45 protein-coding genes, 1 pseudogene and 1 other annotated feature (1 of these 47 running past the window's edge) are annotated in these 57,671 nt (G+C 41.8%); of the genes and pseudogenes, 7 read left to right on the forward strand and 39 right to left on the reverse strand.

All coding sequences use genetic code 11. The features are described from left to right. The 14 genes and pseudogenes from CVD28_RS14465 to CVD28_RS14530 form a co-directional block, all read right to left on the reverse strand. A pseudogene (locus tag CVD28_RS14465) lies at nucleotides 1–287 on the reverse strand (helix-turn-helix domain-containing protein); the annotation flags it as partial. Nucleotides 288–547: 260 nt separating this feature from the next. Continuing rightward, on the reverse strand, nucleotides 548–1,543 hold the full coding sequence (locus CVD28_RS14470; protein ID WP_101593090.1) for a hypothetical protein: 996 nt from the start codon (nucleotides 1,541–1,543) through the stop codon (nucleotides 548–550). Nucleotides 1,544–1,648: 105 nt separating this feature from the next. After that, nucleotides 1,649–2,134: a type II secretion system protein gene (locus CVD28_RS14475; protein WP_101593091.1), complete on the reverse strand. Its 486-nt coding sequence runs from the start codon at nucleotides 2,132–2,134 to the stop codon at nucleotides 1,649–1,651. A 12-nt stretch (nucleotides 2,135–2,146) separates the two neighbouring features. Beyond that, the gene (locus CVD28_RS14480; RefSeq protein WP_101593092.1) at nucleotides 2,147–2,986 is read right to left on the reverse strand and encodes a pilus assembly protein PilO; all 840 of its coding nucleotides are present in this window, start codon (nucleotides 2,984–2,986) and stop codon (nucleotides 2,147–2,149) included. Then, complete coding sequence (locus CVD28_RS14485; RefSeq protein WP_101593093.1) at nucleotides 2,983–3,678, reverse strand: hypothetical protein; 696 nt, start codon at nucleotides 3,676–3,678, stop codon at nucleotides 2,983–2,985. The genes CVD28_RS14480 and CVD28_RS14485 overlap by 4 nt, the downstream gene beginning before the upstream one ends. After that, nucleotides 3,678–4,673 carry a type IV pilus biogenesis protein PilM gene (gene pilM, locus CVD28_RS14490; RefSeq protein WP_101593094.1) on the reverse strand — a complete coding sequence of 332 codons (996 nt, stop codon included), beginning with the start codon at nucleotides 4,671–4,673 and terminating at the stop codon, nucleotides 3,678–3,680. The genes CVD28_RS14485 and pilM overlap by 1 nt, the downstream gene beginning before the upstream one ends. A gap of 20 nt (nucleotides 4,674–4,693) precedes the next feature. Next, complete coding sequence (locus CVD28_RS14495; RefSeq protein WP_101593095.1) at nucleotides 4,694–5,455, reverse strand: prepilin peptidase; 762 nt, start codon at nucleotides 5,453–5,455, stop codon at nucleotides 4,694–4,696. 19 nt (nucleotides 5,456–5,474) lie between these two features. Then, nucleotides 5,475–5,981 (reverse strand): type II secretion system protein, encoded by a 507-nt coding sequence (locus CVD28_RS14500; protein WP_101593096.1) that lies wholly within the window; start codon nucleotides 5,979–5,981, stop codon nucleotides 5,475–5,477. Nucleotides 5,982–6,119: 138 nt separating this feature from the next. Beyond that, nucleotides 6,120–7,331 carry a type II secretion system F family protein gene (locus CVD28_RS14505; protein WP_101593097.1) on the reverse strand — a complete coding sequence of 404 codons (1,212 nt, stop codon included), beginning with the start codon at nucleotides 7,329–7,331 and terminating at the stop codon, nucleotides 6,120–6,122. Next, nucleotides 7,332–8,372, reverse strand: a complete 1,041-nt coding sequence (locus CVD28_RS14510) for a type IV pilus twitching motility protein PilT (protein WP_101593098.1) — start codon at nucleotides 8,370–8,372, stop codon at nucleotides 7,332–7,334. Between the two features lie 11 nt (nucleotides 8,373–8,383). Next, nucleotides 8,384–10,048, reverse strand: a complete 1,665-nt coding sequence (locus tag CVD28_RS14515; protein WP_101593099.1) for a GspE/PulE family protein — start codon at nucleotides 10,046–10,048, stop codon at nucleotides 8,384–8,386. Nucleotides 10,049–10,066: 18 nt separating this feature from the next. Then, nucleotides 10,067–11,500: a VanW family protein gene (locus CVD28_RS14520; protein WP_101593100.1), complete on the reverse strand. Its 1,434-nt coding sequence runs from the start codon at nucleotides 11,498–11,500 to the stop codon at nucleotides 10,067–10,069. 18 nt (nucleotides 11,501–11,518) lie between these two features. After that, nucleotides 11,519–12,277: a PRC-barrel domain-containing protein gene (locus CVD28_RS14525; RefSeq protein ID WP_101593101.1), complete on the reverse strand. Its 759-nt coding sequence runs from the start codon at nucleotides 12,275–12,277 to the stop codon at nucleotides 11,519–11,521. 54 nt (nucleotides 12,278–12,331) lie between these two features. After that, complete coding sequence (locus tag CVD28_RS14530) at nucleotides 12,332–13,933, reverse strand: DUF4229 domain-containing protein (protein WP_101593102.1); 1,602 nt, start codon at nucleotides 13,931–13,933, stop codon at nucleotides 12,332–12,334. A gap of 114 nt (nucleotides 13,934–14,047) precedes the next feature. Here CVD28_RS14530 and CVD28_RS14535 point away from each other — a divergent pair, with 114 nt between their 5' ends. The 3 genes from CVD28_RS14535 to CVD28_RS14545 are packed head-to-tail and all read left to right on the forward strand — an operon-like array spanning nucleotide 14,048 to nucleotide 16,810. Further along, nucleotides 14,048–14,533 carry a type II secretion system protein gene (locus tag CVD28_RS14535; protein ID WP_101593103.1) on the forward strand — a complete coding sequence of 162 codons (486 nt, stop codon included), beginning with the start codon at nucleotides 14,048–14,050 and terminating at the stop codon, nucleotides 14,531–14,533. Next, entirely contained in the window at nucleotides 14,530–15,168 is a 639-nt protein-coding gene (locus CVD28_RS14540; protein ID WP_101593104.1) for a PulJ/GspJ family protein, read from the forward strand. The genes CVD28_RS14535 and CVD28_RS14540 overlap by 4 nt, the downstream gene beginning before the upstream one ends. Nucleotides 15,169–15,184: 16 nt before the next feature. Continuing rightward, nucleotides 15,185–16,810 (forward strand): hypothetical protein, encoded by a 1,626-nt coding sequence (locus CVD28_RS14545; RefSeq protein WP_101593105.1) that lies wholly within the window; start codon nucleotides 15,185–15,187, stop codon nucleotides 16,808–16,810. A 136-nt stretch (nucleotides 16,811–16,946) separates the two neighbouring features. Here the strand turns inward: CVD28_RS14545 and CVD28_RS14550 are convergent, their stop codons facing one another. From CVD28_RS14550 to CVD28_RS14565, 4 genes are all read right to left on the reverse strand, one after another. Beyond that, the gene (locus CVD28_RS14550; RefSeq protein WP_101593106.1) at nucleotides 16,947–17,876 is read right to left on the reverse strand and encodes an ankyrin repeat domain-containing protein; all 930 of its coding nucleotides are present in this window, start codon (nucleotides 17,874–17,876) and stop codon (nucleotides 16,947–16,949) included. 109 nt (nucleotides 17,877–17,985) lie between these two features. Further along, on the reverse strand, nucleotides 17,986–21,411 hold the full coding sequence (locus tag CVD28_RS14555) for a DUF5057 domain-containing protein (protein ID WP_101593107.1): 3,426 nt from the start codon (nucleotides 21,409–21,411) through the stop codon (nucleotides 17,986–17,988). Between the two features lie 312 nt (nucleotides 21,412–21,723). Then, nucleotides 21,724–23,445, reverse strand: coding sequence for a sensor domain-containing diguanylate cyclase (locus CVD28_RS14560; RefSeq protein WP_308315089.1), 1,722 nt, complete (start codon nucleotides 23,443–23,445; stop codon nucleotides 21,724–21,726). Between the two features lie 212 nt (nucleotides 23,446–23,657). Then, on the reverse strand, nucleotides 23,658–24,947 hold the full coding sequence (locus CVD28_RS14565) for a bifunctional folylpolyglutamate synthase/dihydrofolate synthase (RefSeq protein ID WP_101593108.1): 1,290 nt from the start codon (nucleotides 24,945–24,947) through the stop codon (nucleotides 23,658–23,660). 99 nt (nucleotides 24,948–25,046) lie between these two features. On the opposite strand from CVD28_RS14565, the gene CVD28_RS14570 reads away from it, so the two are divergent. Both CVD28_RS14570 and CVD28_RS14575 read left to right on the forward strand, forming a co-directional pair. Beyond that, nucleotides 25,047–25,955, forward strand: a complete 909-nt coding sequence (locus CVD28_RS14570; RefSeq protein WP_101593109.1) for an ATP-grasp domain-containing protein — start codon at nucleotides 25,047–25,049, stop codon at nucleotides 25,953–25,955. Next, entirely contained in the window at nucleotides 25,955–26,800 is an 846-nt protein-coding gene (locus CVD28_RS14575; RefSeq protein WP_101593110.1) for an ATP-grasp domain-containing protein, read from the forward strand. The genes CVD28_RS14570 and CVD28_RS14575 overlap by 1 nt, the downstream gene beginning before the upstream one ends. 235 nt (nucleotides 26,801–27,035) lie before the next feature. Here CVD28_RS14575 and CVD28_RS14580 read toward each other — a convergent pair whose 3' ends face one another. Continuing rightward, entirely contained in the window at nucleotides 27,036–29,696 is a 2,661-nt protein-coding gene (locus tag CVD28_RS14580; RefSeq protein ID WP_101593111.1) for a valine--tRNA ligase, read from the reverse strand. Between the two features lie 53 nt (nucleotides 29,697–29,749). Continuing rightward, nucleotides 29,750–29,989 (reverse strand) — a binding site (T-box leader). Nucleotides 29,990–30,229: 240 nt separating this feature from the next. Between CVD28_RS14580 and CVD28_RS28825 the strand changes: the two genes are divergently transcribed. After that, on the forward strand, nucleotides 30,230–30,421 hold the full coding sequence (locus CVD28_RS28825; protein ID WP_101593214.1) for a hypothetical protein: 192 nt from the start codon (nucleotides 30,230–30,232) through the stop codon (nucleotides 30,419–30,421). Nucleotides 30,422–30,652: 231 nt separating this feature from the next. Here the strand turns inward: CVD28_RS28825 and ysxE are convergent, their stop codons facing one another. From ysxE to hemA, 8 genes are all read right to left on the reverse strand, one after another. Next, on the reverse strand, nucleotides 30,653–31,690 hold the full coding sequence (ysxE, locus tag CVD28_RS14590; RefSeq protein ID WP_101593112.1) for a spore coat protein YsxE: 1,038 nt from the start codon (nucleotides 31,688–31,690) through the stop codon (nucleotides 30,653–30,655). Nucleotides 31,691–31,733: 43 nt separating this feature from the next. Beyond that, nucleotides 31,734–33,326 carry a LysM peptidoglycan-binding domain-containing protein gene (locus tag CVD28_RS14595; protein WP_180954175.1) on the reverse strand — a complete coding sequence of 531 codons (1,593 nt, stop codon included), beginning with the start codon at nucleotides 33,324–33,326 and terminating at the stop codon, nucleotides 31,734–31,736. A gap of 157 nt (nucleotides 33,327–33,483) precedes the next feature. Beyond that, on the reverse strand, nucleotides 33,484–34,773 hold the full coding sequence (gene hemL, locus CVD28_RS14600; RefSeq protein WP_101593114.1) for a glutamate-1-semialdehyde 2,1-aminomutase: 1,290 nt from the start codon (nucleotides 34,771–34,773) through the stop codon (nucleotides 33,484–33,486). Between the two features lie 144 nt (nucleotides 34,774–34,917). Then, complete coding sequence (hemB, locus tag CVD28_RS14605; protein ID WP_101593115.1) at nucleotides 34,918–35,901, reverse strand: porphobilinogen synthase; 984 nt, start codon at nucleotides 35,899–35,901, stop codon at nucleotides 34,918–34,920. Between the two features lie 102 nt (nucleotides 35,902–36,003). Then, entirely contained in the window at nucleotides 36,004–36,786 is a 783-nt protein-coding gene (locus CVD28_RS14610) for a uroporphyrinogen-III synthase (RefSeq protein ID WP_101593116.1), read from the reverse strand. Then, nucleotides 36,786–37,718, reverse strand: a complete 933-nt coding sequence (hemC, locus tag CVD28_RS14615) for a hydroxymethylbilane synthase (protein WP_101593117.1) — start codon at nucleotides 37,716–37,718, stop codon at nucleotides 36,786–36,788. Before hemC ends, CVD28_RS14610 begins: the two co-directional genes overlap by 1 nt. A 9-nt stretch (nucleotides 37,719–37,727) precedes the next feature. After that, nucleotides 37,728–38,561 (reverse strand): cytochrome C assembly family protein, encoded by an 834-nt coding sequence (locus CVD28_RS14620; protein ID WP_101593118.1) that lies wholly within the window; start codon nucleotides 38,559–38,561, stop codon nucleotides 37,728–37,730. A gap of 12 nt (nucleotides 38,562–38,573) precedes the next feature. Next, on the reverse strand, nucleotides 38,574–39,911 hold the full coding sequence (gene hemA / locus CVD28_RS14625; RefSeq protein ID WP_101593119.1) for a glutamyl-tRNA reductase: 1,338 nt from the start codon (nucleotides 39,909–39,911) through the stop codon (nucleotides 38,574–38,576). A gap of 725 nt (nucleotides 39,912–40,636) precedes the next feature. Here hemA and CVD28_RS14635 point away from each other — a divergent pair. Next, nucleotides 40,637–41,122, forward strand: a complete 486-nt coding sequence (locus tag CVD28_RS14635; RefSeq protein WP_101593121.1) for a hypothetical protein — start codon at nucleotides 40,637–40,639, stop codon at nucleotides 41,120–41,122. Nucleotides 41,123–41,181: 59 nt separating this feature from the next. On the opposite strand, the gene CVD28_RS14640 is transcribed toward CVD28_RS14635, so the two are convergent. From CVD28_RS14640 to ilvC, 12 genes are all read right to left on the reverse strand, one after another. Next, the gene (locus CVD28_RS14640; RefSeq protein WP_101593122.1) at nucleotides 41,182–41,940 is read right to left on the reverse strand and encodes an NAD-dependent protein deacylase; all 759 of its coding nucleotides are present in this window, start codon (nucleotides 41,938–41,940) and stop codon (nucleotides 41,182–41,184) included. Nucleotides 41,941–42,256: 316 nt separating this feature from the next. After that, a complete protein-coding gene (gene yihA / locus CVD28_RS14645; RefSeq protein ID WP_101593123.1) occupies nucleotides 42,257–42,850 on the reverse strand; it encodes a ribosome biogenesis GTP-binding protein YihA/YsxC in 594 nt (197 codons plus the stop codon). Then, nucleotides 42,847–45,174, reverse strand: a complete 2,328-nt coding sequence (gene lon / locus CVD28_RS14650; protein WP_101593124.1) for an endopeptidase La — start codon at nucleotides 45,172–45,174, stop codon at nucleotides 42,847–42,849. The genes yihA and lon overlap by 4 nt, the downstream gene beginning before the upstream one ends. Nucleotides 45,175–45,419: 245 nt before the next feature. Continuing rightward, nucleotides 45,420–47,084 carry an ATP-dependent protease LonB gene (gene lonB, locus CVD28_RS14655; protein ID WP_101593125.1) on the reverse strand — a complete coding sequence of 555 codons (1,665 nt, stop codon included), beginning with the start codon at nucleotides 47,082–47,084 and terminating at the stop codon, nucleotides 45,420–45,422. Between the two features lie 353 nt (nucleotides 47,085–47,437). Further along, the gene (gene clpX, locus CVD28_RS14660; protein ID WP_101593126.1) at nucleotides 47,438–48,706 is read right to left on the reverse strand and encodes an ATP-dependent protease ATP-binding subunit ClpX; all 1,269 of its coding nucleotides are present in this window, start codon (nucleotides 48,704–48,706) and stop codon (nucleotides 47,438–47,440) included. 759 nt (nucleotides 48,707–49,465) lie between these two features. Then, a complete protein-coding gene (gene tig, locus CVD28_RS14665; RefSeq protein WP_101593127.1) occupies nucleotides 49,466–50,749 on the reverse strand; it encodes a trigger factor in 1,284 nt (427 codons plus the stop codon). Nucleotides 50,750–50,926: 177 nt separating this feature from the next. Then, complete coding sequence (locus CVD28_RS14670; protein ID WP_101593128.1) at nucleotides 50,927–51,955, reverse strand: tetratricopeptide repeat protein; 1,029 nt, start codon at nucleotides 51,953–51,955, stop codon at nucleotides 50,927–50,929. A gap of 326 nt (nucleotides 51,956–52,281) precedes the next feature. Further along, complete coding sequence (leuD, locus tag CVD28_RS14675) at nucleotides 52,282–52,881, reverse strand: 3-isopropylmalate dehydratase small subunit (protein WP_101593129.1); 600 nt, start codon at nucleotides 52,879–52,881, stop codon at nucleotides 52,282–52,284. Between the two features lie 49 nt (nucleotides 52,882–52,930). Continuing rightward, a complete protein-coding gene (gene leuC / locus CVD28_RS14680) occupies nucleotides 52,931–54,355 on the reverse strand; it encodes a 3-isopropylmalate dehydratase large subunit (RefSeq protein ID WP_101593130.1) in 1,425 nt (474 codons plus the stop codon). A 91-nt stretch (nucleotides 54,356–54,446) separates the two neighbouring features. Further along, nucleotides 54,447–55,559: a 3-isopropylmalate dehydrogenase gene (gene leuB / locus CVD28_RS14685; protein ID WP_101593131.1), complete on the reverse strand. Its 1,113-nt coding sequence runs from the start codon at nucleotides 55,557–55,559 to the stop codon at nucleotides 54,447–54,449. Nucleotides 55,560–55,581: 22 nt separating this feature from the next. Beyond that, the gene (locus CVD28_RS14690) at nucleotides 55,582–57,117 is read right to left on the reverse strand and encodes a 2-isopropylmalate synthase (protein ID WP_257985876.1); all 1,536 of its coding nucleotides are present in this window, start codon (nucleotides 57,115–57,117) and stop codon (nucleotides 55,582–55,584) included. Beyond that, nucleotides 57,104–57,671: the 3' portion of a ketol-acid reductoisomerase gene (ilvC, locus tag CVD28_RS14695; protein WP_101593133.1), read on the reverse strand. Its footprint extends 458 nt past the window's final position; only the last 568 of its 1,026 coding nucleotides appear in the window; its start codon lies off the right edge, out of view; the stop codon is at nucleotides 57,104–57,106. Before ilvC ends, CVD28_RS14690 begins: the two co-directional genes overlap by 14 nt.

Raw genomic sequence — 57,671 nt, forward strand, 5'->3', positions numbered from 1 at the left:
TTTTTTAAATATGCATTCTCCATTCGCAGCCGTTCTATTTCCGCTAATAGTGCTTCTTGCGAGCCCTCTGCAGGTTGTTGTTTGTTTTGGTCCTTTTTCATCAATGGACGCCCCCGTTTCTTGGAATGAAGGGCGCCTATACCTTGTTCTTCTACAACCTTCCGCCACTGCAAAATAGTCGATGGAGCTGAAATTTTAAAGATGGCAGCTGTTTCTAAAAGAGACGTCCCTGTTTCGTTCATATAATTAAGTACGTCTATTTTAAATTGTGCAGTGTAATTTGTATACTTGAATTTCAATCCATCCGGGCCATGAGCATTATAAAAGTATTTCTATCTCTACGCGGTCTCTTGTTTCAGCTGTCAGGAGAGAAAATTGCCCTCTTAATCGGAAAACGGGGATCATTTTACAGGAAGAGACGGTTTTTTGTGTTTTTTTGAATAGAAAAAAAGGGTTGCCGAGAGTCGATTACACCAACTTTCGGGACAGCCCCTTTCCCAGCAATTCATTTTGCATCCCCAAATGACTAAGTCCTATATCGCATTAATCAATAGTCTGATAAAGACTGGTTTGAATGAAGAAATGATAGAAGCCGGGCCTGTGCTTTAAGCAAGACAACAGGCTGTGGCGATGTCTCATATTGTTTTATGAATCCATCAGCCAGTACCAATTGTTTTTGCATGTCTTCCAGCTGTTTATTATTTATTTCTGCCTTATTTAATAATGCTAATTTATTCTGGTATTTACTAGGCGTGATTTTGGATTCTTCCTGGAGCATACTTGAAGCTACGATTGTTGTCATATCCTTAAAAACAGAATGTAGTGAAATCAGGATATTCTTGTCCTGGCTTGTCATCTTTTTTGAATACTGCAGTGTAACCGGTTTCCAATAAACATCAAGCTGAAATCCTTTATAATAAGCGGATAATTTTTTGCTCGCTTCAAGGCTTGGCGCTGCACCAAGAAATAGAAAATATTTATCTTCCAGTGGAAATAACCGGACAGGTATTTGCTTTTGTTCTATATCAGCTAATCCTTTCTTAGCAGCTTCTTCAGTACTGAACACTCCACCTTGAACTACAAAGGTTTCCAATGCAGGTACTGCTGCAGACGATTTTTCTCCTTCTGTAGGTGCTGCTGATGCTGCTACACTTACGTTATTGGCAGCTGGCTCTTTAACTTCTTCCTTTGCTGTAATCATATTCAAAACGATAAATCCAAGGCTTGTCCCAACCACAACAGCACAAAATAAAGCTGCAAGCGGCCTTTTAAAAAAGCTGGCGTTTTTTGTTTGCTTTACACCGCCAAATATAAATCCTGTTTTCTTCTTTGTTATTTCCGGGGAAAAGATAGATTCAGCAGCTTCATCGTCCCCTTCACCTTCTTTGGGAAGTATCCAATCAAAGCTTTCCTCTATGTTTTCTGCCGCAGCCGCTGTCTCTTCCATTGCAGTTACCGAAGGTTTGTTGCCTTCCGTATAAGATTTCGTTTCACCATTTATTTTAATAGTGATAGTCCGGTTCTTATCATTTTGCTTGTCCAATTTACTTTGCCTCCCTTCGACTTCATTTTTTTCATCCTATCATGGAGACAAAAAAAAATAACAAGACTTTTGTCGTCTTGTTATCAATAGCTTTCGTCAATTTTTTTAATTAAGCTCCATTACATGTTCGTTCGAAAGATCGTTAAATAAGATCGGTTCATCTGATTCTCCGCAAAGCTGACGTTCCAACCCAAACAAACAAACAGCTTCAATTTCTTGGTCCCGAACGGTAACAAATGAACCATTGTTCTCAGTACCCCATCTTTCGCCTGTATCTGGATCCTGTATTACTTCCAGGTACCCCTCTGTTACAAGCTCTGCATAACTAATCTCATTCTGGAATACTTCTTCTTGAAGAATATGATCCTGCAAATACCAGACGGCTGCCTCCCTTATTGCTAGAGCATTCGCAATAAATGCCTCTGTCCTGTTCTTTTGTATAAGACCTCCAATAGAAAGGACAGCTATAGCTGCAATAATGCCTAAAATAACGATGACTGCGAGGAGCTCGATCATCGTTAATCCTTTTTGATTGAGCAGTAACTTTTTTATAAGAGCCAGCTCCCTAAGAAAATTAATAATTTCTGTCATTTGCACGGCTGCTTAGTTTCCCGTATTGTTTTCTGGTTTCTTCTGTTCAGGCAAGTTTGCTGCATTAGTAAACGGATCTCTTTTGTTGGCAGGGTTAGGAGTTTCCAAAGGCGGAAGCTGCTCCTGCAGATCTGCTAAAGACGGCGAATAAAAAGCCGATACACTGACGGTATAGTCCAGGGCCTCACGCATCTGCAAAATAGATGTAAGTTCCAAAGGCCCCTTGAAGGATAGATTATCTACCTTAATAATCCGCCGGGTTGATTCAAGAGTAGAAATAAATTCTTCCAGTTCAAAAAAAGATGGAGATTTTACCCTTAAACTAGCTGTGATTTTTTTTACGCCTACGGGCAGGGTTTCTTCCGAAGAATTTTCCTCCGGGCTTTCTTTGTTTTGACTGTCCGAATCGGCATTTGTTTCAGCATCTCCTTCGACGGAGGCATCTTCAGCAGCTCCGCCATCCTTGGACGCACTGGATTGACTTTCCTGAAATTCCGCTAGAGTAGTTGAATCTGAGGCTTCTTCCTCCGCAAAGGACATTTCCATAATAAAGCTCTTTGAAATCGTCTCAGCTTTTTCAAAATCAAGAAGCAGCTGTTCGACTAAAGGTTTTACAGGCAATCTTTTTTGCAGCTCGACTGTCGTCTCAAAGGTGTCTTCTTTCGATTGAGTGGTTTGTGACTGAAGGGCTGTCAACAGCTTTTGCTCATTTTGAAGCTCGTTTTGTTTAGCTGCCAAGTTGGACTTTAGCGGGTATAGCAGCCAAAAATATAAACCTGTCATAATAAGAGCGATTCCAAGGATGGAACCGATAAGGATATAAACGTGCTTTTTTTCCATTTTCAAGCTCATTGTTTATTCTCCTCCTCATCATTAGGAGAAGCCTTTTCCTGATTGTTCTCTTCTTTGGATGCCGTTTCTTTTATAAATTCATTATCCAGATGAATTTCATACTGCCCAACATATCTAGGCAAATAAGGATCATTAGGTAATTTTGCTTCGTTCGTGCTTTTTCCTGGAATAATAACGGTTTCGTTAACATTTTGCTCAGATGATTCATTTTGAGCCGCAGCAGTAGTTAGCGACACCATTGAAGCATTAAGCACCCACTCGGAATCAGTTAATTTTTTCAGGTAATATGCAGCCTCCACCGACGTATCAAATTGAACTGATAGCCCTACCACACTGTCTTCCTTATAATCGAATGTCAGGAAGAATCCCCTTTCAGGAAGCAAGGAAATCAGGTGGCGCAAAACGCGAACAGTTTCAATCGGGTAAGTTTCCGCCCACTTCACCATCCGATTCAATTCAGCAACCGAATCTGTGTCTTCTTGCTCTATCAGTTTCTGTTCTTCGGAAGCGATTATTTGCTTTGTTGTTTGGATCTGGTTCTCTAAAGTTTCTATCTCATTGTTCTGATTGCTATACTGCCAGTACACAAGACCTATGGCACCAAGCATCAGCAGTGACAATAGCAGGATTAACAGGAAATATCCTGCTTTTTTTCTCTCTTTTTTAGGGAGTAAGTTAATTTCAACTAACATTATCTCACCCCTTTAAGAGCTAATCCTAAGGCTGCATTAAACCGATAAGGAACTGATTCATCACTTGCATGCGACAATTCATCCTGGTTTATAATTTCAAACCCGACATCAAACTGACTGGACATCACTTTCAGCAATTCCGGCAGATAGGGATGGTCACCGCATAGGAGAATTTTGGAGATCTTTGATTGTCCCTGATTTAATGAATATTGATAAAAGCTCATGACTCTTTCTATTTCTTTATATGTATCCTCAAGCATTGTGAGATACTGCTCTTTATCTCCTGTATAAGAAAGCTCATTATGCCTTGAACGGGTGCCTTCAGCTTCCCACTCGTCAGATTCACCTTGTATAGGAATATGTCTCATAAAAATCGGCTTGTGATCAACAAAGATACTCGCACTTACACTAAACAGGTCAAACTCAAGGAGCAGCAAATGGTCATCACGGACTGCCTGATCATTACGGTAATACAGCCTGTATAGAGCAAGTGAGGAAATGTCAGCGGCAACAGGGGTAAGCCTGCAATCTTCAAGCAGCATATTATAATCCATAATAATTTCCTCAGGAGCTGCAAAGAGCAGCAATTCTTTTTTCCCATCGCTTTCACCCAAAACGACAGCATCAAAAACCGGTTCTTCAAATGGCAGGTGAATACTGGTACCCAATTCTAAATATAGATAACCCTTTATTTCGTCATCCTTCACATCTAAAGGTATCTGCACCTTCCGAATAACGATAAAAGGATCCGGAACCAAAAAGCGGACAGACCGTTTTTGAATTTTCCATTCATCAATCTGTTGTTCCAGAATGGTTGATAGCGTTTCAAAGTCTACAATCCGTCCATCCTTAATAATTCCGGAAGGCAAGTAGTATTCACCGCATTTGGAAATAATCGGAGGATTTGTTTGCTTCATTTCGACATAGCGAATGGCATGATCCTTGATGCTAAGATTGACTATGCGGTTTTTACCGGAAAATAGAGATAATGCCATGTGAAGCGCCCCTTAAGTAATCAAAATCCAGCTATAAATATATGTGTATACCAATATACTATTCTTTCTCCAAAAAAGTAAGCAGCCAAGGTACCCATTGCAATGAACGGCCCAAACGGTATTGGCTTCTTTCGTTCTACCGCACCAATTAATAATCCTACTATACCAAAAACTGCCCCAAAAAAGGTAGAAAACATAAATGAAAGCAGCACGGATTTCATTCCCAGTAATAAGCCAAGAACAGCAAACAGCTTAATATCGCCTCCGCCCATACCTCCCTTGCTGACAACAGCGATCAGCAAGAGGAGCAAAAAACCCGCTGCAGCTCCGAGAATACTGTCAAACCAAGGTGTCAGCGGCTGCCAAATTCGCAGACATAAAAAAACAGCTGTAAAAAACAGCAGAATCTTATCCGGAATAAGCATATAGGCAATATCTGATACCGTAATAATCATAAAAAGTGAAATCAATGCCCAGGCAATAAACAATTCTGACGTCCAGCCCAATACTAGCGGGGCGGCTGCAAACAGCAAGCCTGTCGTTAATTCAATCAAAGGATACAGAGGCGAAATGCGCGACTTGCAGCCGCGGCATTTTCCCCTCTGGATTACATACGATAAGACCGGTATTAATTCGAATGGCGATAGCGTCTTTTTGCACGTTGGACAGGCTGACCGCCGGTTGGTGAATGATTGTTTGATTGGCACGCTTAGACCGACTACGTTGTAGAAGGATCCTAGTGTGAGGCCGATTATTACACAAAAAGAATAATAGGTGTTCATACCAGCCCTCTCTATCTAGTTACGAATCTTTATTTTCATCATCATCATCATCATCTTCAGATGCTGGAGCACCAATAGCACTAGTTGGTACAGGTTTTTTAACATTAGACCTGTTAAGCTGTCCTTCTACCGCATGTATTCCTCTAGAACCATTGGTTAATTTAACAGTGTAACTGTATTTATTTCCAACTTTTGAAATGATTACATGCGAATTAGCCTCATCATAGCCATTTGTTTCTTTATCCGGGTCTTTAATTTCATCAATTAACTCTTCTGTATACATTTCGGATAATAATAACGTTTTAGGGAAACTTGCTGAGTTAGCGTGGCCTGTAACCCAAATCTTCGCAGAATTAACCATCTGCTGTGCATTCGCAACATGAGCATCCTTTTTGGAATTATCGATTAGCCCTCCAATACTCGGAATCGCAATTGCAGCAATTATCCCTAAAATTACAACAACAGCCAAAAGCTCGATCAGCGTTAGACCGCGTTCATTCTTCAAGTTCTTTTTGAAAAATTCCATTCTTTCCCTTCCTTTCCTTTTACGGACTATTTTACTATTTCTTTAATATAATACTATATTTTTCTAATAAATAAATAGATAAATTATGAAACATTTTGGTAATTTTCCCCTTATGTTAAGGAGTTGTTTATAGCATATTTACTGGTTGCCGACCTGATTGAATATCTCAAACATTGGCACCATGATAGAAGTTACGATTGTACCTACCAAACCTGCCAGTACGACAATCATGAGCGGCTCTATCAGCGATTTAAGCCGATCGGTGCTATTTTCAACTTCTTTTTCATAAAAATCGGCTACTTTGCCAAGCATTGAATCGAGCGCACCTGTCTGTTCGCCGATCGCTATCATTTGCGTGATAAGCGGCGGGAACGCCCAATGCTTTTTCATTGGTACTGTAATCGATTGTCCGCGCTCCAGCGATTCCCGGGACTTTATAATTACTTTACCGATGACTTCATTCTCTACTACCTGTTCAACGATATCCATAGCCTGCAGAATAGGAACAGAGCTGTTAAATAATGAACTGAGTGTCCGGGTCATCCTCGCGAGGACAGCTTTTTGGAGCATATTCCCGAAAATGGGCAATCGGAGCAGAAAATAGTCAAGGTAATATTTCGTCTTCTTATTTTTCCGGATAGCTATTATTGCTGCTGTAAAAAGAATAAAGAACAGTATTACAAGGTACCAGGCCTTCTGCATTAGTTCACTGGCACTCAATACAAACTTAGTGATAGCCGGGAGCTCGCCGCCAAAGTCGGCAAACATGTCCACAAATGTCGGCACAACGGAGACAAGGAGAAAAATAACAACAGCAATTGCAATAAATGCAATAACCATAGGATATGCCATCGCTGATGTTATCTTTTGCCGTGTTGCATACTGCTTTTCGAAATGGTCTGCAAGACGTTCAAGGGTTTCGTCCATATTACCGCCGGCTTCACCGGCACGGATCATATTAATAAACATTGGTGAGAAGATCTTGTTATATTTGGCAGCAGAATCTGATAATGGATTTCCTTCCCTAAGGTCCTGTTCTATATTTTGCAGTGCCTTCCGTAACGGTTTACTCTCGGTTTGCTGTGAGAGAATACTTGTGGCCTCAACAACGGAGACACCAGCTTGCAGCAGGGTAGAAAACTGTCGCAGATAAATGACGAGGTGCTGCAGCTTAACCGGATTTCCGATGGTGATTTCCTTTGAAAGAACCGATTCTGCAACCTCGGTTAACTCCATGACCCGGACTCCCTCTTCCCGTAATTTCTGAACGGCTTCACGCTTTGACCCTGCTGTAATCACTCCGTCTTTCTTGCCCTTTATAGTTCTGCCGGAATACTTGAATTTAGCCATCTATTCTACCCGTTCCTGCAGGAAAGGAGCTGCTGTTTCCCTGGAAATCAACCCGGAATTTACTAAGTCCTTTATACTGCTATCCAATGTATGCATTCCCTGCGCACGGGATGTTTGCATAATATTTACAATCTGATGAATCTTTTCATTACGAATCAAATTGGCAATAGCCGGGTTATTGACAAGGATCTCAGTTGCAGCCTTTCTTCCCTTTTTATCCACGGTAGGAAACAGACGCTGGGAAATTATCGAAACAAGTACAGAAGCAAGCTGTATACGCACCTGTGGCTGCTGTGAAGGTGGAAACACATCGATAATCCGGTCTATCGTAGAAGGTGCACTTGAGGTATGCAGGGTACCAAAAACCAGGTGGCCTGTTTCGGCAGCAGTGATAGCTGTGTGAATTGTTTCCAGATCCCGCATTTCTCCGACAAGAATTACATCAGGGTCCTGACGAAGCGCTGCTCTTAGACCATTTGCAAAATTATTTGTGTCGAATCCGACTTCTCGCTGATCTACAATACACATGTTGTGCTTATGCAGGTATTCAATCGGGTCTTCAAGGGTGATAATATGCTTTCTTTGTGTCGTATTCATAAATTGAATCAACGAAGCAAGCGTTGTTGATTTCCCGCTCCCGGTAGGACCTGTTACAAGCACCAACCCCTGTGGCTTCTCCGCTATCTTAGCAAGAACTGCTGGCAAATCAAGTTCTTCAAGCGTCGGTATTCTTGTAGGAACAATACGGACGGCCATCGCCACACAAGAGCGCTGTAAATAAGTATTAACCCGGAATCTGGAAATCCCATGAATTCCATACGAGAAGTCAAGCTCTCCTTTTTCCTTGAAAATTTCCCACATCGCTTCCGGTATGATTGCCTTTGCCATTGCTTCTGTGTCGTCAGGCTTTAAGATATCCTTGCCATATTTCTTCAGTTCTCCGTTGATTCTCATCACTGGAGGAACTCCAACAGTCATATGAATATCGGAAGCCTTTAGTTCAAAGCCCGCGCGCAGCAAATGATCTATTCTTTCTTTCATTTTTGGCACCTCTATTCCAGGATTGCTACCCTGAGTATTTCCTCGGTTGTAGTTAAGCCTTGCTTTACTTTTAATAAGCCATCATCAATCAGGAAAATGGTTTTGGATTTAATAGCAAGTTCACGCAGCTTTGTTAATGGCTCACCGTTCATAATAACCCGTCTCATTTCGTCATTCAGCACGAGGATTTCATGGATGGCAATCCGTCCTTTATATCCGGTCATATTGCAGGACGAACACCCGGAACCTCTTTTTATACTATCAATCTTCAAGCCTCTTTTTGCAAAAATGTCAATTTCCCGTTTTGAAGGCTGCTGTGCTTTTCCGCAGTCCCGGCAAACCTTTCGTACAAGCCGCTGTGCAACCACCCCGCTTAGCGATGAAGCAATGAGGAACGGCTCAACACCCATATCTGCCAATCTCGTAATGGTTCCAAGTGAATCATTGGTATGGATTGTACTCAATACAAGATGTCCCGTCAGTGAAGCGCGTATTGCTACTTCCACTGTGTCTTTATCACGAATCTCACCAACCATGATGATGTTTGGATCCTGACGTAAAATAGAACGGAGCCCTGCAGCAAATGTCATGCCAACATTTGTATTTACTTGAATCTGATTAATTCCTTCCAGCTGATACTCCACCGGGTCTTCAATGGTAATTATATTTACTTCTTCGTTATTTAACCGGTTAAGAGCGGCGTATAGAGTGGAAGATTTACCTGAGCCGGTTGGACCTGTAATAAGGACAATCCCTGTAGGCTGTTCAATCATCCCCAAAAACCGCTGATAGTTCAACTTGTTAAAACTCAATTTATTAATATCATTCAAAGAACTTCCAAGATCCAGAATCCTTAACACAATTTTTTCTCCATATACAGTTGGAAGCGTAGAAACACGAAGGTCGACCGGATGGAAATCTGGATTTATCTTGATTCTCCCGTCCTGGGGTATACGGTGTTCTGTAATATCCAGGTTCGACATGATTTTCACCCTGGCGGTCAGCACATTTTGCATATGCTTAGGCAGGCTGCGTTCTGTTCGCAGCACACCATCCACCCGGTAGCGGATGATTACCTTTGTTTCCTGCGGATCTATATGAATATCGCTCGCCTTTTGAGTTACCGCATTTGCTATCAGCTGATTAACAAGCTTAACGATTGGTGAATCTTTGTCAATAGCCCTTTCTTCCTGTACCGGTGTTTCCCCCCCAGGAATTTCAACCATAAGCTCTTCAAGGCCCGCATCCATTTCATAATACTTTGAGATAGCCCGCAATATATCATCTTTGGTTGCGATTGCAGTTTCAATTTGAAAACCTGTTGCCAGCCGGAGATCATCAATCGCATAAAAATCCATTGGGTCTGCCATGGCAACATACAGCCTATCGCCTTCTTTTTTTAGCGGAATTAATAAGTTCCGTTTCGCTGTTTCCTTGGAAACGATACTGAACAGTTTTGGATCAAATGGATACCGGTACAAACTAACGTGCGGAATGCCAAGCTGGAATTCCAGTACTTCAATTAATTGCTGCTCTGTAATAAAGCCGTTTTGAAGCAGCATGTCCCCTAGCCTTTGGCCGGGGCTTTTTTGTTTTAACGCAGATTGAAGCTGGTCTTCAGTAATCAGACCAGCTTCAACAAGTAAATCTCCGAGGCGTTTTCGGGTTGGTGACATATTTCATCCCCGCTTTTTTTATTTTAAATTTTCTTCACTTTCTTTGGGCTCTTTTCCATCCGCCGAAGGATCGGGTTGGTCAGAAGACGTTCCTTCTTTAACCGGATTGGAAGAATTAGATTCAGATGATTCTTCTGAATCTATCGAACCCTCGTCCCTATCATTTCCCCTGTCTATTTGATCTTCAGAGTTATCAGGCTGATTTTGAGAAGGGATGCTTTCCCCCGAATCTCCATCATCTTCCTGTGTTCCTTCACCATCATCCGGAGTTCTTTCACTATTTTCTGTTTCATAAATAGGGAATAATAGACTATGAACTTCAATTCTGTGGTCGGGTGGATAAAAGTCGTCCGAAAGTATTTCTTTGTTAATCAGGTGATTGCCCTCGTCATAAGTTTCGCGGAATATTTTTATCATATACCCTTTCTTGCCTTCCTTTTCTGTCCTGCTTTGACCAGGAAGGAGCTGGGCATTATAGTGCCTTACTGTACCAGGCTCAAAACTTTTTTCATCCTGTTTCACTACTGAATATTGATATAGAAAAGATTCTCCCTTTAGGACAGCTGCAAGGTTATTCCCCTCAATTGATAGCTCCAAGGTATAGGCAGTATCGTTCGGGTTTGAAAGTACTAGATCAAGATTGCTTTCACTACTTACTTTTGCTTCATAGCCAAGGGATGCATAAGGCGGCAGTTCTCTGCTAATATGCCGTTCAATGATAGAAAAGTTGGTTGGCAGGAAGGCATTATAAATTACTGTAGCTAATATGCTTAATGAAGAATCCTTATACTTTTGAGTTTCTAATTCCTTCATTTTTTCCAATAAAGAGAATTGTGAACGGGCAGGAATTTGAATTTTCTCCATTTCAGAAACCAGGCTAATTAAATCTTGTTTATTATCTCCCAATTTTACAGAGGACTTAGCTATGGCAACATCATTTTCGGCTGAACCTGCAATGTAATTCTCCAATGAAAAATCATAGATGCCTGGTTCTAGCATTGTGGCACTTAACAGCAGATCATGGGTTAACTTTTCTTTATCCAATTCCTCGGCGGATAGTGTGATGGAGGTATCATATACCATATCCATTAAATCATCCTCTTCCAGCTGGACAAGCGCCAAGTTTTTACTGCCTGGTTTAAGCATTGAAATCGTTTCTTCATTTTTAAATTTGAAGGCTTTTGTTGCTACTGAAACACGTTTTTCTTTATACATAAACTCTATTTTTGTATTGTTCTTCCACTGCACCGTTTTTTCTTCAAGTATAGAGAGCGCTTCATTCTTTGTTTTATTAGCCACATTAACAACACCGATGGCAGTCCCCTCAGTAAATGCCTGTTCACTTTCAGTTAGAGAATGAAATACCGGTGTCCCGAAGTGGGAGAAACCCAAGATATAGCCAGTAGATAAAAGGAGTGCCAGAAATAGTTTAATACCCTGCGTATTCTCCACAGATTACACACCTCTTTTTCAAGCCTCAACGTTCATCGATAATTCGATAACCACTCCTGGGCCTTCATCCTGTGCTCTTGTTATGTGTTCATAGTTTAAAATTGTTCCCCGGGAGATGAACAGATTGCCTTCTGAATCACGGATATCCTTTAATACCTTTTTACCCTGCAGAAGCTCAATTTGCTTTTCTTTCAATTCAGCGCTATCCTGCGGAGAAATCAGACCGGCATTTGAGTTATCCTCAGTCTCTGAAGATTCATTTGCATCTTCCTCCAGCTGTAAAAGCTTTTCCGGCTCATCCAGGAAAAATTGTGCGGCATCTTCCTTCACGATAATAATATCTTTCCCGAACGTTTGTACGCTTTCTGCCCGGAGCACTACTTCTCCTTCAGAAGAAGTCATCAGCATTCCTACAATCATACCGTTTTCTTCATCCGTAAAATACTCTGTAATGTTTCCTAAAAGCTGGCCTTTTCGAGTCATGACCTTGGTATTAATAATTTTTATTTTTTTATTTACTAATTGATTAGCAATGGGAATTTCATTTAAATCAATCACTGAATTTTCACTTTCCACTGTAACAGCATATTCTCCAATTCCAATGACCTTTTTAAATGGAATGGCTTTTACACTTACCTGCCAGTCTTCATGTTCTATGGTTAGAAAGTCGATTGATCCTTTATCAGGATTAATGATCAGAGATTTAACCCGGCCTACTTCGTGGCCATCGGAAAGACTGATAATAGGAAGACCAGTTATTTCAGAACTTTTTTTCATTGGTTTCACCATACCTAATTATTTATTTCATATGTTCAATTAAAAAAAATTGTCCTATGATAGGGTATAATAATAATGTTTATATAAATAGTCAATTTGCTGCTCAAGGACAGGATATTTTTTATATTTATCCTTTAATTCTTCCATGAGGTTATGAAAATTTTTACTGTCCTTTACAGAAATATAGTGCTCCATAAGAAGAATAGCAAAGTTATAGTAATGCTGATCCGGCATTTCCGGATGCAGATATTTCTTCAATAATTTTTCGTATTCTGCAGGCTGTAAAGAAAGTCTCGCCAAACGCAGCTGTGAGAGCATTGTCTCGAACATCTTCTGCTGTAATCCGGCAGCTGTTTCAATAAACTGGCTTTCATCCAGCACAGTTTCTTCATCCTCGGCAGCGTCTTGCAGCTCCAATTCAGAATCTGCAGATGTCAAATCTTCTAAATCCTCTAAAGTTTCTAATTCTCCATACTGGACAGGGCTTTCAACCGCTTCCACAGAAAGAAGCTCAAAGTCATGTTCCACAGGGTCAGTCAGTGACTCTTCGGCTGACAGGTTTGAAATAATATTTTCCCCCGAATGTTCGGTTTGCATGTCAGGCACTTTCATTTCAACTGCTGGATCTTCATTACCTTTTTCATAGGAACTGCTGAATTCTTTAGGATCCGAAATTTCAGCAAGCTCTTCCAGCCATGATTTATGGGTATATTCATCTTCATCAGTTTGAAGTTCCGGTTCTTCAGATAATTCTTTTTCGTTTTCTTCCTCATATTGATCTTCAAGCAGGGTACCAATTGTATCAAGATCCTCCTGCGGCTCGTCAGCATCTTTTCCTGTTTCCATTTCTCCGCTGTCCGGGAATGATTGCAGCGGTGCAATAATATCATCAGCCCAATCAGGCTCCACAGATGAAGGGAATCCGTTTTCTTGTTTTGGAAATGCTGAATCCCGTTCAATGGTATCAAGAACAGTTTCTAACGGAATTCTGTCATCTATATCATCATTTTCCAGAAGCATTTCAATTGAGGATAAATAACCAGGGTTCTCTTCAGCAGTACCGTTTGCCGGCTCTTCAGAGTCTCCCTCTATCACTTCGGGGCTGAAATTCAGCTGTTCAAAGCTTGTCTCCCACTCCAGTAAACTGCTATCTTCAGCTGTTCGGTCTTCCGGAGCGAGACTGCCCGGTACTTCCTCTTCCTCATCCGGGGTGTTACTTTCTTCCCCGGGAGAAAGTTCTTCAATATTCGCAAAGTTTTCATTAAAGATGACGAACTCACTCGAATTTTCAGTTTCCCCTCCAGCCTTGAACAGAACAACTTCTTTATCTCTCTCTTGTCCATTTTCGGCTTTATGTACCTTCGTGTGCTCATTTACGTATATTTCTTCCCCGGCAGCAGCAGATACTTCCTGCAGGAAAACAATTCCTGAAAATCTTTTAATAAACAAGTAGGTAATTATGATTACTAGCAGCAGGGCTACAAGCATTGATTGCCAAAGCGGCATAGTAACATCAGCCAGCATTGCCACCGCAGAAATTAGTAAAGAAGCCCCTGTGATCAGCAGTTTCCCCTTTATCCCCATGCCAATCGGTAATAGAAATAAGACAGGAACCAATAAAACAATTGAAGCGGCTGCCAAAATAAATGTCTCCAACTCTCTCGCCCCTCCATTGTGGTTTAATATATAGACACCTTTTACTACCAAAGTTCTATAATTCTTATAAAATATTGTATAATAAACTTAGGTATTTTGAAAGAAGGGGAAGAAATGAAACAAGTGAATTTTTTTCAGGATAACGAAGGAATGACACTTATAGAGGTCTTATTGGCCGTTACAATATTAGGAATTTTGTCTATTTCCATCATGGGTATTTTTAACCAGGCTTATGATTTTACCAAAAAAAACGAAGATAAAACTGTAGGAATCAATGTTGCGCGAAATATACTATATTTTATGGAACAGCAGGATTATTCAGCAATTAATGAAGGGGTAGTGGAAGCTCAGAACACCCGGCCTTTAACCGCTGATGACTGTACCAGGACTTACAGGGATAAGGATGATAACAATAAAGAAAAACCGGTATTTACCGGAAATTGCTCCGGTGTGCTGAATACCACTGTGAATGATATACCCTATAGGGCAGAAATTGAAGTACAAAAACATTCAACCCTATCAAAGTATCTTATTCCTATAAGTGTTACCGTCCGCTGGAATGAAAATGAAGCAACCGTTGAGGGAGCGATCAGAAAATGAATATGCTTCGTATAAATGAACGCGGGCTTACATTAGTAGAGGTTCTTTTAACCATAGTTATCACTTCCATTGTGTCAACAGTCATTTATTCCACCTTTATAACCGGCTTAAAGCTGTATCAGAAAATTCAGGTGGAGGGTCAATTGCGGGATGACGCCGATTACATCGCTGCTACAATTCTGAATCAAATGTACAGCAACGCACCCAAACGTGTGGAATCGTTTGTATCACCATCTGGTGACCGGGGAATCCGCCTTGTTAAGGCAGTGGATAAGGAGGTTAATGGCTATCTGGTTGAGGATGAAGCAGGCAGTGAAGAGTTTATCGATATTTATGTCAATTCCGGGAGCCTTATCATTGATCAAACATTGCAAACACCGGAGTTTGAAAACGATATAACACTGTCGGATCTGAAATCGCAACTTGCGGTTATAAATGAAAACGAACATGACGAACAAACTTCGGAGATTTTGTTGGATCCGTCTGTTGGCAGCTGCACAGTAAATGATGCAGGGGCTTCCGTTTGTAAGCACGGAACAATAAAACTTACCCTTGTTCTGGCCGACAGGCAAAGTACGGCAGGATCACTGATTAAGACTGATCCTTTGGTGTTAGAAAGCTCATTCGGCTTTTAACGGAGGAGAATTTAATATGAATTATTTTAAAAATGAAAAAGGCTCGGCTCTTCTTGTTGTTATGTTAATGTTTCTTGTGTTTACAATTCTTGGACTGGCCATAGTATCTTCAAGTCTAGGGGGGTCTAATCGTACGGAAAAAAGAGAAACAGAAGTCACTGAAAATCTCAATGCGCTCAAGTCAATTAAAGAAGCGAATGCATTGATTCAGGCATTTGTTGAAGAAAAAGAAAATGAATCTGATAATGAAGTAAAGCTATTAAAGAATGATAATATCGAACACTATGATTCTGCCATCCTAGCCTTTATAAATGGGCAGAATGATAGGGTTAATCCTGAAGATGAAGAGTTTAAAACCGGAAATGCTTTTAGGCTATCTGATAAAACAAGTGAGTATCCCGGCATTTCCCTGTCGGATTATACCCGGGTAATTGAAATAGAGACTTCCCTATATAGGCAAAGGGTTTTTATCACAGCAATGCCAAGCTTTTTAAAGTATGCAATAGGATCCAGAGGTTTTTTGACAATAAACGGTTCACCCTATATTGATGGAAATGTGTATTCGAACCTTGGATTGGATATTACCAGGAATGCTGAGTACATATACAAAAATGTGAAGGACGATGAGCCGACAGCTCTTCCTGCCATTACAGAGAATAAAGAAGTCTTCGTCGAGAATGAAGGTAATATAACTTTGGGCAAAATCCCTCTTCATCCTTCCGAAATCAAAAAAGCTTTTGATGGAAATCCTATTTTTAATAACGATGAAACGACATATGTGGCTGTTGATATTCATAAGACATTTCTGGAAAAGTTGACTGAGGGGGGATTTACTAGTGAAAATTTGCCTAGCCCAAATATGAGTGATGGTGAAAAACAGCAATTTATCAGACAATTTATCAGTAAAAGCTACACACCTATTGATGAACTCAGGTCTTCTCAGATAGGCGGATCCAATAAATTATATAAGGTCTCGGATTATGGACTGCTTTATCCGGGAGATACAAAAATTGATGCTGACGAAATTGAGCTCGAAGATGATCAGTGGCTTATTATTAATGGTGATGCCACATTTGAAAGCAAAGGAAAGTCACGCATGGATGTAAAGGCAAATATTCTGGTAACCGGGGATTTAACGATAAAAGGAAACTTTAGCTTTCATTCCGTTATTTATGTATTGGGCAAAACTACATTGAACAATGTAAAGATCGTTTGTTATCAAGATACATGCAATAATAACGACGAGAGTGATGATGCGGTATTAATTTTGATGACACAAGGATTTTTGGATATAGCAAGAATAAACGAGTTTACTAGTATTACGGAAGATGAAACTGAAGATAATAATAACCAGATAAGCGGATATTTGTATACTGCTTCCGATGCAATTATCTATGCAGTTGGATCGTTGCTCAATATTGATGGAGGCATATTTTCCGGCGGGAACTTGATCGTTAACAGTTATAGGGGAAATGCGGACGAAAATGATTCCAAAACAGGTCTTATCTTTTACGCTAAAGAAGGAACAAGATTTTCAAGATTGAAGATAAAAAACGACAATAGGTTATTCCTTAACCAAGCCCAAGGATTACCTAAAGTAAACAATTTGGAAGTTATTCCGGGGCGGCTAGTGAAAAATTAACAAACCCCACAGTTCTGTATTTTGTTCAGGACTGTGGGATTTTGTATATTATTAAATATGGGTCTGTTGACCAGCACTTAAAACTATTTATTGGATCAAAGTATACCACCCACCAGGAAGATTCCGCTATAGCCAGTTATTTCTTCTGTTTAATATCCACCAATAATTCCTCAACCTCTTCATGGTTCCACTTTCTTGCATAGTCCATTGCAGTCAGACCATCCTTGCTTACCAGTTCCTTATCCGACCCTTTGTTAAGCAGCAGCTTTACGGCACCGTCGTTTCCCAGATCTGAGGCTAACATTAGGGGGGTGAGGCCGAGATTATTTTGATGATTGACAATATCCCGGTTATTAAGGAGGATGGGCAGCAATTGATCACGGCCGTTCATAATTGCTGTATGCAGCAGGGAATTTCCTTCTTTATCCACTCCTTTTATTAGTTCAGGTTCTGACTCGAGTAGTAATTCAACTGCTTTTGAATTACCTTGCTGGACTGCCAGAAAAAGAGGTGTTTCCCCAAGCTTATTTGGTTTATCAGCGCTTAGTCCCTTTTTCATCAGCAGATGGATCATTTGGGTTTCCCCTTTTAATGAGGCAATGTGAAGGGCATTATTTCCCAGGTCATTTGTTTTCTTTAATTCATCGATATGAAGCTTTAATGCCGTCTGGAGCAAATCTATTTTTTCTTTTTGGAGACTGATATTGCCTTCATCTTGCTTATAATAATTAAATGAGAACAATATGGAAACAAATAATGGTTCTTTTGATTTTCTATCAACCGTACCGCCCTTCTCCAGAATATAATCTGCAATATCAAAATTTTGATAAAGGAGGGCATATTCCAAAGGTGACATCCCCTCTTCCGACCGTACCTTCTCATCATTCAATGCCCCGGTATACTTCTTAACTCCTTGTTTATTTCCATCCTTGATTGCCTGAAACAGTTTTTTCTCGGTTTCCAGCTGTTTTGCCTTTGAGGCCGGACCAAAACTTTGAAGGGCAAATACCATAATTGCCAGCAAAAGAATTCCGGACAACGCTGAGATTAGTATCTTTTTGTTCATACAGGATAAATCCCCTTATTAAAAATTTCACAGAAAAACCTTGTCGTGAACATGAGCGCAGACAAGGTTTTTCTATTTTATATTATTCATCTACACTTCAATTTTGGTATTAATACTTTGAATCTCCGTCACCTCCGAAACCTGGCTCAACTACCTTAACTTTTAATATGGCTTCGTAGTCTTTTCCAGCATCGTCCGTCACATTTATGGTGATATCCGCTGTCCCAATCCTGTTTCCATATATCGTTCCATCTCTATCAATTTCGGCATAGTAATCATCGCTGCTTTCATACCTTATCGATTCAATATTTGTCGCATCTGCAGGATTAATTTTCAGGTAGCCTGCGATAGTATCTGTTTCTCCTTTTTCAATTATTGCTGTTTCAGGATCCACAGCAATGGAAACTAGTGGTTGGCCGACTGTTACGGTGACGCTGTCCGTTTTACCATTGGAGGTGGATACAATGATTTCTGTCCGGCCGGTCCCCACAGCTTCGATTTTTCCATCCTCAAGCACCCGGACAATATTCGGATTATTGGACGTCCACTCAAGGTCTTTGTTCACCGCATTTTCCGGATCAAATTTAACTTCAAAATCATCAAATATATCATGCTTATCGAGATTTAAGTTGCCTGGGGTTACTTCTATCCGTTCGGTAAGTTTATCCTTGACGGTTACATTGATTGATTTAACAATCGGGTTTCCATCTTTATCTGTACCGCTTATGGTAAGCACTGTAGTCCCCGCTTTCTCCCCCGTTACGGTAAACTCTGCCTCATTGACGGTTGCTATTGCATTTGTTCCATTAATGATTTTCAGGCTGCTAAGCGCTTCTTCGGGGTTTACCTTGATTTGGAGTTTCTTGGTTTCCCCTACGAAAAGCTCCAGATCTGAAACAGTAAAATCTATAACCGGGATTTGAACGACGACCAAGGCTTCCTTCTCGATAACCTTTCCAAACACGTCAGTAACCCTTACTTTTACTTTTGTGCTTCCCGCATCCAATACCGCAGCAGAACCTGTGGCAGTATTTAAGCTGAGCACATGTCCGCCGCTTTCCTCACTCCAGACAATCTCTTTTATTCCGGCGTTTTGGGGCTGCAGGGCCAAATCTAGCATGAAATTCTTGCTGGAGTTTTTGTAAAGGATATATTTTTCCGGGAATTCAATTGCCGTTAAAGGAACATCTGCCACAATTGTAACAGGGTTAAAGGAAGCCGTCTTATCCATTGCGGTTTCGTCCTTATACCTCAGTAGAGAATCATTCAAGACATATTGCTTTTTCTCTGTCGGTTTCAAGCTGATTGAAAAGCTTACCGGGTCTGCTTTATATACATTACCGACTTTTTTATAAACAATGTTTTCCATTCTTTTATTCAGGGTCATCCCGTCCTGCAAAGAACCGGCCCCCCCGATTACATTGATTCCAGCAGGAAATTTCTCAGTAAAATTCAGGCTGCTGGCGGTAATTTGGTTGCTTCCATTGTATTTAACGGATGCTACTGGTACTTCCCTGGGTGTTATGGTATAAGTTACTGTCAAATTATCATTAGTTTTTACCGGATTAACAGCCTTTACTTCCCTGCTTACATCAAGGATCACATTAAGCTTTATAATATTTACATTTATTTCCTTGACCGTAACCGCACCTTTTTCATCTGTAGCTTCAATCCGAATGGTAGTGGGACCACCCTCTGGCATATTGTGGGGGATTGATGCCACAACAGTTTCTCCGTTTACAATTCCTGTCCTGTTAAGCACTTCCCGGTCATTTAAAAATACTTTTGTGGAAAGCTTCTTATCCCTTAAATCAAAATCCTCCATAGTATAGGAAAGTTCAATGTTTTGATTGGATGGAATTGTCTGGCCTTCTTCCGGTGAAAGGACGGATATTACCGGGGCATGATTGGATCCAAGAAACGCCCGGTACATGGTGTTCACAAACAGCTCCTGTTCTTCGCGCGGGAAACCGGAGCTGGTATGCCCTGTGCCCGAATAGGTGATATTTCCTTTTGAATACGTGTAATAATGGTTCCAGCTGTCGTTCACATCCCGGTTTGAACCGATAATATTATACCAGCTGATTACCTCTGGGTCTTCCAGGTTTAAGGTATAATATTGATTGTGTGTTGTAGCAATTTCAACATTGCTGTCCAATGGAAAGGGATAAGCTGTCATCAAACCATCATTTATTTTATTTGTCTGGTAGGACGTATTGGGAGCACCTAGCCCTAAATCTGTTTGTGGTGCAATTTGCCCAGTATCATCCATAAAGTTATCTACCCAGTTATTGTTTGTCTGGAAAATGGTATCATGGGTGAACATAATGCTTTGCTTGGATGAGATAAACTTCTCTAAAGAGTCTACAGCGTTATCCCCAAGGTGTGCGAGATTATTATAGCTGTCGGCAAATCCAAAAATAACCATGTCATACAGCCCGTTAATCGATTCATGGGAGTACTTTTTCTTATCCTTCTGTAATGTCCTTATGCTGCTGTTGAAGGTTCCCATATCGGTTACATCAATATTAATTTTATACTCTCCGCTTTTTTGGAGGAAGCTTTGGTTCATGTTACTGTCCTTCTTCAAAGAACTACTGCTGTTTGCATTGCTTGTAACTTGAAGAACCTTGATTTCCACTACTTCTCCAGTAAATTTAACCATGCCTTTTTTATAGTCTTTCAGATTGTTCGATTCGTCCACAAGTTCGAGCTTCCAGTTTCGGACTCCTGAATAGCTTTTCGGAAGCTTATAAGAGATTGTTGCCGTGGTTGATGTTACTGAATTTTCTGCAACAATTTCTTCTGTGTCATAGCGGTCATTAAAATCGGAATCAATATACAATTGTGCTTTTAGTCTTTTAGAACCCGGATTGCTTGGAACCTGAACATTCATCTTAAAGGAAAGTGTTTCTCCGGATTTATAAATTCCGGATCCCGAAGGCTGTTCGGAAAGAGTGAATCTGGGCCTTACTTTATAATTTGCACTATTGTAAAAATTTTTCAAATGGGAAACTAACTCCTGCTCCTTGTTATTGCCGTTAGAATTATAGTCTATTACATACTTTGAGTTAAGGTAACTTTTAAAATTAGCCTTTAATTTATTACCGCTGTCATATGTTACTCTATCAATGATTACCGGCTGGCCCTTATTAATAAAATCATCAATTATTTCTTTAGCTTTTAAATTTGTTATGTCATTCATTACATCTTCTGTATTATGGTTTTTACCTGATACAGGTTTAGATGTATAATTCCCTTCCATGATTGCAATGAGATCGTATTGGCCGTCGAGCTCTTCTCTTTGGGCAACAAATAACTTCATTGGAACTGTTTTAATGTTAAAACTGCTGGTTCCAATAATTGGTTTTAATTGTGAAGTTGTCCCTTTATCAACAATTTCGAGCACTGACAATTTCGGATTAAAAGCTGGAATACTGCTGCCATTTCCATTTGCCTTTAAACTAAGGGGAACCTGAAACATGGAGGTAAGTACTATCAATGCCGAAACAATTAACACAAAAACTCTTTTCATCCCATATACCTCCAATCCCTTTTTCTATTTTTTTACAAGTAATCTAATTCTTTCTTCCTATTATTATATCAACTTTTAAAAAAATGCTGTAGCGATATTGTTAAGAAATTATAAACAAAATAACAAAAATGTGTTCAAAGAGGATATAGTCTGCTCTTTAAGCAAGCCAAGGGATAGCAGTTTTATAAAATTACCGTTGGCAAAGCGTTCATTGCAGTTATTAAATAATTAAACGAAAAAGTACCCTATTGGCAGACTCTAACGTCTACTCCATAGGGTACATTCTCATGTGACATTTTTTTCTATGATATATTAACCGGCATACTGCGCCACTTTATTTCTCCCTGCTTTCTTGGCACCGGTATACATGGCTCTGTCAGCATGGCGGATCAAAGACTGGAAATCCTCCGCGTCTGCAGGGGCACTGGCAACACCGATGGAGGCAGTGACGGTTACAAGAACCTTGCTGCGATGGCTGTCCAGGTCAGTATAGATCTCGAATGGTTTGAATGCAATGGCTTGCCTGATTGTTTCGGCCATTTCAAATGCGTTTTCTTTATCGATATCCGGAAGGAGGATGACAAACTCCTCTCCTCCATAACGGGCAGTTATCCCAGTTTCTCCAACGAAATTTGCAATCCTTACAGCCATTTGCCGAAGGATTTCATTTCCGCTTTCATGGCCATATGTGTCATTGATAATTTTAAATCTGTCCAGGTCAAGTAAAATCAAAGACAGGTGTTTGAGTTCCTGATTGTCCAGTTTTTTGAATTCCCGTTCCATTACTCCTTCAAAATATCGATAGTTATACAGTTTAGTTAAGGCGCATCTTTCACTGTTCTTTTTCGTTTCTTCATGATAGCGGGCGTTATCGTAAGCAACAGCAAGGTAGGAACAAAGAATGTCAACAATCATCAGTTGGTATTGGTGGTATTCTCTTTTTCTATTAGAGGCTAAAACCAGTACCCCTGTTACATTTGTATTCCTCATGATTGGAACGGACAGGACGCTTTCAGCGGAGTCCGGAATATAGCCTTTTTGGATGTGATTCCATTCAGTTCTTGAGTGAAAAAGCACGGCGTTCTTTCGCTGCCAGACCGTCCCGCTAATGCCTTCATTAGGTTTTAGCGGCCCGATGTCAATCTTTTTTTCGATCCCTTTTTCAGTATGACGGAGAAGATGAAGTTCGTTCTGCTCCATGTTTACATCAAGAATATACGCATAATCAACTGGGAGCATGGTTGAAATCTTTTGAATAAATAGATCCAATACCTCGTTCACCTGAAGCCTTTGGGTCAATTCATGGCCGAATTCACTGGCCTTTTGGAGGTATTCATTTATTTCTTTGGATGAGTAGTAAAGTTTCATGATGAGGGCTAGCGATATTAAAGGAATCCCGACGGCAGCAATAGCCATTAACCCAATTTGCTGATACAGGATGAATAGAATAAGTCCGATTGGAAAAACAATGATCGTTGATACAGTTTCCCAAACAAGATCCCTGCCAAACAAATTGCGTTTTCTTTTGTGGACGAACAGGAGAATCATTGTAATCAGGATTTGGTTTGCGATAAAATAGGCAGCCTGATGGGCCAGGATCAGCCAAAAATGCTCTGGTTCTTGTGTAAAAATAAAATCATGGGTTCCGCCAAGCAAATAATAAAAATAACCGCTTAGCAATGAAATGGAAAAGAACATCAGTGAATTTAATGGAAGCCGATAGTATTCATCACTCCTCAGCCTTATAGACAACAGCATTGTCAGCAGTGCGAACTGTGTTAAGACTAATTCGGCTGCTAAACCAAAAGTAAGGAACACGGCCAGAGATACACCCTGCAGGCAGAAAAGTGTGGTTCCGTTAATTGTCATGGGCATCACTGAAACAATGCAGATTAACAGTAAGAATCCGAAGATATGTGTTTCATTATTAGTGAATAACGGAGGATAATAATGAAACACAAGCCATAAGCCAGGGGGAAAAAGAAGTAACCAAGCAACCCAGATTGCCATTCTGGTTGATTTATTGACCCTCAACTTTTCCATCCCCCTTCATAAATAGTTTTCTAGCATATATTACATTTCATTATATTAGTAAAATAGTCTTACTTAATAATGATATTTTAGCAAATTTTCACATTAATGTCACATCTTATAATTCTTTTGTCACAAAAACTTTTCGATAAATTTTTTATAAAACAGCCTTCCCGGTTCTTTAGTTTGATGGATAACTAAGTCTCAGAAATCGATTAAAGTATTACCAACTCCGGGCGTACCTCCGCCAAAAAATATAATGATCCAGTTACCACAAGCAAATCGTCTTTCTCCATTAAGCTTAGAGCTTCATCTACAGCTTCTTTCCAGTTTTTCTGCAATCTCTTATTTTTTAAATTACTTTCCTGAAATAATAATTCAGCCTTCAGTGCACGTGCATGTTTGAGTTGGGTAAACCATATTCTTTCTGCAATCTGTCCAAGAGCGTTACTCATTTTCAAATAGTCCTTATCAGCCAAAGCCGCAAAAACAATATAATATTTCCTTCCCGGGAAATACTTCTTTAGCGTATCGGCCAGGACTTCAATGCCTGCCGGATTATGTGCTCCATCGAGGACAATCATAGGCTGCTGGGAGACAATTTCAAATCGGCCGTTATACACGGCTTTTTTTAACCCCATTTGAATACTGGATTGGGAGACAGATATTAAACCTGTCCTGTTCAAATAATCAATAGCTGCTAATGAAATCGCTGCATTCCTAATTTGGTGACGGCCCAGCATGGATATTTGCAGTCCAGGATAATCAGAGCCTTCGACATTTAGTGAGAAGGATTGAAGACCTTCGCCAGTATTGATTTCGGTTATTTTAATGTTTTCATCCAAAATCATTACCGGGGAGTGAAGGGCTTTGGCCCGCTCTTTAATTACAGCAATTGCTTCGGCATCTCCAGCACCAGTGATAATTGGTACCTTTTCTTTAATAATTCCTGCTTTTTCAGCAGCAATTTCTGCAATTGTCTCTCCTAAAATGGCTGTGTGCTCCAGCGATATATTAGTAATAATTGATAAAAGCGGTACAATAACATTCGTGGAATCAAGCCGTCCTCCAAGCCCCGCTTCCAAAAGGACAATATCAGGCTTTTTCCTATTAAAAAATATGAAAGCCATTGCTGTAAATATTTCAAAAACAGTTGGCTTCCGATCTTCTTTATCCATTTTTTCAATATACGGATAAAGTTCCATGAACACCGATGAAAGATCATTGTCATTAATCATCTTCCCATTCAATGAAATTTGCTCATTAATGCTATGCAAATACGGTGATGTGAAGGTTCCCGCTGACAGGCCTTCAGCAAGAACCATTTCTTTCATATAATTCAGGGTAGAACCCTTTCCGTTTGTTCCAGCGATATGAACATACCGGAGCCCTTCCTGAGGATTTCCGGCGAGATTAAGCAGCTGTTCCATTCGGTCCAGCCCAAAATCCATGCCAAGATCAACCTGTCTATTTTGAAAAAATAAATGTATCTCCTGGATATTCATTTTTATCCTCCATATATGTATTGATGGTATAGTATGTAATTGAAAGACTGAAGCTTGCTAACTCTTTGATTTTACAACAAACAAGGAAGTGTTACATATATGAAAAAGCAATTCTTGTGCTGGATTCTCGTAAATGGGTACCTGAATCAGAAAAAGTTTTCTGACTTAGCTGTTTTCGTCCAGCAGGCCGCAGAAAGAAAGGGCATAAACGCCCAAATTGTATTTAATTCAGATTTAATTCCTGTAATTGAGAAAGGAAAGCCTATTCTAAAAAGCAAGTATTCCACTATGCCGGATTTTGTCTTATTTTTGGATAAAGACATTCATCTTGCCCGACACTTGGAGCAAATGGGTATCCCTCTCTTTAACAGCAGTTCAGCAATCGACTTGTGCGACAGCAAAGCCAGGACACATCAAGCACTCGTTCATCAAGGGATAGACATGCCAAAAACGGCTTTCGCACCCTTTACCTTTGAAGGAATTCCGAGGACAGACTTTCAGGCATTCCAGGATATCGGACAGGAGCTTGGGTACCCGCTGGTTATTAAGGAATCTTACGGGTCGTTTGGGCAGCAGGTTTATCTGATTGAAAATGAGCAGCAATTAATTTCAAAGGTAATGGAGCTTGGCCACAGGCCGTTCATCTTGCAGGAATACATTGAAAGCAGCAGAGGCAGGGATATCCGTTTAAATGTGGTTGGCGGTGAAGTCGTTGCATCTATGAAACGAATATCGGAAACAGATTTTCGGGCGAACGTTTCGGCTGGCGGGAGAACGGAACCATATTCTCCTCTAGCAGAGGAAACGGAATTGGCAATCAGGTGTGCCCGCATTCTAGGGACAGACTTTGCCGGGGTCGACTTGTTGTTTGGAGACGAGGGACCGCTAGTCTGTGAAGTAAATTCGAATACTCATATCGTAAGCATCTATCAATGTACAGGAATAAATGTTGCGGAACACATGATTGATTATGCGATCGAAAAACTGTATACCGGAAGGGAAAGCTAATGAACATAGGATGGCTCATTTACAATAGTTTTGACGCAGAGAAAAACAAAGCATATATACAATGGATGCTGGATGAAGCAAAACGGGCGAACATCAAACTGGAATTTTTGTTAAGGGACAGACTGACAATTGGCCTTATTAATCATTCACTCACGGTACTGTATGAAGGAAAGCAAATTCCCTCTCCGGAGTTTGCCATTATTCGTGCGATAGATCCCCTCTTCACTCGTCAGCTTGAAATGCTAGGAATCAGAACCTATAATTCTTCCATTGTTTCTGAGATATGCAACAATAAAGCAAAAACCCATCAATTTTTATCACCGCTTGGCATCCCGATGGCCGATACTGTTTTTTATCATGGTGAAATGCTTGATGGAATGGCTGCGCCTTTTTCATATCCATTTATCGTCAAAGAAGTTCACGGACGCGGCGGGAAAAGCGTTTATATGATCAACTCGGAAGCTGATATTGAAAAAATAAAGCATCTGAGAGGGAGCTGGATCATTCAAAAGCCAGCGGTTCTGGGGAAGGATATTAGAGTTTTTGTTATCGGCAAAAAGATACTTGCCGCAGTTTTACGCGAATCTGATACAGACTTTAAGTCTAATTTCACCTTGGGCGGCCGGGCATCTCTATACACTCTTTCAAAAGAGGAAACAGATTTGGCTGAAAAGATTATCCATGCTTTCGATTTTGGTATGGTCGGGATCGACTTTGTATTCCACGAAGACGGCAGCCTGCTATTAAATGAAATTGAAGATGTGGTGGGCAGCCGGACATTAAGTGCACTGACTGATCTCAATATTGTTAGGGAATATCTTTCTTATATTAAAGAAACAATATAATTTTTCAGTAAACAAGAGTGAGTTTATACTCCCAACCCATACATGGAATTATAATAAGCAGTTAGCACCTGCTAACAAAATAAAGTCCGAGTTGGAGAAGCTAAACAATATAAATCCCAACCTGGCTTTACATTTTAATTTCAATTAGTTTTTCATTTGCCAGCAATCTGCGCTGCTCTCCCCCTTTTCCACAGTAAAAGGCCCGTCAATGATCGACGGGCCTTTTTGTATGTTTTTATAGCTCTTTTAATTCACTAATTCTTCTAATTACAGCATCACGCTTTTCGCTGTAATCCTTTTCCTTAGCACGTTCTTCTTCGATAACTTTTGCAGGGGCTTTCGCTACAAAGCCTTCATTCCCCAGCTTTTTCTGAACGCGTTCGACTTCTTTGTTCAGTTTATCCAGTTCTTTTTCCAGACGGGCTACTTCCTCTTCAATGTTAATCAGCCCTTGGAGCGGAAGGATAAGCTCCACTCCTGTAATGACGGCTGTCATTGCCTGCTCAGGTTCTTCTACTTCAACACCTATTGTTAGCTCCTCAGGATTACAGAAGCGTTCAATATAAGCACTATTCTTCTCTAGCTTGCCAAGTACAGTTTCATCTTTTGCTTTAAGAATCAGCTTTACTTTCTTGCTCAGCGGAGTGTTTACCTCAGCACGGATGTTCCGTACAGAGCGGATGATTTCAACAAGCAGCTTCATTTCCTCTGCTGCTTCCTCATCATTCAGCTCAGGACGTACCTGCGGCCACTGGGCAACCGTGATGGATTCGCCATTATGCGGCAAGTTCTGCCATATTTCCTCGGTAATAAATGGCATAAACGGATGCAGCAGTCTCATTGTATTGTCCAGTATATAAGCCAAAATCGAGCGTGTCGTTTTCTTGGCAGCTTCATCTTCTCCATAAAGCGGAAGCTTCGCCATTTCAATATACCAGTCACAGAAGTCATCCCAGATGAAGTTGTAAAGCACACGGCCGACTTCGCCGAATTCATATTTATCAGCAAGTCTTGTTACCGTTTCAATCGTTTCATTTAATCGCGTTAAAATCCATTTATCAGCTACAGATTTCTCGCCGCTTAAATCAATTTCCTGGAATGTCAGGCCTTCCATATTCATTAAGGCAAAACGGGAAGCGTTCCAAATTTTGTTGGCAAAGTTCCAGACAGACTCAACCTTTTCAATGCTGAAACGAAGATCCTGGCCTGGAGAGCTGCCTGTGGACAGGAAGTAGCGCAATGAATCTGCACCATACTTGTCAATTACATCCATAGGGTCTACACCGTTGCCAAGCGATTTACTCATTTTGCGTCCTTGTGCATCACGTACCAGCCCATGGATCAATACATCTTTAAATGGACGTTCTCCCGTGAACTCAAGTCCCTGGAAGATCATACGTGATACCCAGAAGAATATGATATCATAGCCAGTTACAAGAACTCCTGTAGGATAATAGCGCTTGAAATCGGCTGCTACCGCGTCTGGCCAGCCCATTGTTGAGAACGGCCATAATGCGGAGCTGAACCATGTATCAAGCACATCATTGTCCTGTACCCAATTTTCAATATCTTCCGGCTGTTTGTGGTTAACATATACCTCACCGGTTTCCTTATGGTACCAAGCTGGGATTCTATGTCCCCACCATAATTGGCGTGAAATACACCAGTCGCGGATATTTTCCATCCAATGCAGGTACGTTTTTTCGAATCTTTCAGGCACAAAGTTAACCTTTTCAGACTCTTCTTTTTGCTGAAGCTCGACTGCGGCATCTGCGAGCGGCTGCATTTTTACAAACCATTGTGTCGATAGGTATGGCTCAACTACAGCACCGCTTCGTTCGGAATGGCCAACAGAATGAAGATGCTCTTCCACTTTGAAAAGAACTCCTTGGTCTTGAAGGTCTTTTACGATCTGTTTTCGGCATTCAAAACGGTCCATGCCCTGATACTTATCAGCATTTCCATTCATTGTTCCATCTTCATTCATGACAAGAATCCGTTCCAGGTCATGGCGATTGCCGATTTCGAAATCATTCGGGTCATGGGCAGGAGTTATTTTAACAGCACCTGAACCAAATTCCATATCCACATAATCATCGCCGACAATCGGGATCTCTCTTCCCGCAATTGGGAGCTTGACTTTTTTTCCGATCAAATGTTTATAGCGGTCATCTTCAGGATGAACTGCTACAGCTGTATCTCCCAGCATTGTTTCAGGGCGGGTTGTGGCAATTTCAATAAATCCTGAACCATCCGCCAAAGGATATCTCATATGATAAAAAGCACCCTGAACATCCTTGTAGATTACTTCAATATCAGAAAGCGCGGTCTTTGTGGAAGGATCCCAGTTGATGATACGTTCCCCTCGATAAATAAGCCCTTTACGGTAAAGCGATACGAATACTTCCCGTACTGCTTTGGACAAGCCCTCATCCAAAGTAAAACGCTCTCGCGTATAATCAAGGCCTAGACCAATCTTTGACCACTGCTCACGGATATGGCTTGCATATTCCTCTTTCCACTTCCATGTTTCCTCAACAAACTTCTCCCTGCCCAAGTCATAGCGGCTGATACCATCATTGCGAAGTTTCTCTTCAACCTTAGCCTGCGTTGCGATTCCGGCATGGTCCATTCCAGGCAGCCAAAGCACATCATAGCCCTGCATCCGTTTCATCCGGGTTATAATATCCTGAAGCGTTGTATCCCACGCATGCCCAAGATGAAGCTTTCCTGTTACGTTCGGCGGCGGAATTACAATCGTATAAGGCTCTTTCTCCTGATCCTGCCCTGCTTCAAAAAACTTGCCTTTTAACCACCACTCATAGCGGCCATTTTCGATGGACCCGGGCTCATACTTTGTCGGCATAGAGATTGAGTTAGTTTCATTGTTTTCCATCTGCGGTTCCTCCTAACAAATTTTACTGTACAAATAAAAAACTCCCATCATCACAAAAGGACGAAGGGAGTTGTTCGCGGTGCCACCTTTTTTCCGAAACAACCTTAATAAAAAGATTGTTAGCTCGGCTCTCAAATGTTCATAACGGCTTTTAACCGGCCTCTGCTAACCATTTGGATCACAGAAGCAGCTCCAGGGCGACTTCAGCAGGCTCTCACTTAGAAACCTCTCAGCATACGGTTTCCTCTCTGAAAAGCAGTATTCCTCTTACTCTTCCCTATCTTTGCTTTTAAATCAATATTAAATAATTCCTTACTATATTACAGAAAAGCTTCCTGTCTAGTCAATATTCATTAACATTTTTTTCACATTTTATTCAGTTTCCCTGCATAGGTTCTTAAAAATACACACTTTTCGGTTATTCTTCATATAATGGACTATACCATCATTAGTGATCGTAAAATTCAGTGGTGAAATGTAAAATCATGCGGATAGGGAAGTTCCTTCTATCTGTCAAAAAGGCAGGGATGACCATGAAAAGGAGATACAATCCATATGCCTTGCCCCCCTGGCTCAGGTATATCAGAGGGGTATGCTGTCAGCTAAGCGTTCCTTTTTGTATTTTTCAGGGATTGCGTACTTTTTTTCTCCCAACCACATTCGATGTGTTTTTGTTAGCTATCTTTATTTTGCTCGCTGTCGCTCTGCATATGGAATGGATATAAAACCAGGGAAATTATAATGGTAAACTGCAAAGGTTCCCAGGTTTGACTGCAAATTCTTTAGGCAGGGGAATGTTTAATCCATGATTTAAATAAAAAAGCTGCCGGCAATCGGTTTAGGGGACGAAACCCTGAACCGGAAGCCGGCAGCTTTTTTCAAATACATACTTTCACGGAATTGTTTTCCCTTTTCACGGATCATTCTTTTGCCGTTCCGCACCTCTGCATTAATGCCTATTCCGCAGCCTGCTGCTGAGCGGCCTTTTTTTGCCGCTCCCGCTCTTCGACTTGCATGACAATGTATTCGGTATTTTTGAGGATCCAATAATCCCTTAAAAGTTTTGTTACGTATTTCAGTTCATTTTTGTCTTCTTTTTTTTCAAAATAGCTTTTCGCGATGGAAATCTGTGAACCTGGATGGGCCAGATAGCTCAGAAACAGCAGCATTTCATCCTCTTTTAATGGGAAATATTTAAAATAATTATATAGCCACCCAACACAATCATCACAAGCCTGAGGATAGGCAGATGTTGATTTCCTCAGAAATGGCAAAAGATCAAAATGGGGAGGAACGGTTTTAGTGTTTTCAAAGTTGATAAAATGGCCGTATCCCCGTTCGTCCTGGATAAAATGCTGGGCAGACACCTTGCCATGGGTAATAACCGTTCTTATCTTTGCGGAATCTTTCGATTTATCATACCATTCATCCAGCTTTTTCTCGGCATATGTCAGCGCCTGAAAGATATCCGTGTAATACATGCAAAAATGCAATTCAAAAGGTGACATATACCATTTTTTTTCGCAATGCTTGATGAATTCACTAAGGAATTCTTTTTGTTTTTTCCATTGAGCCGAGATTTTTTCGTAGTGATGCTCACGGGTTTCTTTATTGACCGTTATTTCCTTCGCAGAGAGCGAGTGCAATCTCGCCAATTCCCGGAACATTTTATTGTGTTTTTCATACCGCTCTCCGCTTCCCTCATTTGGCAGCCAAGGCATCAGGTAAAATAATCTGTCTTTCTGCAGGACCGCATATCTTCCATCAATGGTCGGATAAATAGGGACAATTCTGTTATAACCCTTTTGATACAAGAATTGGACATTACGGATAAAATCGATGCCATTCTGGGCTGGTATGGATTTTAGCGCAAATTGTCCCTGGTCCGTGTATATCCTCCTGATGTTTCCAAACTCCTCGACATATCTTGGTGTCAGCCCGAAGCTCTGAAGAATATCATGTGTTTCTCTTATTAAATTCTCTTTGTTTGTCACAAGGCCCACTCACCTTCTTTGAACAGGGCGCATTTCTCTTTTGTTACCGCCTGTTTGTGGCCAGCTGAGGGATATAAAGTACCTGCCCCTCCTTCACATCCTGGGACGGATCAAGGTTATTGCTATTCAATAATGCCTGAACACTGACATCATACCGGTCCGCCAATGTGCCAATTGAATCTCCCTGCTGAACAATACAAATCTTTAACTTTGCTAGTTCTTCCTCTTTATTCCCAAATAAATCTGTCAAAGAAATAAAGTCGGCTTTTTTATCCGTTTGCTGTCCCTGTGAGGCGTCACCCTTGCTTGATGGCTGTTCTGCAGATGCTTTTTCCTGTCCGTACGTAATCTGAGGTCCTAGCATAACCGGTGTCTCTGGAACCTCTGCCTCTGCAGCCGGTGCTTCTGTCATCGGCGCTTGTGGCTGCGCTGCTGCAGCAGGCTCTTTTTGCTGTTCTTCTGCAAGCGGCTGTGTCTCAGCTTGCTGCTGAACAGAAACCTCTGCTGTTTCCTGCGGAATATTTAAGAATGGAGTTGTGGTCTCCTCATCTTCTATTTCCCCACCAGGTTTTGTCTGAATTTCTCCAGCCGGATGCTGTGCTGCCTGACTTGTCGTTTCGCCTCTGGAAAATTGCAGTTGCGGGGTTTCAACAGACTCTTCCTGAACGGGTTCCCTTTTGGCAACTGCTTCAAAAGGAAGGAATAGATCACTGCCATCTTCCTCTTTTTGATCCTGCTTGCTATAGTTTTCAACAGTGCTTTGCAGCTCTGCAGCTGGCCATATTTCTTCTTCATTCCGAACTTGCTCCACATCTGATGCTGCTTTGATAGTATCAGCAAACAATGACTGATATGGCTCTTCATTAAAACGGTGCTCCTCGTTATCAATCTCTTGAGTATCCTCTGCTTCAAGCATTTGATTGTTCCGAACATCAGCAAGTAATTCTTCTTCTGACACTTCATCAGCGTCCGACCGCAACAATGCCTCCTGATGCAAATTTTCCTCTGCGAAATTTCCATATAGATTGGCCGGTTCAGTTCCCTCTGCCCGATAGTTGCCTGCAAACAGCGCATCTGCTAACGGAGCGTTCTCCTCATTTTCCAGTTCTGCTTCTGGGAGATACATAGAATCCTGCTGTAAAAACTCAACGCTGTCTGCGCGGCTGTTTTCTTCATCAACAGATAAATTATGCTGCTGTTCCCCGTAAATTCCGGTTATCAGCAGGTCCGCTGACAGCTTCAGACAATTGTTTTCCGGCAGCAAATAATCGAACGTCTGAATTGAAACCTTTACTTCCTCTAGTGAATTGATCCGATTATAAGGTATTGTTATATCTACAGGAAACCTGTGCATGAATTCCTGGAGCCCATTTTCCAGAGGTACAACCCTTTGGACTGTTTTGGGCAAAAATGATTGTGTATAATCCTTAATCTCTAATTGTCCGGGCTGCTGCTCCCCCTTATACTCACCGACTAAATCAAGGGTCCCGCGAATAATAACATATTGCTCCATTTCCTCAATTGATACGTTTGGGTCAAGGGAAAGCGAGTACAGTTCTCCAACTTCCTGTCCTTTTTGAAACCAAATTGACTCTTCTAGTGTAAATCGCAGACACGATTGATTTTCTTTAGACAAACAAAATTCCTCCTTCCGCTTCTTCGGAAATACTAGATTATGCCAATACCATCCTATGAGGCAAAAGGAGATTTTATGACTCCTTATCAAAAAGCCCTTCCAATGAAAGAAATAAAAACCCTTTCCGGGTAAAAGGAAAGGGTTTAGAAGTATAAAATTATTTTGCCAATGCAGCAAATGCCTTGTCTGCAGCCTGGATTGTTTTTTCGATATCTTCATCTGAATGGGATGTCGAAAGAAATAATCCTTCAAACTGTGATGGCGGCAGGAATACTCCCTGATTAGCCATTTCACGATAGTATGTTCCAAAGAAATCAAGATCTGAAGTCTTCGCAGTCTCATAGTTGATGACGTTTTCATTGGTAAAAAACAGGCCAATCATGGATCCTGCACGGTTAAAGGTGTGCGGAATGCCATGCTTTTTTGCAGCTTGCCCGATTCCTTCCTCAAGCATGTCGCCTTTTCTGATAAATTCCTTGTAAGTATCGGGAGTTAGCTGGCTTAAAGTTTCAAATCCGGCTGTCATTGCAAGAGGATTCCCTGAAAGTGTTCCAGCCTGGTAAATCGGACCGCTTGGAGCAATTTGCTCCATAATTTCTACTTTTCCTCCGTAAGCACCGACAGGAAGGCCGCCGCCAATTACTTTACCAAGGCATGTGATATCTGGCTCAATGCCAAAATGTCCCTGGGCACAGTTATATCCGACACGGAATCCAGTCATAACCTCATCAAAGATCAGCAGAGCTCCAGCTGAAGTCGTAATCTCCCGCAAGCCTTCAAGGAAACCTGGCAGCGGAGGAACGACACCCATATTCCCGGCAACCGGTTCAACGATGACTCCCGCAATATCTTCTCCATATTGTTCAAAAGCGTAACGGACACCTTCTAAATCGTTGTAAGGAACAGTAATCGTGTTTTTCGCTATTCCTTCCGGTACCCCAGGGCTATCAGGCAAACCAAGCGTTGCCACTCCTGAGCCAGCTTTAATCAGGAGAGAATCTCCATGGCCATGATAGCAGCCTTCAAATTTCAAAATCTTGTTTCTTCCAGTATAGCCCCTGGCCAGGCGAAGGGCACTCATCGTCGCTTCAGTACCAGATGAAACCATGCGAATCATTTCAATGGAAGGAACTCTTTCAATGACGAGCTTAGCCAGCTCATTTTCACTGATTGTTGGGGCACCATAGCTTGTCCCAGTTTCAGCAACCTTTTTAAGCGCTTCTACCACACGATCATTGGTGTGTCCAAGAATCAGCGGACCCCACGAAAGAACATAATCAATATATTCGTTTCCATCAATATCATAAATTTTCGAGCCTTTACCGCGTTCCATGAAAATCGGATCCATTTTCACTGATTTGAACGCACGAACAGGGCTGTTTACACCGCCCGGCATTAATTTCTTAGCTTCTGAAAATGCCTGTTTCGATTTCTCGTATGAGCGCATAAGTTTTCCTCTTTTCCTATTGTGCTAGGTTTACGCAAGCCTTTATCGGGGCTGGGTGCTGGAGCTAGACATCTGTACTGGTTAAAAAAGTTATACTTTCACATCTAGTTAGAAAAGCATATTGTACTGTTTTTCGCCGGTCAATTAACCTTTTAGCCACTGTGCAATATCTTTTGCAAAATAAGTAATGATTAAGTCAGCACCAGCCCTCTTGAAGCCAGTATGCATTTCCATTACTATTTTTTGCTCATCAATCCAGCCATTTTGTGCGGCCGCTTTTACCATTGCATATTCCCCGCTCACATTATAGGCAACTACAGGCATATTGAAATTGTTTTTTACATCACGAATGATATCCATATAAGCAAGCGCAGGTTTAACAATCATGAAATCAGCACCCTCAAGTACATCTGATTCTGCCTCGCGAAGGGCTTCCAGCCTGTTTGCCGGATCCATCTGGTATGTCTTTCGGTCACCGAACTGCGGCGTGCTGTTTGCCGCATCACGGAATGGTCCGTAAAAAGCTGAGGAGTATTTTACCCCATATGACATAATCGGGATATCTTCATATCCTGCATCATCCAGGCCTTTTCTGATAGCGGCCACAAATCCGTCCATCATGTTGGAAGGAGCAATAATATCGGCTCCAGCTTCCACTTGGCTTACAGCCGTTTTTGCAAGAAGGTCAAGCGTTGGATCATTCAGGACCTTGCCGCCTTCCACAATCCCGCAGTGGCCGTGGCTCGTATATTCACATAAACAAGTATCTGCTACTACGACGACATCAGGAAAATCCTTTTTAACAGCTCTTGTTGCCTGCTGTACGAGACCGTTATGACTAAATGCCCCCGTGCCATGTTCGTCCTTATCATGCTCATGAGGCACTCCGAATAGGATGACAGATTTAATGCCAAGCGACGTTACTCCTTCCATTTCGGCCTGCAGATTATCTGTCGAAATCTGGAATACTCCGGGCATCGAAGGTACTTCATTCCTGATTTGCTCCCCATCCGCAATAAAAATCGGATAAATTAAGTCCTCAACATGCAAATGTGTTTCCCGTACCATATCCCTTATTGTACTGTTTTGACGCAAACGGCGGTGTCTATTGAATTGAAGGTTATCCATCTATTTTCCTCCTATGTAAATCTATATTTAAAAAGCAATTATAAGTTCCAGCGTCAGCATTCTCTGATTATAACTTTGCATCATTATTATATGTTATCACAATTACACCCTATCCTTTAAATAGGAGCCTAGTTCATCAATCATAGCCTCTGCAGTATACACCCTAGGGCTAGCTGCAACACTTAATCCATATTTTTCCGCTGTCTTCCGGGAAATTGGCCCAATACAGACAAAATGAAGTCTGCTGATTTTGCCGCCAAGATTATAATCGTTTACAACTTGTACAAAATGTTCCACTGTTGAAGAGCTTGTAAAAGTAACCACATCTGCTTCATCGTTTTTCAGGACAGAAGCGAGCTTTGCTTTGCTATCCTCCGGCATGATTGTACGATAAATAGTCAAGTCCTCACAATAAACGCCGGCATTAGTCAGCGAAGCAGAGATAATATCTCTGGAAAGGTTTCCTTTCAAAGCCAGAACCTTAGCCTTTTCCTTGATCACAGGCAAGAACTCCCGGATAAAGGCTTCTGCCACAAATTCCCGAGGCATAAAATCAGGTTTTATCCCATAGCCCTGAATAGCTTCACATGTTTTATCGCCAATTACGGCTGTTTTAGGCAATGAACCTGTATATCCCGTTTGCTTAAGCGCTTTAAAAAAGAAGTCAACTCCATTTTTGCTTGTGAAAATTAGCCAGTCAAAATGAGGCAGCTGAGTTAATCTTTGAGTGACATCATCAAATTGATCCGGAAAGGCAAAATCAAGAAGGGGAATCGCAAGCGGTACCCCTCCCAGTTTTATTATCCTTTCGATCAGCCCCGATGACTGTTCCCTAGCCCTTGTTATGAGAATTCTTTTCCCTAAAAGAGGCTGGCTGGAATCCATTACTTGTCGAGCTCCGCTTTTACATTATCAATCAGCTGTTTACCGCCTTTTTCAGTAAGCTGCCGAGCTGTTTCAATTCCAACTGCTCTCGGATCCGTACCTTCAAATCGTTCCTTGTAGATAATCTTTCCGTCCGGTGAGGCAACAAGTCCTGTTAAAGCAATGTCACCATTATCAGTAACAGTCGCAAATCCGGCAATCGGAACCTGGCAGCCGCCTTCCATCTTGTCCAGGAAGGCTCTTTCTGCCTCTACTGTTCTTTTTGTTCTTTCGCAAGTCAGTTTTGCAAGCTCTGCCAGGAGGCCGGCATCATCATCACGGCACTCAATAGATAATGCTCCCTGGCCTACTGCCGGAAGACAAAGCTCAGGCTCCAGGAATTGAGTTACAACTTCCGATTTCCATCCTAATCTTGCAAGTCCTGCCGCAGCCAATATGATAGCATCGTATTCTTCATCCTTCAGCTTTTGAAGGCGGGTGTCAACGTTTCCGCGAATCCATTTCACTTCCAGATCAGGTCTTATTGCCAGAAGCTGGGCGCTCCGGCGCAGGCTGCTCGTTCCGATTATCGCACCTGGCTGGAGCTCTTCAAATGGTATATCGCCTTTTGATATCAGTACATCTCGATGGTCTTCCCTTGGAGGAATACAGCCGATTGTCAGCCCTTCCGGAAGCACTGCAGGCATATCTTTCATGCTGTGAACAGCCATATCAATTTCCCTGTTAAGCATAGCCTGCTCAATTTCTTTTACGAACAAGCCTTTTCCGCCAACTTTTGAAAGTGTCACGTCAAGAATTTGATCGCCTTTTGTTACGATCTCCTTCACCTCAAACTCGTAAGGAACACCAAGGCTCTTCAATTGATTAATCACCCAGTTCGTTTGAGTAAGGGCAAGCTTGCTTCTTCTTGAACCAACAATTATTTTTCTCATTTTATCCTCCTATGTATTCCAAAAGTGAAAGGCTGAGAGACTGCCAAACAGAAAGAAATTAATCAGCACGATAAAAAAAGACATTGTATTCCAATATGCCAAAGTAATTCCAAATCTCTGCTTCCGTACCTTCAGATATAAATACGTGCTATATACTATTAAAACAATAAAGGAACCAACAATTTTCGGATCAAACCACACTAGATCTGGTACTTTTATATAAGCCCATTGCAAACCAAGAATAAGAGAAAGGACAAGCATGGGCACTCCAATGACGTTGAGGACGTAGGTCATATGCTCCAGCTTCGATAAATCACCGAGACGGTGCAGCCTTTTTCCCCATTTCTTCCTTTTTAGCAAATCATATTGTATTAGATAAAGCAAAGAAAATACAAATGACAGCGAGAATGCGCCATACGAAAGAATTGCCATTGTTATATGAATCATCAGCAGTTCTGATACCAGCTTCTGTGCCAGAACCTCAGATTCTATTTGGACAGGAGCAAACGTATGGATTGCCATAATGATGAATCCCAGAACATTTGTAAAGAAAACGGTAAAATCCATACGGAGCAGGCTGTTTATTCCCAATGATAAGCTGACCAAAATCCAAGCATAAAAATAAAACCCTTCAAATATTGTTAATACCGGAAACCTTCCTGTTTCCAGCATATAAAGAAATAAAAAAATTGTCTGAAGGAGCCAAACAACTGCAAGTAACCAGAAGGCAATCCGATTTACCTTCCGGTTATGGTTTAAAAAATCTATAAAGTATAAAAGAACGCTTAAGGCATACAGGAGAACCGTTGCTTCATGCAATCTCGTTATAAGTAGTTCCAGCATATACAGTCCCGCTTATGCTCTAATCGGAATCGGATTAGCTGCGGAAGCATTTCCATGCTGTTCCTTAGCCGATTGCTTTTCCACCAATTCCTCAATATGAAATATTTTCGTGAATCTCTCTAAAGCTTCTGCAGAATCAGCTTCACCCGCTAATTCCTTCGCATAAAGAATCGGATCTTTTAGCAGCTGGTTAATAATGCTCTTTGTATGCTTATTGATTACTTTCTTATCCCTGTCGCTTAAATGAGCCAGTTTTCTTTCAATGCTTTGCATAGTCTCTGATTGGATTGCCAGCGCTTTTTCACGCAAAGCCGAAATGACCGGAACCACGCCCAAAAGTTTGAGCCATCCTGTAAATTCCACAATTTCCGCTTCAATCATGATCATGATTGTTTCAGCTGCTTTTCTGCGTTCCTGAAGGTTTGCTTCGACAATTCCCTCCAGGTCATCTATATCGTATAAAAACACGCTTTCAAGCTCTGACAATGCAGGATCCAAATCACGCGGCACTGCGATATCCACCATGAAAATTGGGCGGCCCTTCCGCAGCTTATTTACAGAGTCCATCATGTCCTTTGTAATGACAAAGTCCTTTGCTCCTGTAGAAGTGATTAATATGTCTGCTTCAACTAATGCACATTGTAGCTCATCCAGCTTTTTCGCTTTCCCGGAAAATCGTTCAGCAAGGGCCACAGCTTTTTCAAAAGTACGGTTGATAACTGTAACTTTAGAAGCACCATTGCTGTGCAGATTTTGGATTGCGAGCTCTCCCATTTTTCCAGCGCCCAAAATCAGGACATGCTTATCTGCAAGGCTGCCGAAAATCTTCTTTGCAAGCTCCACAGCAGCATAGCTGACAGAAACAGCATTCGTGTTGATTTCTGTTTCAGCATGAGCTTTCTTGGCAAGGGTTAACGACTGTTTAAAGAGCTGGTTAAACACTGTGCCAATGGTATTTTCACTTTGTGCAAGCTGGAAGCTGGACCTTACCTGTCCAAGAATTTGCGTTTCTCCAAGGACCATTGAATTTAAGCCGCATGCAACCTGGAATAAATGCTCCACGGCTGCCTCTCCCTCGTAAATAAATAAAAACGAGGAAAATTCCTTTTGGTCAACTTTGAACCATTCTGAAAGAAATTCCTTAATATAATAACGGCCAGTATGAATTTGATCGACAACTGCATAAATCTCTGTTCTGTTGCAGGTTGAAACGATCACATTTTCCAATATGCTTTTTTTATTTTTAAGAGCATTCATTGCATCTGCAAGTTCTGCTTCATTGAATGACAATCTTTCACGAATTGCTACAGGGGCAGTTTTATAGTTTAATCCAACTGATAGTATATACATCCCTAAGTTCGCACCCCCAACTGAGTCAATAATTCACGATTACTATTATAACATGGACAGATTGATAATCTCAGAAAAATTATGAACAGATAATGAAATCGCAGGAAAATTATCCATGATTTGAATAACTCTCTCTTTTGCTTTCCGTATCCGTTTTCACCGCCAGCCATGCCCGGCAGTTTGTCATTACTGCATGTTCAGAAAAAATAAATTCTGTTACTATTAAGAAAGCGAAATCGCCCTGTTAAAGGACCGTCGACTAAGATCTGGCACGTCCTCACAAAGCTGTCCCTTTGTTTCGTGCGATGAATCGCTGCCGAAGCGTTCCTTGTCCTGTGCCAAACGTCGACGCCAGCACATCCCTTCTAAGGATGAACGGCTAAGTTCGCCCCGTCCTGGGGCAACGCCGTTCTGACCCACATCCTGTGGGCCTAAGCATAAGATAAGCGCTGACAGAAGGCGCTTTTTGCCTTCCAAAGCGATTAGCTTATGACCAAGGTTGTAACGACACTTGGTTACAACACTCGAGGCCAGCTTAAACCGCCACTTCCTGTGGCGACGCCGGCACGTGCGTCGGGTGTGGGTGCTGGAGCTGGACATCTTACTTGTCAAAAAGTAACACTTGCTCTTATATTTAGAAGAACCCCAATTCGACAAATATCTACTAAAGTAACTTACCAAAAAATACGTTTTACTTCAAGCAATGAAATTGTAAGGAGGGCGAGATGAAATCACAGCGTTATTTCCCTGGAATTGTTTTAACTGGTTTTGGACTTTACTTTTTCCTGGAGAAGACCAAGCCTGCGGTTCTGCCTGAGCTGTTTACATGGCCTACCCTGCTATGTATTGTCGGAATTGCTTTCTTAGGGCAGGCATATTTCGCAAAGGATAATGAGTCAATTCTGCCCGGCACTATCTTTACGGGCATTGGACTGCATTTTCATGCTGCAGCACGTTTTCCCGAATGGCCCGAACACACAGGTATGTTCATCAGTATTATTTCACTCGGATTTATGCTCCGCGCCAGGAAAACGAATGCCGGAATGATGTATGGAATTCTCTTGTTTATTATTTCCATGGGAATCTTGTTTTATGACAGGCTTATTAACTGGCTTGGGTTTCTGGAAACCGGCGTATCCGCCATCTGGCAATTTTGGCCTGTATTGCTTATTGCAATAGGTTTTTACTTGCTGTTTTTGAAAAAAAAATAATAAACAAACCCTTGCTTCTGTTTATGGGGCAAGGGCTGATTAAAATAGAAGTTATATATTCAAATTAATTTTTGCTGCAGCCTCGGTAAAATCTCACCTAACTGCCCCTGCAATACCAAATCAAAATATTTGTCCATGATCGTAGATTCATTATTAACCAATACTGTCGGTACCTCAGCATCCGCTGCCAAAGCAGGAAACATATTAACAGGAGAAACGGACAGTGAGGAGCCCATCGCAATAAACAAGTCTGCATGCACGATTGCTTTTTCCGCCTGCTCCCACCCCTTCACGGCATCTCCATATAATACGATATTTGGCTGCAAAATCACATGGCCTTCATATCTTTTGCTTTCGCATTGTTCGCATACCGGTGCTTGGGTCAATTCTTTATAGTTAATCTCATAGGACTCTCCGCATACTGGGCAGGCTGCTCCCAAAAGCGACCCGTGCACTTCAATTACATTCGTGCTTCCTGCAGCCTGATGAAATCCATCGACATTCTGAGTAATAATAGTTACGTTTTTACCTATATTCTCTAATTCCGCCAATACAAAATGGCTAACGTTAGGCTTATATTCGTGAAAGGTATGCAGTTGAAAAATATCAATATAGTGCTTCCAAAACTCTGCTGGATTCTGTTGAAAATAAGAACGGGACAGATAATATTCCAGCCTCTGATCCCTATTATATATACCTTGAGAAGATCTGAAATCTGGCAGTCCACTATCGGTACTGACACCAGCACCAGTCAGAATTACAATATTTTTTGAACCTTTTATTCTTTCAGCAAGCTCACTTATTCGCGGGTCCGTCATTTGTATCCACCTTTCATAAGAAAAGCGCAAGTGCCCATCCTCTTAGAGGAAGTAAGGCTAAAATCCACGTCCTCACAAAGCTGTCGCTTTGTTTCGCGGCGATGTTTCGCTGCCGTAGTGTTCCTTTTCCTGCATCCGGGCTATGCGCTGAGCTAGACATCTGAACTTGTTTAAAAAGTTATACTTTCTTACCTTTTGAAAAAGAAAAAGCTGACTTACGTCTTGGGCTGCTTCTGTATCAAGTATGGCTAAGCCACTTTGACCGGTTGCGCCAGACTGTCATAAGTCAGCATTTTTCTACTATTAAAAGATCCATTTATTTGTGTTCATGCATATGCCTCTTTAAAGCAGACCATGCTTCATCTTTTCCCTGGCCTGTTTCGCCGGAAAATAGAATCAATTCATGATTTTTTTCCATTTCCAGCGTTTCGCGGATTACCTTCATATGCTTTTGCCATTTACCTTTTGGGATTTTATCGGCCTTAGTGGCAATGACAATTACCGGCAGATCATGGTGTTTCAAAAAGTCATACATCATCACGTCATCCCTTGATGGCGGATGGCGTAAATCAACTATGAGCAGGGCAGCCGTCAATTGCTCCCGGCTGGTAAAATACGTTTCAATCATCCGGCCCCATGCTTCCCGTTCACTTTTGGAAACCTTCGCATATCCATAGCCCGGCACGTCCACAAAATGGAACATGTCATTAATGATATAAAAATTCAGTGTCTGCGTTTTACCTGGCTTAGAAGACTTTCTTGCCAGATTTTTGCGGTTAATCATCTTATTAATGAAAGATGACTTACCTACATTTGATCTGCCTGCGAGCGCGAATTCAGGCAGGTTTACATCAGGATACTGAGCAGGCTTTACCGCACTGATTACAATATCCGCACTTGTTACCTTCACTTACTTTCACCTGCCAACAATGCGTGCTGAATAACCTCATCGACATGTGAAACTAGTACAAATTCGAGCTCATTCCGAACGCTTTCCGGAATATCATCAATGTCTTTTTCATTATCCTTCGGGCAAATAATTTTCGTTAAACCAGCCCTGTGTGCACTTAATGATTTTTCTTTCAAGCCGCCAATTGGCAATACTCTTCCACGCAGAGTGATCTCCCCTGTCATGCCCACTTCGCGGCGGATTGGCCGCCCGGTCAAAGCAGAAATAAGCGCGGTTGCCATTGTAATTCCCGCTGATGGTCCATCTTTCGGCACGGCACCTTCAGGAACGTGTATATGAATGTCATATTTTTCGTTAAAATCTGTTTCTATATTCAGTTCTGCGGCTTTGGAACGAACATAGCTGAAAGCGGCTTGTGCTGATTCTTTCATAACGTCGCCAAGCTTCCCCGTAAGAACAAGCTTCCCTTTTCCAGGAGAAAGAGACACTTCAATTTGTAGAGTATCCCCGCCAACGGTTGTATATGCAAGTCCCGTAGCAACACCAACCTGGTCTTCCAGCTCCGCCTGGCCATAGTGATACATCGTTTTACCTAAAAAGTCTTCGACGCCGCCGTCTGAGATGACAACACGTTTTTTCTCTTCTGAAACAATGATCTTCGCGGTTTTCCGGCATATGCTGGCTAGCTGCCTTTCCAGACTTCTTACACCTGCTTCCCTCGTATAATAGCGGATGATTCGAAGCATTGCATCATCTCTTATTTGAAGCTGGGCTTTTTTCAGTCCGTGGTCCTTCAGCTGCCTTGGCAGTAAATGATCCTTAGCGATATGCAGCTTTTCAATCTCCGTGTAGCCTGAGATCGTAATAATCTCCATCCGGTCCCGAAGCGGTCCAGGGATAGTTGCGAGATTATTAGCTGTAGCGATAAACATGACCTTTGATAAATCATAGGTCTCTTCGATATAATGGTCGCTGAAATTGTGATTTTGTTCTGGATCAAGAACCTCAAGCATGGCTGAAGATGGGTCACCGCGGAAATCGCTGGACATTTTATCTACTTCATCCAACAAAAATACAGGATTGATTGTGCCGGCTTTTCGCATACCTTGAATAATTCTTCCAGGCATCGCGCCTACATATGTTCTCCGATGTCCGCGAATCTCGGATTCATCACGAACGCCACCGAGTGAAATGCGTACAAAGTTCCGGTTCATTGATGTCGCAATTGACTTGGCAAGGCTTGTCTTACCTACTCCCGGAGGTCCAGCAAGGCAGAGAATAGGTCCTTTTAGCGAATTCGTAAGCTGCTGCACTGCAAGATATTCAAGCACTCGCTCTTTTACCTTTTCAAGCCCAAAGTGCTCGCTGTTCAAAATTTTCTCGGCCTTATGGATGTTTAAATCATCCTTCGTTGCGTTGGACCAGGGTAATGAAACAAGCCATTCAATATAATTACGGATAACCGCACTTTCAGCAGAACTGGCCGGTACTTTTTCATAACGGTCCAGCTCCCTGAATGCAGTTGCTTCAATATTTTCGGGCATTCCTGCTTTTTCAATTTTTTCGGTTAAATCGGCTATTTCACCGGTTTTTCCTTCTTTATCCCCGAGTTCCTTTTGGATAGCCTTCATCTGCTCCCGTAAATAATATTCCTTCTGAGTCCGTTCCATCGAGCGCTTTACCCGCTGCCCGATTTTCTTTTCCAGATTCAGTACTTCCCGTTCATTATTAATAATCTCGATAACCCGGCTAAGCCGTTTTCTTACATCAATCGTTTCGAGGATTTCCTGCTTTTCCTTTTGCTTTAGCGGGAGGTGGGAGGCAATGATATCAGCCAGCCTTCCAGGTTCCTCAATATCAGAAGTAGCAGAAAAAGTTTCTGCCGAAATTTTCTTGGACATTTTTATATACTGCTCAAAGTATTCCAAAAGCGTCCGCATCAAAGCCTGGTGCTCTATTTCCTTTTCTTCGCTGTCCTCATAAACTTCAACCTTAGCGGAGAAATAAGTTTCATGATCGGTAACAGAAATAATTTCTGCCCTGTTTAGTCCCTCGACCAGAACACGGATTGTTCCATTAGGAAGTTTAAGCATCTGCTTAACTTTAGTGAGTGTACCCATTTTATAAATATCATCTTCACCGGGTTCATCTAAAGAAACATCCTTTTGGGTTGTTAAAAAAATAAGATGGTCTTCCACCATTGCTTTTTCAAGTGCCTGTACAGATTTCTCACGTCCAACATCTAAATGAAGGACCATAGTTGGATATACAAGCAGTCCTCTAAGCGGAAGGAGGGGGACAATGAATTCTTTCCTATCAGCCATAGCCGGACACCTCCATTTTTATCATTTACGTAAATATATTTCCTTAAGTCGCGGACCTTTGTACAATTCTATCTTATTTGGGTAAAAGTGTCTATTTTGGTCCTGACGGAAATTGTAATTGTATTATCTCTGAAACTTGACCATAAAGCACGTAAAAAGATTAATTACCATTGCTATTCTTCAACTTAGAGTACCAGACAAGGAACAATCAGCGGGAAAATCCCCGCTGATTGTCATTGCCCGGCTTATCCGCTCTCTTTTTGTGAAAAATCCATTTGCGGGAGGATATGATCCGGCATAACTTCTTTCTTTAAGGCAATATCAAAAACTTCCTTAAGGGTACTGACTGGAAAGATTTGAATTCCTTTAATCTCTTCCAGTATTGATTGCATGTTTTCAGCAGGAATAATAACTCTCTCAGCTCCAGCTTTTTTAGCTGCTTTAACCTTTGCGTATACACCGCCAACGGGTTTGACGTTTCCGTGGATGCTTATCTCGCCTGTCATGGCAATGGTATGGTCAACCGGAACTTTGTAGATGGCTGAATAAATGGCTGTGGCCATGGCAATTCCGGCTGATGGTCCATCAATCGGTGTGCCGCCTGGAAAGTTTACATGTATATCATATTGGTCTGCCGGTACACCAAGCGATCTTAATACCGTAATTACGTTTTCTCCCGATCCGCGAGCCATACTCTTTCTTCGAATCGACTTTCCATTACCTCCAATACTTTCTTCATCAATGATACCGGTAATATTGATGCTCCCTTTATCTGCGGCAGGTATCACTGTTACTTCGATCTCAAGCAGGGTACCAGTGTTTGGCCCAAAAACCGCCAATCCGTTAACCAGCCCAACCTTAGGTTTTCCGGCGATTTTCTGTTCCATCCTGGGGCTCAGCTGGCTGCTTTGCACGACCCACTCAATATCTTCATCCTTAATAAAGGTACGATTATCAGTTACGGCTAGCCCTGCAACAATTTGAATCATATTTACTGCTTCCCGGCCGTTTCGGGCATATTCCGATAGTGTATTAAGCGCTTTTTCACTTATAGGAAGCTTTACCTTTTCAGCAGCCTTTCGCGCAATATCTATAACCTCGTTCTGCTGAAGCTCCCTGAAAAAAACCTCCATACAGCGAGACCGGATGGCTGGCGGAAGTTCATTCGGCGTGCGGGTAGTCGCTCCTACAAGCCGGAAATCAGCCGGAAAGCCATTTTTAAAAATATCATGGATATGAGCAGGAATATTCATATTCTCTTCTTGATAATATGCACTTTCGAGAAATACTTTTCGGTCTTCTAAAACCTTAAGGAGCTTGTTCATTTGAATCGGATGCAGTTCACCAATTTCATCAATAAATAAGACGCCCCCATGTGCGTTCGTTACAGCACCTTGCTTCGGCTGGGGAATTCCAGCCTGCCCCATTGCTCCTGCTCCCTGGTAAATGGGGTCATGCACTGAGCCGATTAACGGATCGGCAATCCCTCTTTCATCAAATCTGGCCGTTGTAGCATCTAGTTCAATAAAAACAGAAGAAGATTTGAAAGGTGATTTAGCCGACCTTTGGGCCTCCTCCAATACTAAACGTGCTGCAGCTGTCTTTCCAACTCCAGGCGGGCCATAGATAATTACATGCTGGGGGTTTGGGCCGCATAATGCAGCCTTCAAAGCTTTAATCCCATCCTCCTGTCCGACAATATCTTCAAAGGAAGTAGGCCGAACTCGTTCAGATAGCGGTTCAGTTAATGATATCCCACGCATTTTACGGAGCTGGTCCATTTCCTTTCTTGACTCCCTGTCGATTGTCACCTTCTGGGAACGTTGGCCCTTAAGCAGGTTTAAAAAGTACAACCCGATGATAATCCCAAAAAACAGCTGAATAAATAACGCAATTCCTGTCCAGCTCATATGTATCCCTCCTGCAATCCCAAGTTCGTTAATTATTGCTAGTATCTCCGTTGAAGGAATGGATTAACCGATAATTTTTCGCACGATTTTGGAAGAGGGATCAAGGAGCAGGTTTTACTAAAATATCCTTTTGATCGAATGCAAAAATGACTTTTTTTACTTAAAAAATGGCTGCCGCTTTAGCGGACAGCCATTTCTTATAGAAGAACTCTCTAACCTGTACCGGTCTCTAGCTCCAGCGCCCAGCAACTTTTTTCCCGCAGGGCGATAAAGCTCCTAAAGTGTTATGAGTAAGTACCGTCACAACCCGAGGCAGCCTTAGCCAGGTCTGAACTGGCACTTCCGCTTTCCGGTTAAGCAGATGTTTTCTTTTCTTCACTTTCAGCAATAGAACCGTCCGTTAAAATCAATTTAGGCGGTTTGTTATCTGCAACAGTTTCAGCTGTAATGATACACTTTTGAATATCATCGCGTGACGGCAGATCAAACATCACTTCTAGCATAATGCCTTCAATGATGGAACGAAGACCGCGGGCACCTGTCTTCCGTTCGATCGCTTTTTTAGCGATTTCCACCAGTGCTTCTTTTTCGAATTCAAGCTCCACTTCGTCCAGCTCAAGCATCTTTTGATATTGCTTCACAAGAGCGTTCTTCGGCTTTGTCAGAATTTCGATCAAAGCTTCCTCATCAAGAGGCGTAAGAGTTGCAATTACTGGAAGACGGCCGATGAATTCGGGAATCAAACCAAAGCGCAGAAGATCCTCAGGCAATACCTTGGAAAGAAGCGCCTTTTCATTTACTTCTTCCTTTTTAGCGCCAGAGCCAAACCCAATTACCTTTTGGCCCAGACGTCGTTTGATAATTGGCTCAATTCCATCAAACGCTCCGCCGCAAATGAACAAAATGTTTGATGTATCAATTTGGATAAATTCCTGATGCGGATGCTTTCTTCCGCCCTGAGGAGGAACACTTGCAACTGTTCCTTCCAGGATTTTCAGCAATGCCTGCTGTACACCTTCCCCGGAAACATCACGGGTAATTGAAGGGTTTTCAGACTTTCTCGCTACTTTATCAATCTCATCAATATATATAATCCCTTTTTCTGCTTTTTCAACATCATAGTCGGCAGCCTGGATTAATTTAAGAAGAATATTTTCCACATCTTCCCCTACATAACCGGCTTCTGTTAATGAAGTCGCATCCGCAATTGCAAATGGAACATTCAATAAGCGTGCAAGTGTCTGTGCTAAAAGGGTTTTTCCGCTTCCGGTAGGCCCGATTAGGCAGATATTACTCTTTGCAAGCTCTACATCATCGATCTTGCTATTGGAATTGATCCGTTTGTAATGGTTATAAACAGCCACAGCAAGGGATTTTTTCGCTTGTTCCTGACCGATTACATATTCATCAAGAATTTCTCTGATTTCCATCGGCTTAGGAACATCTTTGAATTCAACCTCTTCTTCTGAACCAAGCTCTTCCTCAACAATTTCCGTACATAGTTCAATACACTCATCACAAATATATACTCCAGGGCCAGCTACAAGCTTCCTCACCTGTTCCTGAGTTTTGCCGCAAAAAGAACATTTTAATTGCCCTTTTTCATCATTAAATTTAAACATTAACGCTCACCCCTTTAAGTACTAAATACTCTATACATGGACAGTTATCCTGTCTCGAAATAACGCCTTACAAATAAATAAACCATTTTTGGTTTAATCTGTATTGTAACACGTCCGCAGAGAAACAGGTAATCATATGCTTTGCCATGAAATCTGCCATCCAGTATATAAATCAAATCAATAATATGTATTTTGCCCTTAACCATGATTCCCAAACTTCAGGAATTATAAAAAACAGAAAGGTTTTCTTTCATTATGTATATGCCCTATATGGGACAAACTATCCCATTATTCAGAAAATCAGAGGCTGAAGAAAGGTATTAAAAACAGTATAGTGTGATATGAAAAATACCGCAAGCAATAACCTTGCAGCCAGCTTCCGGTTGTATGCGGGACGAAGTACAAGAAGCATAGTTGCACTTTACCGCGCTTAATTTCCTTTGGTAAAAAAGTATAACTCTTTAACCAGTATAGATGTCCAGCTCCAGCGCCTATCCCCGACGCACAGGACAAGGAACCCTACGGCAGCGATACATCGCACGAAACAAAGCGTCAGCTTTGTGAGGATGTGCTATTGTCGGCGTCGCCACAGGACAAGGAATGCCTAGGCAGCGATTCCATAGCACTAAACAAAGCGAAAGCATTGTGAGGACGTGGCGATCTTAGTCGTTCTTCTCTTGAACAGGGCGCTTTTACTTTTCATGAATATGTTACAAAACAAGGCACGATAATTCGTGCCTTGTTATTTAATAAGATTTATTAAACTGTTTTGCTGTTTTCAACAAGGAAATCGATAGCCTTGCGGATTTTCAGGTCGCCCTTAAGTCCGTCAAGATTTCCAAGCGCCTTTTTGATGTTTTCAACATCCATATTATACATAGAAGCCATGCTTTCAAGTTCTGCATTCACGTCTTCATCAGTTGCTTCAAGCTTTTCAGCTTCAGCAATTGCTTCAAGTGTCAGATTAGCACGAACTCGAATTTCAGCTTCATCCTTCATCTGGGCTTTTAATGCTTCTTCGTCTTGTCCAGAGAACTGGAAGTATAAGTCAAGATTCATTCCTTGAGCTTGAAGGCGCTGTCCGAATTCATCCATCATGCGGTCAACTTCATTGGAAATCATTGCCTCAGGGATGTCGATTTTTGCATTTTCAGCAGCTTTTTCAACTACTGCATCGCGGACTTGATGTTCAGCAGCATGCTTTTTGCTTTCTTCCAGACGAGTTTTTGTCTTTTCACGAAGTTCAGCCAAAGTTTCTACTTCTTCATCTACATCCTTAGCAAATTCATCATCTAGCTCAGGAAGCTGTCTTGTCTTAATTTCGTGAACCTTAACCTTGAATACAGCTGGCTTTCCAGCAAGTTCAGCAGCGTGGTATTCTTCAGGGAATGAAACATTTACATCCTTTTCTTCACCTGCAGCCACACCTACTAATTCCTCTTCAAATCCAGGGATGAAAGAACCTGATCCAAGCTCAAGAGAATAATTATCGCCTTTACCGCCTTCAAATGCTTCGTTATCAACAAAGCCTTCAAAATCAATAACAACTGTATCACCATTTTCAGCCTGTCCATCTTCTTTGACTACAAGCTCAGCATGGCGGTCACGAAGAGAGCTGATTTCGTTTTCAACGTCTTCATCCGTTACTTCAGTATCAGTCTTTTCTACTTCAAGACCTTTGTAATCACCTAAAGTTACTTCTGGCTTAACTGTTACAGTAGCTTTAAAGATAAGGTTTTGGTCTTTTTCCATTTGTTCGATGTCAATTTCAGGACGGTCAACAGGCGTAATTCCTGCTTCTTCTACTGCACTAGCGTATGCTTCAGGAAGAATGATATCCAAAGCATCCTGGTAAAGTGATTCTACACCAAAACGCTGTTCAAACATTTGGCGAGGCATTTTACCTTTACGGAATCCAGGTACATTAACCTGCTTAACTACTTTTTTGAAAGCTGCGTCAAGGCCTTCTTTAACCTTCGCTGCATCAACTTCAACTGTAAGAACCCCTTGGTTCCCTTCTTGCTTTTCCCAATTTACAGACATTTGTTTCCCTCCAAAAAATCTATATACTTCATTTGTAAGCGAGTGATGAATCAACCATCTCATTCAATCACAATTAACCGATATAACAGGTTTTATCGTGAAATGTCGCTACTGGTGCATTATATATTACAACCCCTACATTATAACATAGGATGATTTCGTTTCAACAGCAAACCCTTAAATTATCGGGTAAGAAATTTCTTCAATTTCCCTGAGCCTGGAAACGATTTTTTTTACGTCCTCATTGTTGCAATGATAGTGTTCAGATATGACTGCAAAGGAAGGTTCAAAACCCTGGTATTCTTCTGACAGGTAATGATATCCAGCTGCCCATTCTTCAAATGCATTTTCTCCAGGATCGAATGGATAGAAAAGGAAATGATGCCGCTCTAATAGTCCGGCAGCCAGCTCCAGCAGGGTTGGATTGGCATCCTGCAGTTCTAATTCCAGCAGCCTGGATGTCTCTATAAAAAATGGACTGTGCTTCATACCAGGAAGCCTGGCAGGCGTAATGGCCATTCGGCTTCCAAATTTCTCAATACGAATCTCTTGCTCATATTCCTGTTCCCTCAATATATTTACCAATAAAGTTTTGAAAAACGGGTGTGCCGTTCCATCCTCTAGAAATTCCTTGATCTGAACCATATATGGCCTCGCGTTCATTGATGATAGCTTTGAAATGGTCAGCAGCAGTTCCTGTTCGCTTTTTCCGGAAAAGAGATTATCATCGAAATTCTGCTCTTCACGTTCCCTAACCGCGTTACGCTGCCTTTCTTTTTCCGCTGCTGAACGCTTGCTGAACTGCAGCATTTTTTCGAAATGTTCCTCTTTATCCGGAGGCACTTGGTTCTCATCCAGCAAAGCTTCAATGGTTGATGCCATTTCCTCATGTTCGTTGAGCTGCAAAAGAATCATCAAGTAAATGTTTACAACTTGGAAATAGTCTCCTATCCCCTTTTGCAGCAGCTCTTTACATAGCTCTTTTGCTTCTTCATAGAATCCGAGCTCCACTAGAGACACGACAAGCCCAACATTCAGGTCAGGATTTTCCGGTTCGAGTTCCCTTGCCTGCCCAAATAAGTCAGCAGCTCTTTTAAAATCTTTATCTGATAGCGACTGCAGCCCCATTTCCACGAGACGATTGGCCAGCTTTGGGAAGGGAATAACCTTTTTGTCTTCTTTTTTTCCATACCGCTTTTCCTTCATTGATATACCGCCCTATCAATTTCGTTTTGTATCAAAGTTTAGCATGTTAGTTTCAGAAAAACAAAAAATAGCCTTAAAAAGCTAAAGGTCACTCCGCGGTAACTCTGTTTTTTACTTGCTGTTTCGAGTGTTAAAGGATGTAGTTTAGCTATTTAATGTTTTTCAATTAATTTTTAAAAGTGCAATGGCTGCCATTCAGCAAAAGTGACAAGCATTTGCGTGCTTCAATCATAAAAAAACTGCACCTCCAATTGTTAGATCGTTTCTAACAAATGGGGTGCAGTTCCCTGCAGGATGTCTATTTTTATTAATACCCACGGGCTTTTTTAATAGGATGTAACGATTACTTCCTTCTTTTCATGCTGTCTGATGTGTTCGTCATACTGCAAGGTGATTGAAATCTCATCCCAGCCGTTAACAAGCATTTCCTTCCAATAAGGGTGGATGCTAAAGGAAGTTTGAAACCCTTTATTATCAGAGACAGTTTGATTCGGCAAATCAATAGTAAGCTGATGCCCTTGTTCTTCAACCGCTTTCATTAATTGACTAACTTCTTCATTCGTTAGAGCAATTGGGAGCATTCCGTTTTTCAAACAGTTATTTTGAAAAATATCAGCAAATGATGGGGCAATAACAGCTTTAAAACCATAGTCATATAGTGACCAAGGTGCATGTTCCCGTGATGAACCGCAGCCGAAATTTTCTCCTGCGATCAAAATATTGGCGCCTTTAGATTCAGGTTTATTTAATTCAAAGTCGGCCCGTTCATCGCCCTTATCATCGTATCTCCAGTCATAAAACAAGAATTCTCCAAATCCCGTTCGCTCAATACGCTTTAAAAATTGTTTTGGGATGATCTGATCTGTATCCACATTAGAGCGGTTCATAACAGCTGCTTTTCCAGTTAAACATTTAATTGGTTCCATCGATTGCACCTCTCTTCTTTATAAAAGTAAAATATTAGAAAAGCTTAGCTTACTTAAATGCTTCATCCGCAATTTCGGCATTTATTTGGCGGATATCAACGAATCTGCCAAATAATGCGGCGGCTGCAGCCATGGAAGGGCTCACCAAATGTGTACGGGCACCAGTACCCTGCCTGCCTTCAAAATTTCGGTTAGACGTTGATGCGCAATGTTCTCCGGAAGGAACCACATCAGGATTCATACTTAAACACATACTGCAGCCCGATTCTCGCCACTCAAACCCTGCTTCCGTGAAAATTTTATCCAGACCCTCTTCTTCTGCTGATAATTTAACTCGCTGCGAGCCTGGAACGACTAATGCCCGGACCCCAGCCGCAACCTTTTGGCCTTTTACAACCTCAGCGGCCTGGCGCAAATCCTCCAGGCGGGAATTGGTGCAAGAACCGATAAACACATGCTGTACTGGAATATCAGTAATATCCATACCCTCTTCCAGACCCATATATTGCAGCGCACTCCGTAAAGATTTCTTGCTATCTTCCGTTTTTACTTCATTACTTGTCGGAATGCTGCCATCTACGGGGCTGCACATGCCCGGATTGGTACCCCAGCTTACCATTGGTGATATTTCGGATCCGTTTATCTCTAAGGAAAGATCATACTCCGCATCATCATCGCTTACGAGAGAGCTCCAATCCTTCACAGCTTTTTCAAATTCTTCTCCCTTCGGAGAATACTTTCTTCCAAGAAGATATGAATAAGTGGTTTCATCAGGAGCAACTAGCCCCGCCCGTGCACCGCCTTCAATTGACATATTACATACGGTCATTCTTTCTTCCATTGACATATTCCTGATTACATCACCGCAATATTCAATAATAAAGCCGGTTCCAAAATTAACGCCATATTTTGAGATAATATATAAAATAACATCCTTGGCGGTGACTCCGCGGCCTAAAGAGCCGTTTATCTCCAGCTTTAATGTCTTAGGTTTTGTTTGCCAAAGCGTTTGGGTAGCAAGAACATGTTCTACTTCACTTGTACCTATACCAAAGGCGATTGCTCCAAAGGCTCCGTGCGTCGAAGTATGGCTGTCACCGCAAACGATGGTCATCCCCGGCTTTGTTAAGCCAAGTTCAGGTCCAATTACGTGAACAATTCCCTGATCAGGACTATCCAAATCGGCAAGCGATATCGAAAATTCATCACAATTCTTTTTTAATGCTTCCAGCTGGGTGCGGGCCACTTCATCATGAATTAAATACCGGTTGACTGTCGGCACATTATGATCCATTGTCGCAAATGTTCTGTCCGGGCGTCTGACACTTCTTCCCTTAACACGGAGACCCTCAAAAGCCTGCGGCGACGTCACTTCATGGATGTAATGCAGATCGATATATAATAAATCAGGCTTACTTTCTTCCTTATAAACAATATGGCGGTCCCATATTTTTTCGATAATAGACTTGCCCATGGTTTTCCTCCTTTGAAAAGCGGAAGCGCCTTTGCCACATAGCAGCTAGGCGCCAGAGCTAAACATCTTTACTTGCATTGCCATTACAATTTTATGCGTAGGCACCCATGATTTGTATGATTGCTTCATTGTCCAAAATGGAAGTTTTGACCTGATCAACCATTTCTTTTGTTGATAGAACTTTTGATCCGTTGGCTGCAATGTCGCGTGTCCTGAAACCGGCATCAAGCACTTCCCGTACGGCACGTTCAATTTCCTCAGCTTCTTCTTCCAGACCGAAGGAAAGACGCAGCATTGAAGCAGCTGAAAGAATCGTTGCCAATGGGTTTGCGATATCCATTCCTGCAATGTCCGGAGCAGAGCCATGAATCGGTTCGTACATACTTGGTCCTCCAACCGAGAGGGAAGCGGAAGGCAGCATTCCAAGTGATCCTGTTAAAACGGAAGCCTCATCACTTAAAATATCTCCGAACATATTCTCTGTGACCACCACATCAAATTGTCTTGGGTTTCTGATCAGCTGCATGGCAGCATTGTCTACAAGCATATGCTCCAGTTCAACCTCTGGATATGAAGCTGCCACTTCTTCTGCTACCTCACGCCATAGCCTGCTGGATTCCAATACATTCGCCTTGTCAACTGAAGTAACTTTTCTTCTGCGGCCGCTGGCTACCTTAAAGGCAAGCTCAATAATCCGCTTAATTTCTTCCCGTTTATAAAATAAGGTATCTACTACCGCTTCTTTTCCTTCATGTGTGGTTCGTTCACTTGGCTTCCCAAAATACAGACCGCCTGTCAGCTCTCTCACAATAACCAAGTCAACCTCTTCAATAATTTCTTTCCTTAATGGGGATGCCTCCGATAAACTGGAATAATAGCTGATGGGCCTCAGATTCGCATACAGGTCCAGTTCCTTCCGGATTGCCAGCAGTCCTCTTTCCGGTCTTAAATAAGAAGGATTATTGTCCCATTTTGGACCTCCGACTGCTCCAAGAATGACAGCGTCACTGGTTTTGCATATTTCAATTGTCTCTTCCGGAAGGGGAGTTCCTGTTTCGTCGATGGCTCCGCCGCCAATAGAACCATATTGAAATTCAAATTCATGATTGTATCTTTCGGCAATCGCCTGGAGAATCTCGACCGCCCCTCTTGTCACTTCTTTTCCGATTCCATCGCCCGGCAGTACTGCAATTTTCCTTTTCATCGTAGCATCCCCTTTCATATATTTAAGGCTGTAAAACCGTTTCCCTATCATTTAAATAGATGACTCTGTTAACAGCATGGAGGTAGGCCTTAGCTGAGGCTTCCAAAACGTCCTGTGCAAGCCCGCGTCCGCTGGTTTCTACGCCTTCAAACTTCAATTTTACATAAACCTGTGCAAGTGCATCTCTTCCTGCGCCAACAGATTGGATTCGGTAATCCAAAAGATTGACCGTTCCATCAATGCTTCTTTCGAGAGTATTGTATAATGCCTCAATGCTTCCGGCTCCTGTCGCTGCTTCTTGGATCACTTCATTATTGCGCCCTGAAAGAGTGACCGTTGCCGTCGGTATCTGGCTTGTGCCGTAAACAACCTGGATAGATACTAATTCAAAAAATCTTTGATCCTTTGAAAGCTTTTCTTCAAGGACAAGAGCAGACAGGTCATCATCTGTCATTTCCTTTTTCTTGTCGGCCAGCTCTTTAAATTGGACAAACAATCTGTTAAGTTCTTCTTCTGTAACGCTCATTCCCAGCTCTTCCAGCCTGTTCTTAAATGCATGCCTGCCTGAGTGTTTCCCAAGCACCATCGAATTGATGGATACTCCCACAAGGTCAGGAGAAATGATTTCATATGTTGTTTTTTCCTTTAATACGCCATCCTGATGGATCCCGGATTCATGCGCAAATGCATTTCTTCCAATAACAGCTTTATTAGCCGGAATAACCATGCCTGTAAGCTTGCTGATCAGGCTGCTGGTGCGAGAAATTTCATTTAATTTCAGGCGTGTATTGGCCTGGTAATGATCAGCCCTGGTATGAAGCGCAACCGCTACCTCTTCCAATGCGGCATTTCCTGCCCTTTCACCAATTCCGTTAATCGTTCCCTCGACTTGCTCCGCCCCAGCTTCAATCGCTGCAAGCGAGTTCGCTGTCGCCATTCCCAAGTCATCATGGCAATGAGCGGAAAGCTTGACTTTATAAATAGAAGGAACATGTTCACGCAAGTATTTAAAAATGTTGCCATATTCAGCAGGAGGCAGGTACCCGACCGTATCCGGAATATTGATTACATTTGCACCTGCCTGAATGACAGCTTCGACGATTTCAGCAAGATATTCAAGCTCTGTTCTCCCAGCATCCTCGGCCGACCATTGGACAATCGGGAAGCGCTGTGCAGCGTACCGGACAGACCCAACTGCAATGTCAATGACTTCTTCTTTAGATTTTTTAAGCTTATACTCCCGGTGGATCGGGGAAGTGGCAATAAATGTATGAATTCTTGGCTCAGCGCCGTCCTTTAAAGCCTCCCAGGCTGCATCCAGATCGCTCTGTATAGAACGGGCGAGCCCGGTTACAGAGCAATTTCGGACGACTCTTGCTATCTCCTGAACAGAGGCGAAATCTCCTTTTGAGGAAGCCGGAAAACCGGCTTCAATTATATCTACGCCAAGGCGTTCCAGCTGCCTGGCAATTTCTATTTTTTCAGAAAAATTCAAGTTTACACCGGCTGATTGTTCACCATCACGTAAGGTAGTGTCGAATATATTAATTTTTCGCAACAGCTGCCACTTCTTTCTTCTTTTGCTGTTGGACGAAAGGCATCATTTTACGAAGCTCGCGTCCTACTGTTTCGATTGGATGTTCTTTTTCACTTTCATTAATTGCATTAAAGACAGGACGGTTAGCCTGATTTTCCAAAATCCAGCCCTTTGCAAACTCGCCTTTTTGGATGTCTGTTAAAACCTTTTTCATTTCTGCCTTGGACTGCTCATTCACTACACGCGGCCCGGAAACGAAATCACCCCATTGTGCTGTATCAGAAATCGAATATCTCATTCCTTCCAGTCCGCCCTCGTACATTAAGTCAACAATTAGCTTCAATTCATGCAAGCATTCAAAGTATGCAACCTCAGGCTGGTATCCTGCTTCAGTCAATGTTTCAAATCCGGCCTTTACAAGAGATGTTAATCCTCCGCAAAGCACCGCCTGTTCTCCAAACAGATCTGTTTCAGTTTCTTCTTTGAATGTAGTTTCAAGTGCTCCTGCTCTTAAAGCACCGATCCCTTTAGCATAGGCAAGAGCCAATTCCCTTGCTTCGCCAGTCACATCTTGA

The organism is Bacillus sp. M6-12 (assembly GCF_002860285.1).
In the GTDB taxonomy this organism is placed as follows: domain Bacteria; phylum Bacillota; class Bacilli; order Bacillales; family DSM-1321; genus Peribacillus.

Bases quoted from the DNA above. Each gene is read 5' to 3' on its own strand.
- CVD28_RS14475 (WP_101593091.1), bottom strand. From the start codon at position 2,134: ATGACAGAAATTATTAATTTTCTTAGGGAGCTGGCTCTTATAAAAAAG.
- CVD28_RS14480 (WP_101593092.1), bottom strand. From the start codon at position 2,986: ATGAGCTTGAAAATGGAAAAAAAGCACGTTTATATCCTTATCGGTTCC.
- CVD28_RS14485 (WP_101593093.1), bottom strand. From the start codon at position 3,678: ATGTTAGTTGAAATTAACTTACTCCCTAAAAAAGAGAGAAAAAAAGCA.
- pilM (WP_101593094.1), bottom strand. From the start codon at position 4,673: ATGGCATTATCTCTATTTTCCGGTAAAAACCGCATAGTCAATCTTAGC.
- CVD28_RS14495 (WP_101593095.1), bottom strand. From the start codon at position 5,455: ATGAACACCTATTATTCTTTTTGTGTAATAATCGGCCTCACACTAGGA.
- CVD28_RS14500 (WP_101593096.1), bottom strand. From the start codon at position 5,981: ATGGAATTTTTCAAAAAGAACTTGAAGAATGAACGCGGTCTAACGCTG.
- CVD28_RS14505 (WP_101593097.1), bottom strand. From the start codon at position 7,331: ATGGCTAAATTCAAGTATTCCGGCAGAACTATAAAGGGCAAGAAAGAC.
- CVD28_RS14510 (WP_101593098.1), bottom strand. From the start codon at position 8,372: ATGAAAGAAAGAATAGATCATTTGCTGCGCGCGGGCTTTGAACTAAAG.
- CVD28_RS14515 (WP_101593099.1), bottom strand. From the start codon at position 10,048: ATGTCACCAACCCGAAAACGCCTCGGAGATTTACTTGTTGAAGCTGGT.
- CVD28_RS14525 (WP_101593101.1), bottom strand. From the start codon at position 12,277: ATGAAAAAAAGTTCTGAAATAACTGGTCTTCCTATTATCAGTCTTTCC.
- CVD28_RS14535 (WP_101593103.1), top strand. From the start codon at position 14,048: ATGAAACAAGTGAATTTTTTTCAGGATAACGAAGGAATGACACTTATA.
- CVD28_RS14540 (WP_101593104.1), top strand. From the start codon at position 14,530: ATGAATATGCTTCGTATAAATGAACGCGGGCTTACATTAGTAGAGGTT.
- CVD28_RS14545 (WP_101593105.1), top strand. From the start codon at position 15,185: ATGAATTATTTTAAAAATGAAAAAGGCTCGGCTCTTCTTGTTGTTATG.
- CVD28_RS14550 (WP_101593106.1), bottom strand. From the start codon at position 17,876: ATGAACAAAAAGATACTAATCTCAGCGTTGTCCGGAATTCTTTTGCTG.
- CVD28_RS14555 (WP_101593107.1), bottom strand. From the start codon at position 21,411: ATGAAAAGAGTTTTTGTGTTAATTGTTTCGGCATTGATAGTACTTACC.
- CVD28_RS14565 (WP_101593108.1), bottom strand. From the start codon at position 24,947: ATGAATATCCAGGAGATACATTTATTTTTTCAAAATAGACAGGTTGAT.
- CVD28_RS14570 (WP_101593109.1), top strand. From the start codon at position 25,047: ATGAAAAAGCAATTCTTGTGCTGGATTCTCGTAAATGGGTACCTGAAT.
- CVD28_RS14575 (WP_101593110.1), top strand. From the start codon at position 25,955: ATGAACATAGGATGGCTCATTTACAATAGTTTTGACGCAGAGAAAAAC.
- CVD28_RS14580 (WP_101593111.1), bottom strand. From the start codon at position 29,696: ATGGAAAACAATGAAACTAACTCAATCTCTATGCCGACAAAGTATGAG.
- CVD28_RS28825 (WP_101593214.1), top strand. From the start codon at position 30,230: ATGAAAAGGAGATACAATCCATATGCCTTGCCCCCCTGGCTCAGGTAT.
- hemL (WP_101593114.1), bottom strand. From the start codon at position 34,773: ATGCGCTCATACGAGAAATCGAAACAGGCATTTTCAGAAGCTAAGAAA.
- hemB (WP_101593115.1), bottom strand. From the start codon at position 35,901: ATGGATAACCTTCAATTCAATAGACACCGCCGTTTGCGTCAAAACAGT.
- CVD28_RS14610 (WP_101593116.1), bottom strand. From the start codon at position 36,786: ATGGATTCCAGCCAGCCTCTTTTAGGGAAAAGAATTCTCATAACAAGG.
- hemC (WP_101593117.1), bottom strand. From the start codon at position 37,718: ATGAGAAAAATAATTGTTGGTTCAAGAAGAAGCAAGCTTGCCCTTACT.
- CVD28_RS14620 (WP_101593118.1), bottom strand. From the start codon at position 38,561: ATGCTGGAACTACTTATAACGAGATTGCATGAAGCAACGGTTCTCCTG.
- hemA (WP_101593119.1), bottom strand. From the start codon at position 39,911: ATGTATATACTATCAGTTGGATTAAACTATAAAACTGCCCCTGTAGCA.
- CVD28_RS14635 (WP_101593121.1), top strand. From the start codon at position 40,637: ATGAAATCACAGCGTTATTTCCCTGGAATTGTTTTAACTGGTTTTGGA.
- CVD28_RS14640 (WP_101593122.1), bottom strand. From the start codon at position 41,940: ATGACGGACCCGCGAATAAGTGAGCTTGCTGAAAGAATAAAAGGTTCA.
- lon (WP_101593124.1), bottom strand. From the start codon at position 45,174: ATGGCTGATAGGAAAGAATTCATTGTCCCCCTCCTTCCGCTTAGAGGA.
- lonB (WP_101593125.1), bottom strand. From the start codon at position 47,084: ATGAGCTGGACAGGAATTGCGTTATTTATTCAGCTGTTTTTTGGGATT.
- clpX (WP_101593126.1), bottom strand. From the start codon at position 48,706: ATGTTTAAATTTAATGATGAAAAAGGGCAATTAAAATGTTCTTTTTGC.
- tig (WP_101593127.1), bottom strand. From the start codon at position 50,749: ATGTCTGTAAATTGGGAAAAGCAAGAAGGGAACCAAGGGGTTCTTACA.
- CVD28_RS14670 (WP_101593128.1), bottom strand. From the start codon at position 51,955: ATGAAGGAAAAGCGGTATGGAAAAAAAGAAGACAAAAAGGTTATTCCC.
- leuD (WP_101593129.1), bottom strand. From the start codon at position 52,881: ATGGAACCAATTAAATGTTTAACTGGAAAAGCAGCTGTTATGAACCGC.
- leuC (WP_101593130.1), bottom strand. From the start codon at position 54,355: ATGGGCAAGTCTATTATCGAAAAAATATGGGACCGCCATATTGTTTAT.
- leuB (WP_101593131.1), bottom strand. From the start codon at position 55,559: ATGAAAAGGAAAATTGCAGTACTGCCGGGCGATGGAATCGGAAAAGAA.